The sequence below is a fragment of the Kocuria turfanensis genome (assembly GCF_001580365.1).
GTDB classification, from domain to species: domain Bacteria; phylum Actinomycetota; class Actinomycetes; order Actinomycetales; family Micrococcaceae; genus Kocuria; species Kocuria turfanensis.
The window spans coordinates 2092105-2147141 of record NZ_CP014480.1 but is presented as its reverse complement, the minus strand read 5'-3'; the positions used below and the strand labels follow the sequence as shown (position 1 = coordinate 2147141).

54 protein-coding genes and 2 riboswitches (2 of these 56 only partly in view) are annotated in these 55037 nt (G+C 74.2%); of the genes, 35 read left to right on the top strand and 19 right to left on the bottom strand.

Annotated elements, in window-relative coordinates:
• Window positions 1-553 carry the final stretch of an NAD(P)-dependent alcohol dehydrogenase gene (locus tag AYX06_RS09960; RefSeq protein WP_147017785.1) on the top strand. The gene continues 563 nt to the left of window position 1, outside the view, so 553 of the gene's 1116 nt are visible here — the last part of the coding sequence; the start codon falls outside the window, past its left edge; it ends in the stop codon at window positions 551-553.
• Window positions 554-619: 66 nt separating this feature from the next.
• Window positions 620-820 (top strand): CoA transferase, encoded by a 201-nt coding sequence (locus AYX06_RS09955; RefSeq protein WP_062735636.1) that lies wholly within the window; start codon window positions 620-622, stop codon window positions 818-820.
• A gap of 13 nt (window positions 821-833) precedes the next feature.
• Here the strand turns inward: AYX06_RS09955 and AYX06_RS09950 are convergent, their stop codons facing one another.
• On the bottom strand, window positions 834-2021 hold the full coding sequence (locus AYX06_RS09950) for a helix-turn-helix domain-containing protein (RefSeq protein WP_062735635.1): 1188 nt from the start codon (window positions 2019-2021) through the stop codon (window positions 834-836).
• Between the two features lie 165 nt (window positions 2022-2186).
• Between AYX06_RS09950 and AYX06_RS09945 the strand changes: the two genes are divergently transcribed.
• The 6 genes from AYX06_RS09945 (at window position 2187) to AYX06_RS09920 (ending at window position 9988) form a co-directional block, all read left to right on the top strand.
• Window positions 2187-3539, top strand: a complete 1353-nt coding sequence (locus tag AYX06_RS09945; RefSeq protein ID WP_062735634.1) for an MFS transporter — start codon at window positions 2187-2189, stop codon at window positions 3537-3539.
• 32 nt (window positions 3540-3571) lie between these two features.
• Window positions 3572-5212 (top strand): thiamine pyrophosphate-dependent enzyme, encoded by a 1641-nt coding sequence (locus tag AYX06_RS09940; RefSeq protein WP_062735633.1) that lies wholly within the window; start codon window positions 3572-3574, stop codon window positions 5210-5212.
• Window positions 5212-6927, top strand: a complete 1716-nt coding sequence (locus AYX06_RS09935; protein ID WP_062735632.1) for an amidohydrolase — start codon at window positions 5212-5214, stop codon at window positions 6925-6927. Before AYX06_RS09940 ends, AYX06_RS09935 begins: the two co-directional genes overlap by 1 nt.
• Window positions 6924-8213 carry a M20 family metallo-hydrolase gene (locus AYX06_RS09930; RefSeq protein WP_062735631.1) on the top strand — a complete coding sequence of 430 codons (1290 nt, stop codon included), beginning with the start codon at window positions 6924-6926 and terminating at the stop codon, window positions 8211-8213. Before AYX06_RS09935 ends, AYX06_RS09930 begins: the two co-directional genes overlap by 4 nt.
• A gap of 69 nt (window positions 8214-8282) precedes the next feature.
• Window positions 8283-8921 (top strand): membrane protein YczE, encoded by a 639-nt coding sequence (gene yczE, locus AYX06_RS09925; RefSeq protein WP_062736990.1) that lies wholly within the window; start codon window positions 8283-8285, stop codon window positions 8919-8921.
• A 248-nt stretch (window positions 8922-9169) separates the two neighbouring features.
• Entirely contained in the window at window positions 9170-9988 is an 819-nt protein-coding gene (locus AYX06_RS09920) for a serine hydrolase (protein WP_062735630.1), read from the top strand.
• 50 nt (window positions 9989-10038) lie between these two features.
• Here AYX06_RS09920 and AYX06_RS09915 read toward each other — a convergent pair whose 3' ends face one another.
• Window positions 10039-10464: a hypothetical protein gene (locus tag AYX06_RS09915; protein ID WP_062735629.1), complete on the bottom strand. Its 426-nt coding sequence runs from the start codon at window positions 10462-10464 to the stop codon at window positions 10039-10041.
• Between the two features lie 133 nt (window positions 10465-10597).
• Between AYX06_RS09915 and AYX06_RS09910 the strand changes: the two genes are divergently transcribed.
• The 4 genes from AYX06_RS09910 (at window position 10598) to AYX06_RS09895 (ending at window position 15953) form a co-directional block, all read left to right on the top strand.
• Complete coding sequence (locus AYX06_RS09910; RefSeq protein WP_062735628.1) at window positions 10598-11443, top strand: ATP-binding cassette domain-containing protein; 846 nt, start codon at window positions 10598-10600, stop codon at window positions 11441-11443.
• On the top strand, window positions 11440-12213 hold the full coding sequence (locus AYX06_RS09905; RefSeq protein WP_084271555.1) for an ABC transporter ATP-binding protein: 774 nt from the start codon (window positions 11440-11442) through the stop codon (window positions 12211-12213). The genes AYX06_RS09910 and AYX06_RS09905 overlap by 4 nt, the downstream gene beginning before the upstream one ends.
• Before the next feature lie 183 nt (window positions 12214-12396).
• Window positions 12397-13965, top strand: coding sequence for an ABC transporter substrate-binding protein (locus tag AYX06_RS09900; RefSeq protein ID WP_062735627.1), 1569 nt, complete (start codon window positions 12397-12399; stop codon window positions 13963-13965).
• 47 nt (window positions 13966-14012) lie between these two features.
• On the top strand, window positions 14013-15953 hold the full coding sequence (locus AYX06_RS09895; RefSeq protein WP_084271751.1) for an ABC transporter permease subunit: 1941 nt from the start codon (window positions 14013-14015) through the stop codon (window positions 15951-15953).
• Window positions 15954-16099: 146 nt separating this feature from the next.
• Here AYX06_RS09895 and ykgO read toward each other — a convergent pair whose 3' ends face one another.
• Window positions 16100-16222: a type B 50S ribosomal protein L36 gene (ykgO, locus tag AYX06_RS09890; protein WP_026544400.1), complete on the bottom strand. Its 123-nt coding sequence runs from the start codon at window positions 16220-16222 to the stop codon at window positions 16100-16102.
• Between the two features lie 64 nt (window positions 16223-16286).
• The gene (locus AYX06_RS09885; protein ID WP_147017787.1) at window positions 16287-16559 is read right to left on the bottom strand and encodes a hypothetical protein; all 273 of its coding nucleotides are present in this window, start codon (window positions 16557-16559) and stop codon (window positions 16287-16289) included.
• Window positions 16560-16655: 96 nt separating this feature from the next.
• Between AYX06_RS09885 and AYX06_RS09880 the strand changes: the two genes are divergently transcribed.
• From AYX06_RS09880 to AYX06_RS09845, 8 genes are all read left to right on the top strand, one after another.
• A complete protein-coding gene (locus AYX06_RS09880; protein WP_062735625.1) occupies window positions 16656-17480 on the top strand; it encodes a metal ABC transporter ATP-binding protein in 825 nt (274 codons plus the stop codon).
• Complete coding sequence (locus tag AYX06_RS09875; RefSeq protein WP_062735624.1) at window positions 17477-18385, top strand: metal ABC transporter permease; 909 nt, start codon at window positions 17477-17479, stop codon at window positions 18383-18385. Before AYX06_RS09880 ends, AYX06_RS09875 begins: the two co-directional genes overlap by 4 nt.
• 2 nt (window positions 18386-18387) lie before the next feature.
• Window positions 18388-18780, top strand: a complete 393-nt coding sequence (locus AYX06_RS09870; RefSeq protein WP_371860081.1) for a Fur family transcriptional regulator — start codon at window positions 18388-18390, stop codon at window positions 18778-18780.
• Window positions 18781-18839: 59 nt separating this feature from the next.
• Window positions 18840-19853, top strand: a complete 1014-nt coding sequence (locus AYX06_RS09865; protein ID WP_062735622.1) for a metal ABC transporter substrate-binding protein — start codon at window positions 18840-18842, stop codon at window positions 19851-19853.
• Between the two features lie 122 nt (window positions 19854-19975).
• Window positions 19976-20515 carry a hypothetical protein gene (locus tag AYX06_RS09860; protein ID WP_062735621.1) on the top strand — a complete coding sequence of 180 codons (540 nt, stop codon included), beginning with the start codon at window positions 19976-19978 and terminating at the stop codon, window positions 20513-20515.
• 41 nt (window positions 20516-20556) lie between these two features.
• Window positions 20557-21498: an alpha/beta hydrolase gene (locus tag AYX06_RS09855; RefSeq protein WP_084271554.1), complete on the top strand. Its 942-nt coding sequence runs from the start codon at window positions 20557-20559 to the stop codon at window positions 21496-21498.
• 151 nt (window positions 21499-21649) lie between these two features.
• Window positions 21650-22534: a PTS sugar transporter subunit IIA gene (locus AYX06_RS09850; protein WP_062735620.1), complete on the top strand. Its 885-nt coding sequence runs from the start codon at window positions 21650-21652 to the stop codon at window positions 22532-22534.
• Window positions 22535-22547: 13 nt separating this feature from the next.
• Window positions 22548-24095 (top strand): PTS ascorbate transporter subunit IIC, encoded by a 1548-nt coding sequence (locus AYX06_RS09845; protein ID WP_062735619.1) that lies wholly within the window; start codon window positions 22548-22550, stop codon window positions 24093-24095.
• Window positions 24096-24183: 88 nt separating this feature from the next.
• Here AYX06_RS09845 and AYX06_RS09840 read toward each other — a convergent pair whose 3' ends face one another.
• On the bottom strand, window positions 24184-25284 hold the full coding sequence (locus AYX06_RS09840; RefSeq protein ID WP_062735618.1) for an alanine racemase: 1101 nt from the start codon (window positions 25282-25284) through the stop codon (window positions 24184-24186).
• 70 nt (window positions 25285-25354) lie between these two features.
• On the bottom strand, window positions 25355-26476 hold the full coding sequence (gene ald / locus AYX06_RS09835) for an alanine dehydrogenase (RefSeq protein ID WP_062735617.1): 1122 nt from the start codon (window positions 26474-26476) through the stop codon (window positions 25355-25357).
• Window positions 26477-26591: 115 nt separating this feature from the next.
• Between ald and AYX06_RS09830 the strand changes: the two genes are divergently transcribed.
• Window positions 26592-27098, top strand: coding sequence for an Lrp/AsnC family transcriptional regulator (locus AYX06_RS09830; RefSeq protein ID WP_232319283.1), 507 nt, complete (start codon window positions 26592-26594; stop codon window positions 27096-27098).
• A gap of 23 nt (window positions 27099-27121) precedes the next feature.
• Here the strand turns inward: AYX06_RS09830 and AYX06_RS09825 are convergent, their stop codons facing one another.
• Both AYX06_RS09825 and AYX06_RS09820 read right to left on the bottom strand, forming a co-directional pair.
• A complete protein-coding gene (locus tag AYX06_RS09825) occupies window positions 27122-27835 on the bottom strand; it encodes a sulfite exporter TauE/SafE family protein (protein WP_062735615.1) in 714 nt (237 codons plus the stop codon).
• A gap of 13 nt (window positions 27836-27848) precedes the next feature.
• Window positions 27849-29198 carry an MFS transporter gene (locus tag AYX06_RS09820; RefSeq protein ID WP_062735614.1) on the bottom strand — a complete coding sequence of 450 codons (1350 nt, stop codon included), beginning with the start codon at window positions 29196-29198 and terminating at the stop codon, window positions 27849-27851.
• A 186-nt stretch (window positions 29199-29384) separates the two neighbouring features.
• Between AYX06_RS09820 and ppgK the strand changes: the two genes are divergently transcribed.
• Together ppgK and AYX06_RS09810 are read left to right on the top strand one after the other, a co-directional pair.
• Window positions 29385-30242 carry a polyphosphate--glucose phosphotransferase gene (gene ppgK, locus AYX06_RS09815; RefSeq protein ID WP_084271553.1) on the top strand — a complete coding sequence of 286 codons (858 nt, stop codon included), beginning with the start codon at window positions 29385-29387 and terminating at the stop codon, window positions 30240-30242.
• Between the two features lie 80 nt (window positions 30243-30322).
• Complete coding sequence (locus AYX06_RS09810) at window positions 30323-30814, top strand: nucleoside deaminase (protein WP_062735613.1); 492 nt, start codon at window positions 30323-30325, stop codon at window positions 30812-30814.
• An 84-nt stretch (window positions 30815-30898) separates the two neighbouring features.
• On the opposite strand, the gene AYX06_RS09805 is transcribed toward AYX06_RS09810, so the two are convergent.
• From AYX06_RS09805 to AYX06_RS09795, 3 genes are all read right to left on the bottom strand, one after another.
• A complete protein-coding gene (locus AYX06_RS09805; protein ID WP_062735612.1) occupies window positions 30899-31921 on the bottom strand; it encodes a zinc-dependent alcohol dehydrogenase family protein in 1023 nt (340 codons plus the stop codon).
• Window positions 31922-32187: 266 nt separating this feature from the next.
• A complete protein-coding gene (locus AYX06_RS09800; RefSeq protein ID WP_062735611.1) occupies window positions 32188-33132 on the bottom strand; it encodes an energy-coupling factor ABC transporter permease in 945 nt (314 codons plus the stop codon).
• Window positions 33133-33274: 142 nt separating this feature from the next.
• Window positions 33275-33817 carry a MarR family winged helix-turn-helix transcriptional regulator gene (locus tag AYX06_RS09795; RefSeq protein WP_062735610.1) on the bottom strand — a complete coding sequence of 181 codons (543 nt, stop codon included), beginning with the start codon at window positions 33815-33817 and terminating at the stop codon, window positions 33275-33277.
• Window positions 33818-33956: 139 nt separating this feature from the next.
• Between AYX06_RS09795 and AYX06_RS09790 the strand changes: the two genes are divergently transcribed.
• Window positions 33957-34751, top strand: a complete 795-nt coding sequence (locus AYX06_RS09790; RefSeq protein WP_062735609.1) for a hypothetical protein — start codon at window positions 33957-33959, stop codon at window positions 34749-34751.
• Window positions 34752-34837: 86 nt separating this feature from the next.
• Here AYX06_RS09790 and AYX06_RS09785 read toward each other — a convergent pair whose 3' ends face one another.
• From AYX06_RS09785 to AYX06_RS20195, 4 genes are all read right to left on the bottom strand, one after another.
• Window positions 34838-35041 carry a hypervirulence associated TUDOR domain-containing protein gene (locus AYX06_RS09785; protein WP_047804407.1) on the bottom strand — a complete coding sequence of 68 codons (204 nt, stop codon included), beginning with the start codon at window positions 35039-35041 and terminating at the stop codon, window positions 34838-34840.
• A gap of 59 nt (window positions 35042-35100) precedes the next feature.
• Complete coding sequence (locus AYX06_RS09780) at window positions 35101-35430, bottom strand: DUF3140 domain-containing protein (protein ID WP_062736985.1); 330 nt, start codon at window positions 35428-35430, stop codon at window positions 35101-35103.
• A 250-nt stretch (window positions 35431-35680) separates the two neighbouring features.
• Complete coding sequence (locus AYX06_RS09775; protein WP_084271552.1) at window positions 35681-37399, bottom strand: MDR family MFS transporter; 1719 nt, start codon at window positions 37397-37399, stop codon at window positions 35681-35683.
• Complete coding sequence (locus tag AYX06_RS20195) at window positions 37396-38022, bottom strand: TetR/AcrR family transcriptional regulator (RefSeq protein WP_232319282.1); 627 nt, start codon at window positions 38020-38022, stop codon at window positions 37396-37398. The genes AYX06_RS09775 and AYX06_RS20195 overlap by 4 nt, the downstream gene beginning before the upstream one ends.
• Before the next feature lie 177 nt (window positions 38023-38199).
• Between AYX06_RS20195 and AYX06_RS09765 the strand changes: the two genes are divergently transcribed.
• Window positions 38200-39141: an aldo/keto reductase gene (locus AYX06_RS09765; protein ID WP_062735607.1), complete on the top strand. Its 942-nt coding sequence runs from the start codon at window positions 38200-38202 to the stop codon at window positions 39139-39141.
• Window positions 39142-39304: 163 nt separating this feature from the next.
• Window positions 39305-40678, top strand: coding sequence for a carboxylesterase family protein (locus tag AYX06_RS09760; protein WP_062736984.1), 1374 nt, complete (start codon window positions 39305-39307; stop codon window positions 40676-40678).
• On the opposite strand, the gene AYX06_RS09755 is transcribed toward AYX06_RS09760, so the two are convergent.
• From AYX06_RS09755 to thiE, 3 genes are all read right to left on the bottom strand, one after another.
• Complete coding sequence (locus tag AYX06_RS09755) at window positions 40653-41564, bottom strand: VOC family protein (RefSeq protein ID WP_062736983.1); 912 nt, start codon at window positions 41562-41564, stop codon at window positions 40653-40655. The two genes, AYX06_RS09760 and AYX06_RS09755, sit on opposite strands and share 26 nt — an antisense overlap.
• 129 nt (window positions 41565-41693) lie before the next feature.
• Window positions 41694-42701: a hypothetical protein gene (locus AYX06_RS09750; RefSeq protein WP_062735606.1), complete on the bottom strand. Its 1008-nt coding sequence runs from the start codon at window positions 42699-42701 to the stop codon at window positions 41694-41696.
• A 166-nt stretch (window positions 42702-42867) separates the two neighbouring features.
• On the bottom strand, window positions 42868-43536 hold the full coding sequence (gene thiE / locus AYX06_RS09745; protein ID WP_062736982.1) for a thiamine phosphate synthase: 669 nt from the start codon (window positions 43534-43536) through the stop codon (window positions 42868-42870).
• Between the two features lie 67 nt (window positions 43537-43603).
• A riboswitch (TPP riboswitch) is annotated at window positions 43604-43706 on the top strand.
• Between thiE and AYX06_RS09740 the strand changes: the two genes are divergently transcribed.
• The 7 genes from AYX06_RS09740 to AYX06_RS09710 all read left to right on the top strand — a co-directional run bounded on the left by AYX06_RS09740 (window position 43696) and on the right by AYX06_RS09710 (window position 51852).
• A complete protein-coding gene (locus tag AYX06_RS09740; protein ID WP_084271551.1) occupies window positions 43696-45015 on the top strand; it encodes an FAD-dependent oxidoreductase in 1320 nt (439 codons plus the stop codon). It overlaps the preceding riboswitch by 11 nt.
• Window positions 45012-45251 (top strand): sulfur carrier protein ThiS, encoded by a 240-nt coding sequence (thiS, locus tag AYX06_RS09735; RefSeq protein ID WP_062735604.1) that lies wholly within the window; start codon window positions 45012-45014, stop codon window positions 45249-45251. Before AYX06_RS09740 ends, thiS begins: the two co-directional genes overlap by 4 nt.
• A 1-nt stretch (window position 45252) precedes the next feature.
• Window positions 45253-46143, top strand: coding sequence for a thiazole synthase (locus AYX06_RS09730; RefSeq protein ID WP_062735603.1), 891 nt, complete (start codon window positions 45253-45255; stop codon window positions 46141-46143).
• Window positions 46140-47321, top strand: coding sequence for a molybdopterin-synthase adenylyltransferase MoeB (gene moeB / locus AYX06_RS09725; RefSeq protein WP_084271550.1), 1182 nt, complete (start codon window positions 46140-46142; stop codon window positions 47319-47321). The genes AYX06_RS09730 and moeB overlap by 4 nt, the downstream gene beginning before the upstream one ends.
• 147 nt (window positions 47322-47468) lie before the next feature.
• A riboswitch (SAM riboswitch) is annotated at window positions 47469-47563 on the top strand.
• 111 nt (window positions 47564-47674) lie between these two features.
• The gene (locus AYX06_RS09720; protein ID WP_062735601.1) at window positions 47675-49012 is read left to right on the top strand and encodes an acyl-CoA dehydrogenase family protein; all 1338 of its coding nucleotides are present in this window, start codon (window positions 47675-47677) and stop codon (window positions 49010-49012) included.
• A 3-nt stretch (window positions 49013-49015) separates the two neighbouring features.
• Window positions 49016-50485 (top strand): MFS transporter, encoded by a 1470-nt coding sequence (locus tag AYX06_RS09715; RefSeq protein WP_062735600.1) that lies wholly within the window; start codon window positions 49016-49018, stop codon window positions 50483-50485.
• Window positions 50482-51852 (top strand): LLM class flavin-dependent oxidoreductase, encoded by a 1371-nt coding sequence (locus tag AYX06_RS09710; RefSeq protein WP_062735599.1) that lies wholly within the window; start codon window positions 50482-50484, stop codon window positions 51850-51852. The genes AYX06_RS09715 and AYX06_RS09710 overlap by 4 nt, the downstream gene beginning before the upstream one ends.
• Before the next feature lie 33 nt (window positions 51853-51885).
• On the opposite strand, the gene AYX06_RS09705 is transcribed toward AYX06_RS09710, so the two are convergent.
• A complete protein-coding gene (locus AYX06_RS09705) occupies window positions 51886-52308 on the bottom strand; it encodes a hypothetical protein (protein ID WP_062735598.1) in 423 nt (140 codons plus the stop codon).
• Between the two features lie 402 nt (window positions 52309-52710).
• Between AYX06_RS09705 and AYX06_RS09700 the strand changes: the two genes are divergently transcribed.
• Both AYX06_RS09700 and AYX06_RS09695 read left to right on the top strand, forming a co-directional pair.
• Window positions 52711-53829 carry a VIT1/CCC1 transporter family protein gene (locus AYX06_RS09700; RefSeq protein ID WP_062735597.1) on the top strand — a complete coding sequence of 373 codons (1119 nt, stop codon included), beginning with the start codon at window positions 52711-52713 and terminating at the stop codon, window positions 53827-53829.
• A gap of 721 nt (window positions 53830-54550) precedes the next feature.
• A protein-coding gene (locus tag AYX06_RS09695) for a recombinase family protein (RefSeq protein ID WP_062735596.1) crosses the window boundary here: on the top strand, window positions 54551-55037 show its 5' portion. 146 nt of this gene lie beyond the right edge of the window; 487 of the gene's 633 nt are visible here — the first part of the coding sequence; the start codon lies at window positions 54551-54553; the stop codon falls past the right edge of the window.

Here is a 55037-nt window from a genome sequence, read left to right as displayed (position 1 = left end):
GGCGCCGGGCGACGTCGTCGTGGTGGTGGGCGCCGGCACCATCGGGGTGCTCACGGCCATCGCCGCCGCCGCGAGCGGGGCGTCCCGGGTGTACATCTCGGACGTGGCGCCGGAGAAGTTCGCCAAGATCGAGGCGTACCCGACCATCCACGCCGTGGACGTCTCCCGCCAGGACCTCGGCGAGGTGGTGCGCGAGGCCACCGACGGCTGGGGCGCGGACGTGGTCTTCGAGGCCAGCGGCAGCCCGCACGTCTTCGGCGGCCTGTGGGAGATCCCCGCGCCGGGTGGGACCGTGGTGCTGATCGGCATCCCGGTGGACCCGGTGCCGCTGGATGTCGCCGCCGCCCAGGCCCGGGAACTGCGGATCGAGACCGTGTTCCGCTACGCGAACTCCTACCAGCGGGCCATCGAGCTCGCCGCGTCCCCGGCGGTGGACCTGGGCGTCCTGATCAGCGCCACGTATTCGTTCGCCGACGCCGTGGCCGCCTTCGAGCGCGGCGCCGAGGGCCGGCCCACCGACACGAAGATTCAGATCCGGGTGGCGGGAGCCTAACGCGGGCGCTGCAGGGGCACGAAGACGGAGAGATCAGCGTCAACGTCGTTGGAAGGACGGAGCCAGATGGAGGGCGTCCTGGTGGAGAACTGCAAGCCCGGCGGTCTCGACCGGCTGGGCCTGGGCTGCCCGGAGTTGTCCGCGGAGAACCCGGGGCTCGTCTACGTATCGATCACGGGCTTCGGCGCGGCCGGTGGACGGGACCTGCCCGGCTACGCTTTCATCGCCCGTCAGCTGATCGGGGAGCCGCACACCCTCTCGACCTGAACAGAACGGTCCGTCAGGACCACGCGACGACGAGGCGCGCCGCCTGGTTCGGGACGGTCACGTCGATCCCCGTCAGCTCGGTGAACCTCCCGAGGCGGTTCATCAGCGTGTTGCGGTGGCAGAACAGCCGCCGGGTGGACTCGGCGACGCTCCCGGTCGCCAGGTACGTCGTGACGGTGGCCACCAACCGTTCGCGCTCCACCCGTCCACACCGGTCCAGCGCCTCCTCGACGTCGGACGCCACGGACATCCCCGCCTCGGCCAGGCGCTTCCGGGCGATCCGGGTCCAGGACCGTTCGAGCGTCAGCGCGCCGACGTCCGCGTCCTCCATCACCGCCGCGAGCTCGCGGGCGAAGCGGGCCGCGACCGTGAGACTGGCCAGCCCCGCCGTCCGCTCCACCAGCCCGCACCGCGACCCGCGCAGGCACTCGGTGGTCTCCGTGGCCGCGGAGCCGTGCTCCCCGTCGACGGGCCAGAACGCGATCAGCCCGTCCGCCACCGGGTGCGTCAGCACGTGTCCTCCCGCGCGAGCCGCCAGGGCGACGGCGACGCGCAGCGCGGGGGCGTCCTCGCGGAGGGCGACCGCGACCCCGAGCGGACCGTCCTGGGGGACGCCGATCTCCGCGGCGATGTGGGCCAGCATCTCCGGGCCCGGCCGGTCCTGGCCGAAGATGGCGGCCACGTAGCCCTGTCGGATGGACGAGGCCTCGGAGAGCATGCGCTGTCGTTCCGCCACGTAGGTGGCCTGGGTCTGGCTGGCATAGGAGTCGACGACGTGCCAGACGGTCTCGGTGTGCCGCACGAGCAGCGCGGCGTCGTCGTCCGCCGCCAGTCGCGTCAGCTCGGCCCAGAGGATGGAGAAGTCCAGCCGGATCGCCGTCATCAGCGACTCGATCGGGATGCCGGCCCGCGCCCTGGACACACCCACGTCCATCGCCTGCCGCAGGCGGACCTCCTCCATGGCACGGGCGTCGGCGTCGTGGCGCAGGCTCCGGAGCAGCGCATCGAACGACCTCGACGCCGTGCGCCGGATCTCACTGACCGGCAGGGCCGAGGTCGCGTAGTCCTCGATGCGCAGCAGCCGCTCGAGGAAGAGGTCGCTCAGGCGTTCGACGTCGAGCTGGTCCAGGAGCGCATCCCAGCGCTCATCGCCGGGACTCCCCTCGGTTCCGGCAATCCATGACGAAAGATTGGTGCTCACAGCGGCATTTTATGGGCAGTTGCACAATTCCGGGCGGGAAATCCACTTAGATCGAGCGATGGGTGGCGTTGCTCACTGGGTCATGCTGGATGGCACCACCACAACGGGGACCTGATGACCCCCGTGGTCACCACCCCCGAGTCGGCACCGAGTGCGGAGGCACCCATGAACAACCCCACGGAAACGCAGGAAGGTCTCACCCCGAGAGGCAACATCGAGGCCGGGGCCACACGGCAGATCTCCGACCAGGAGGCGACCAAGGTCGCCATGGGCGCCCTCGTCGGCACCGCCATGGAGTGGTACGACTTCTTCCTCTTCAGCGCTGCCGCAGCGCTGATCTTCAACGTCCAGTACTTCGCGAACGAGAACGCGACGGCGGCCGCCCTCGCGTCCTTCGCGACCTTCGGCGTCGGCCTGGTGGCACGTCCGCTCGGCGGGATGTTCTTCGGCGCCATGGGCGACCGGATCGGCCGCCGCAAGACCCTGATGGTGACCATCGTGGGCATCGGCATCATCACGGGGCTCATCGGACTGCTCCCGACGTACGCGGCCATCGGCATCGCAGCCCCGATCCTGCTGGTGCTGCTGCGCGTGGCGCAGGGTCTGTTCGTCGGCGGGGAGTGGTCCGGAGCCATGACGATCGTGGTCGAGAACGCCCCGCTCGCGCGACGCGCCCGCTATGCGGCGCTGCCGCAGATCGGCTCGCCGATCGGCACCATCCTGTCCTCCGGCGGCTTCTTCCTGATGACGCTGTTCTTCTCGCAGGAGAACTTCAACGACTTCGGATGGCGCATCCCGTTCCTGGCCGCGTTCCCGATGCTGCTGGTCGCACTGTGGATCCGCAGCCGCCTGGACGAGTCCCCGGTCTTCGCCGAGCTCATGGAGTCCGGTGAGACGGAGAAGGCCCCGATCCGCGCGGTGATCCGCCACCACTGGAAGCACATCATCATCGGCATGGCCGCGGCGATGCTCGGTGTCGGAGGCTTCTACCTCGTCACCGCGTTCGTCGTCTACTACGGCGTCAGCATCCTCGGCTACAGCCCGTCGCTGATGCTGTTCGGAGGCATGGTCGCCGCCGTCGTCGAGATCCCCGTCCTGATCGCCGGCGGCCGCCTGGCCGAGCGCTTCGGCGCCAGCAAGGTCATCATCTACGGCGGCATCGTCTCGGCCCTGTCCGCCGTCCCGGCGTTCCTGATGATCGCATCGGGCAACGACGTCCTGGTGGTGACCGGCATGGTCTTCGCCGTGGCGACGCTGTCCTTCCCGTACGCGGCCTCCGGGACCGTGCTGACCGGCCTGTTCCCGGCCCGCACCCGATACACCGGGGTCGGCTTCGCGCAGAACACCGCCGGGATGGTCAGCGGCTTCGTTCCGCTGCTCGCCACGGCGTTCGTCGCCGGGGCCGGCAACCACTGGTGGCCCGCCGCCGCCATGCTGGTCTTCCTGTCGCTGTTCACGGCGGTCGCAGGCGCCATTGCCCCGCGGATGAGCGTGGACCTGCCCGGCTACAAGCACTAGCCGCCCCCGAAGCCCAGCGAACCAGGAGCACGATGTCCCAGTCAGCCGGCCACCTGATCGTCCGCCAGCTCGAGGCCCATGGCGTCCGCCGTGTGTACTCGGTGCCCGGCGAGAGCTTCCTGGACGTCCTCGACGGGCTCTACGACTCCCCGATCGAGACCGTGGTGGCGCGCCACGAGGGCGGGGCCGGCTTCATGGCCCTCGCCGAAGGACGCCTGGGCGGGGTGCCGGGGGTCGCGATGGTCACCCGCGGCCCCGGCGCCGCGAACGCGATGATCGCCGTCCACACCGCGTGGCAGGACGCCACGGCGCTGGTCCTGTTCGTCGGCCTGATCCCCGTCGCGGACCGCGGGCGCGAGTCCTTCCAGGAGTTCGACCTCACCGCCTGGTTCGACAGCACCGCCAAGCGCGTCATGGTGCTCGACGACGAACACCGCGCCGCGGAGGTGGTGGCCGAGGCCATGCACACGGCCGCCACAGGCCGCGTCGGTCCGGTGGTCGTCGGGCTCCCCGAGGACGTCCTGGTCCGCCTCACCGACGCGTCCCCGGTGCCACCGCGCCGAACGGGCCCCTCCCGGGTGTCCGCGGACGAGGCCGCCGACGCGGCGGCCGCGGTGCGGGCCGCCGCGAGACCGCTGATCGTCGTCGGCGGCGACGGCTGGACGGGATCGACCGGAGCCGACCTCACTGCCTGGGCCGAGGCCGCGCACGTCCCCGTGGCCGCTGACTGGCGGGCGTACGACGCCGTGCCCCACAGCTCGGGCGCGTGGGCGGGCTGGCTCGGCTACGGCCGGGCGGACACGCTCGCGGCCCGGCTCGACGAGGCCGACCTGCTGATCTTCGTGGGCTGCGGCCGGACGGACGTCCTGACGGACGGCTACCGCCACGGGCTGGGGGCCAGGACGATCGTCGTCGTCCCCGACGCCGAGGCGCGGGGCCACGCCGGACGCATCGACCTGCAGGTGGCGGCCACCCCGCGCGCCTGGGTGGCGGCGTTGCCGGATCCCTCGAGCGCCCGGGGAACACGCTCCCGGGACTGGATGGACACGCTCGCCGCCGACCAGCGGCGGTTCGCGCATCCGGAACCCGAGGACTGCGACGGCGTCGACCTCTCCACCGCCATGGGCGTCCTCGACGCCCGGCTGGGCGAGGAACGGGTGGTGACCTACGGGGCCGGCAACGCCACGCTCTGGGGCCACCGCTTCCTCGGCCACCACCTCCCGAACTCGCTCGTGGGCCCCCGGAACGGCGCGATGGGCGCGGCCGTCCCGGCGGCCGTGGCCGCCTCCCTGGTGTTCCCCGAACGCCAGGTGGTCGCGATCTGCGGCGACGGCGACTTCCTGATGAACGGGCAGGAACTGACGGTCTGCCGGGCGCACGGCGGGACCCCGCTGGTGATCGTGGTGGACAACGGGATCTACGGCACCATCGCGCAGCACCAGCGCGCGCACTACCCGGGACGGCCGTCAGGCACGTCCGTGGACAATCCCGACTTCGCCGCGGGCATGCGTGCCTACGGCGGATTCGGCGAGTACGTGCAGACCACCGAGGACTTCGGCCCGGCGCTGGACCGGGCCCTGGCCAGCGACCTGCCCGCGCTGCTGCACCTGAGGGCCGATCCGGCCACCATGCCGCCGTCGTCCGCGAACGGCTCCGGAAGGAAGACCGCCTGATGAAACTCGACCTCATCCTGGACGACGCCGACATCATCACCCTCGAGGAGGCCCGCCCCCGCGCCCGACGCGTCGGCGTGCTGCACGGCCGGATCGTGGGATTCGACGAGGAACTGGACGGCTGCACGGCCGAACTCACCGTCCCGCTCGGCGGGGCCGCCGTCGTGCCCGGCTTCATCGACGCCCACTGCCACACCACGTGGTGGGGACTGGGCCTGTCCGCCGTGGACCTGGAACCGGCCCGCGGACTCGAGGAGATCTACGCCCTGCTGGAGGCGGAAGTCGAACGACTCGCGGACCAGCCGGAGGCGTGGATCAACGGCACCGGCTACAACCACAAGCACCACGGCGGGCTCCTTCCCGACATCGAGCGCCTCGACGCGATCACGGGGGACCGCCCGCTCTACCTGCGCCACGTCTCCGGGCACCTGTCCATCACCAACACGGCGACGCTCCGGCTCGTCGGCGCGCTGGCCCCCGACTTCGAGGACCCGGTGGGCGGGGCCGTGCTGCGAGGACCCGACGGCAGGCCGACCGGTGTCGTCGAGGAGTCCGCCCAGTCCCTGGTCCAGAGTCTCCTGCTGCCCTATTCCGTGGAACAGATCGTCCAGGCGCTCGACGAGGCCACCGCGCGGTACGCGGCCCAGGGCATCACGAGCTTCACCGAGGCCGGAATCGGCGGCGGCTGGATCGGGCACAGCCCCGTGGAGCTGCAGGCGTACCAGGCCGCACGGCGGGCCGGGCGGCTGCACGCCCGTGCGCAGCTGATGCCGACGCTCGACGTGCTGCGGCCACTGGGCGCGCCCGACGCCGACATGCACGGCGAGGGCCCCGGCCTGGGCCTGGACCTCGGACTGCCGGCGGGCTTCGGCGACGACTGGGTGTCCCTCGGCCCGGTCAAGGTGTTCCTGGACGGCTCGTTGCTCGGCGCGACCGCCGCGGTGACGGAGGACTACTGCGGACATCCGCACCAGCACGGCTACCTGCTCGACGACGCCGAGAGCTTCCGGGAGCGCGTCGCCGCGGCCTACCGGGCGGGCTGGCCGGTGGCGCTGCACGCCATCGGCGACGCCGCAATCGACCTCGCGACCGACATCATCGTGGGATGCCAGGACAAATACGGGCGCAACGCGCTGCCCAACCGGATCGAGCACTTCGGCATCGCCCGCCCCGAGCAGGTGGCGCTGGTCGCCCAGGCGGGGATCGCCGTCACCCCGCAGGCCGCGTTCATCGGCCCGCTGGGGGACCAGATGGCCGAGCTCGTCGGGCCGGACCGCGAGAGCTGGCTCTACCGGGGCCGCTCGCTGGTGGACGCCGGCGCGGTCCTCGCCGGAAGCTCGGACCTGCCGGTCGCCGACAACAACGTGCGCCGCGGCATGCAGTCGTGGGTGGACCGGCGCACCGAGAAGGGCCGCGTCCTCGGCGGGACGGCCGCATCCGGCGCGCCCGCCGAGGCCCTCACCCCCGAGGAGGCGCTGCGCACGTACACCACGTGGGCCGCCGCCGCCACCGGAACCGCCACGGACAAGGGAACCCTGCGCGCCGGCAAGCTGGCTGATTTCGCGGTGCTCTCCGGATCGCCGTTGACCGCCGGGGACATCGGCTCCCTGGACGTGCTGGCGACGATCGTCGGCGGCCACTTCACCCACCACGCCCTGGACCTCCCCGCCGTCACGACCGCCGCCGGGGCAGCCACGAACGGAGCCCCCCGATGAACGACACCACTTCTTCCGCCTACGACCGGGCCTTTCTCGCCGACTTCCGCTCCATGAGCACCGTCGGCGCCACCGCCGGCGGAGGAGTGGACCGCCAGGCCGGGACCGTGGCCGACGGGCAGACCCGCAGCTGGTTCCGCGGACTCGTCGAGGGCCACGGCTTCGAGGTCCACTACGACGAGATCGGCAACCAGTTCGCCCTGCTGGAGCTGGTACCGGGTGCCCCCTACATCGCGATCGGATCCCACCTGGACTCGCAGCCGCTGGCCGGCCGCTTCGACGGCGCCTACGGGGTCCTCGCCGGCGCGCACGCCGGCATCCGACTCGGCGATCGGCTGTCGGCCGAGGCCCGGGGCAGCAACGGCGGGGAGGCGCCGTCCGCGCCGAAGTTCAACATCGCCGTCGTCAACTGGTTCAACGAGGAGGGCTGCCGCTTCAAGCCCTCCATGATGGGCAGCTCCGTGTTCACCGGGAAGATCCCCGCCGAGCAGGCGCTGGCCACGACCGACCCGCACGGAGTCAGCGTTCGCGAAGCACTCCGGGCCATCGGCACCCACGGTGACTTCACCCTCGACATCGCCGCGTACCTGGAGATCCACATCGAACAAGGCCGGTCCCTGGAGAACGACGGTCTGGCGATCGGGCTGGTCGAATCCACGTGGGGCGCCAACAAGTACGAGTTCGTGGTCCACGGGGAGCAGGCCCACACCGGGGCCACCCTGATCGCGGACCGCGCCGACGCGCTGCTCGGCGCCTCCGCGCTGGTCGTCGCGGCGCGCGAGGTCGCGGACCGGTTCACGGACGACGAGCACATGGTCATCACGTCCTGCGGCGAGTTCACCGTGTTCCCGAACTCGCCCGTCGTGGTCGCCAGCCGGGTCAACCTGCTGGTCGACGTGCGCAGCACGGATCCGGACGTGCTCGCCGCGGCCGATGCGGAGCTGCACCGCCGGATCGGCGAGATCGAACGCAGCGCCAACGTGAGAGTCGAGCGCGGCGCCGAGCACACCTGGGCGTCCAAGGCCTACGACGAGGCGGGCATGGCGCTCGCCGCAGCCAGCGCCGACGCACTGGGGCTGAGCCACGGCATCGTGCGCACCCTCGCAGGGCACGACTCGACCAACCTGAAGGATCTCGTCCCCACCATCATGCTGTTCGTCCCGAGCGTGGAGGGGATCACCCACAACGAGAGGGAGCTGACCCGGGACGCGGACATGCTCGCCGGCCTGGACCTGCTCACCGAGCTCACGGGCCGCGTGGTGGCGGGGGACTTCGTCGCACCGTAGCCCCCGCCCGCTCGCCCTGGAAAAGGACGCGGCCGCCCGGAACACTTCGCAGGTGCGAGGATGAACCGCATGAGCCGGCGTCCGCGTGCCCTGACCCCTTCGACCGACCGTCCGGAGTCGCGGCGGCTGCCCCGCCGGCTCGTGCAGCTCTACGCCGGCCTGGTCCTCTACGGCATCACCATGGCGCTGTTCGTGCGGGCGGAGCTCGGCGTCATTCCGTGGGACGTGCTGCACCAGGGGCTCTCCCGGCAGCTCGGGGTGAGCATGGGCACGGTCGTCATCGCGGTGAGCCTGCTGCTGCTCCTCGTGTGGATCCCGCTGCGCGAGCGCCCGGGGATCGGCACCCTCAGCAACGCGGTGGTGGTCGGGCTGGTGCTCGACGCGACCCTGGCGGTGCTGCCGCCGGTCGAGTCGCTGCCGCTGCGGGTGCTGTTCGTGCTCGCCGGTGTGCTCCTCAACGCCGTGGCGACCGCCGCCTACATCGGCGTGCACCTGGGCCCCGGCCCGCGGGACGGGCTGATGACCGGCCTGGTGCGGCGCACCGGAGGATCGGTGCTGATCGTGCGCACCTCGATCGAGGTGATCGTGGTGGTCGCCGGGTGGCTGCTCGGCGGCACCGTGGGCCTGGCCACGGTGCTCTACGCGCTGGCCATCGGCCCGCTGGTCCAGGTGCTGATGCCCCGGTTCCAGGTGCGGCTCTACCGCTGAGCCCGCCGCCCACGTGCCGGGCCGCGCGGCCCCTGCTCCAGGCCGCGGCCAGGGGTGCCGGATCCACCGTGCTGGACGGACGAGCCCCGACGAGGGTGGCGGGGGACCAGCCTGGGGAACAGAATGGCCCTTGTCGCCGGGACCGCCCCGGCCGCGCCTCGTCCGTGGGGGAACGGAGACGCACCATGTACTCAGGAACTCGATCATTCACGCGCCGCAGCCCGTGGCCTGCACGCCGGAGGCGCCTCGTGGCGGCCCTCACGGCGCTGCTTCTCGCAGTGGGCGGTGCTGGCGCGGCCGCCGCGGCGCCGGCCTTCGCCGTCGAGACCAGCGATCCGGCGGTCACCCGCCTCCAGGCCGATCTGGACGCGCTGGCCGCCCAGGTGCCGGGGGAGCTGGGGCTCGTGCTCCTGGATCCGACCGGTGCGGAGGTGGTGGCCCGCAACCCGGACCGCTCCTTCACCAGCGCCAGCCTGTACAAGCTCTTCCTGGCCCATGCGGTCTTCGACCGGGTGGACCGGGGCCAGATCGCCCTGACGGACACCGTGCCGGGCACCGCCTTCACCGTCCGGGAGGCCGTGGAGCGGATGGTCACCTGGTCGGACAACGTCTCCGGCGCGGCCCTCGGGCGCTGGCTGGGGTGGCACGAGGTCCAGGCGTTCGCGCAGGGGCAGGGCTTCGAATCCACGACCTACGACCCGGACACCGGGGAGGCGGGGACCGTGGCCATGACCACCACCCCGAACGACGTCGCCGACCTCCTCGACCGGCTTCGGGGAGGCGAGCTGCTCTCCGGGCCGTCGACCACCCTGCTGCTCGGCTTCCTCGCGGCCCAGGAACTGGACTACGCCCTGTCCACGGGACTGTCCCCGGACGTGGAGTTCGCACACAAGACCGGCCTGCTGATCCAGGTCTCGCACGACGCCGGGCTCGTCCGGCTGAACGGCAAGGAGTACGTGGTGGCCGTGCTGACGGACGGCTGGTCCGGCTACGACGACGCCAGGCCCTGGTTCCGGACGGCAGGGCAGGCGATCGACTCCTACCTGCACGCAGCAGCGGCAGCCTGACCTCCGGGGGGCTCGCCGGGCATCGGTGACCGCCTCCCGGCCGGGCCGGGTCAGTGGGCGCGACGCGCGACGGCGGGAGGCGGTCCGAAACCGCTCACGGCGTCCCGCAGGCACCGGGGGGCGCCGTGCTCGGGCTGGTGGATCCGCTGGGGGCCGCCCGAGGCCACCCAGCGGTTCAGCGCCTCCGCGCGGTCCGCGTCCTCGAGCCCGCTCAGCCACACGGTGGGGCCGACCTGCCCGCTGGGTCCGTCCCGTCGGGCGACGGCGACCAGCGAGGCCATCTCGCACCGCCCCATGCACGGCGACGAGATCAGCACGGCTCCTGCCGTGCCCTTCACCACCTCCTGGAGATGCTCCACCTGATCGGCCGTCCCGGTCAGCCGGCGCAGGCCGGCACACCGGTGACCCTGGCACACGGCCACCAGCGGGCCGCCGGCATCGGTGGTGGTCTCGCTCGTGGTGCTCTTGCGGCTCATGGGGGTGCCTCCCGGGTGGATGGGCGACGTCGCAGGCCGATGGATCCGATGGCCCGCCCGTGTCGGATTAGTTGCTGAGAATGAAACTCATTACCATCAGATCGTGAAGAAGCGCTGTTGGCAAGGGGGAAGCATGAGTGACGGGACCGGTACGGACCTGCGGGACCTCGGGGTCTCCGTGGCCGGGCAGTCGTTGCTGCACCACGTGGGCTTCCGGGTGCAGCCCGGGCAGCGGGTGGCCCTGCTCGGGGCCTCGGGCTCAGGCAAGTCCCTCACGGTGCTGGCGCTGCTGGGGCTGCTGGGGCCTCAGTTCCGCGTGCAGGGCACCCTGCGGGTCGACGGTTGTGAGCTGCCCTGGCGCCAGGCACCGGGGCGGCGCCCGGGCATGGCGGCGGTCTTCCAGGACTCCCAGGCCGCGCTGAACCCCGTCGTGCGGCTGGACCGGCAGCTGCTGCCCGCCGTGGCCCGCCGCCGCCGGACCGGCGCGGCGGAGGCCGGCCAGGTCATGGCGGAGCTGCTGCGCGAGGTCGGCTTCGAGGACCCGGAACGGATCCTGCGCGCCCACCCCTCCCAGCTCTCGGGCGGGCAGCGACAACGCGTGTGCCTGGCCCTGGCCATGGCCGCGTCACCGGACCTGCTGGTGGCCGACGAGCCGACCACGGCCCTGGACATGATCAGCCAGCGGCAGGTCGTCGAGGCCCTGCGCCGCTGCACGGGCCCGGGGCGCAGCGCGCTGCTGTTCATCACCCACGACCTGGCGGTCGCCGCCGACCTCTGCGACGACGTCGTGGTCCTCGACCGGGGGCGGGTCGTCGAGGCCGGCCCGATGCAGCAGGTGCTCCGGTCGCCCCGGGCGGCGTTCACCGTGGCCCTGGTCGCGGCCGCCCGCGCCGGCCTCCGGCCCGCCGCGACGCCGGTGGGCCCGGACGCCCGCACCGGCCTCGAGTCCGTCGCCGCACCGCTGGACGCGGCCTCGTGATCCGGCCGGCAGGGCCGACGACGCTGCGCGGCACCGGACTCACCCGGACCTACCGGACCCGCTCCGGGGAGGTGACCGCGGTGTGCGGGGTCGAGCTCGAGGTGCGCGAGGGCGAGGCGCTGGGCGTGGTGGGCCCCTCCGGGTCGGGCAAGTCCACGCTGCTGTCCCTGCTCCTGGCCGTGGAGCGCCCGGACCGGGGCGAGGTCCTCTTCAACGGCGCGCCGCTGACGGGCCGGCAGCAGATCCGGCGAGCCCGGCAGGCCGTGCAGTACATCCCGCAGGACCCGGCCTCCAGCCTGGACCCGCGGCGCAGCGTCGAGCGCCAGCTGCGGGAACCGCTGCGGCGCTTCCGCGTCCCGGGCGACCACTCGCGCCTGGTCCGGGACGCCCTGGAGCAGGTGGGGCTCGGCACCGAGCACCTGGATCGGCGGGCCCACGAGCTCTCCGGCGGGCAGGCCCAGCGCGTGGCCATCGCCCGGGCCCTGGTGACCCGCCCCCGGATCCTCCTGGCCGACGAGGCGGTCAGCGGGCTCGACCTGCCGCTGCGCAACCAGGTGCTGGACCTGCTGCAGGACCAGCACGTGCGCGGGGGTCTGGGGCTGCTGTTCATCTCCCACGACCTCACCGCGGTCCGTTCCCTGTGCGAGCGCGCCCTGGTGCTCGACCACGGGCAGGTGGTGGAGGAGGGCCCGGCCGACCGGCTCCTCGAGAGCCCCCGCCACCCGACGACCCGGCAACTGGTGGACGCCGTGCCGCGCCTGCCCGCCTGAGACCCGCACCCTGCCGCCCGCCGGCGCCTCGCGGCACCCGTCGGTTTTGCTCGCCCTGCTCCCCGCCGCTCGTCCGCGGGTGCTGACCGCTCGCCGGGCCCCGAGGTCCGGCGTCCCCGCACCACCCCGCCGTCCCCGATCCATCCGACCGTCCGTCGTCCACCACACCGAAAGGGCTCCCTGATGCCTCCTCGCTCCTCCGTCCCCGTCCACCGTCCCGCCCGGCGGGCCACCGGCCTCGGGCTGGCCGCGGTCAGCCTGCTGCTGCTCACCGGCTGTTTCGCCGAGGGCTCCGGCGCCGCCTCCGGCGAGGGCTCCGATGGCTCGTCCGACGCCCGCGTCGAGCTGGCCATGCTCCAGCCGCCGCGCTCGGGGCTGTCCCCGCTCAGCGACGACGCCTTCAAGCTCTCCCGCTGGTCGACCGCCGAGACCCTGGTCCGGCTGGACGAGGCCGGGGACGCCCGGCCCATGCTGGCCACCGAGTGGGAGCAGGTCGACGACACCACCTGGTCCTTCACGATCCGGGACGGGGTCACCTTCCACGACGGCACGGAGCTCACCGCCGAGAACGTCGCCGCCTCCCTGGAGCGGGCCGTGACAGCCGAGCCGGCCCCGCGCATCCTCGACGGGGTGGAGATGACCGTGGCGGCCGAGGGCGACACCGTGCGGGTCACCACCGCCGAGACCGACCCGCTGGTCCCGCAGCGGCTGTCCAGCCCGCAGCTGTCCATCCTCGCCCCGGCCGCCTATGAGGGCACTGCGGTGGACCCGGTGGGCCACGGCACCGGGCCCTTCGAGCTCACCGCCGTCGACGGCACCTCCGGCGCCACGCTGGAGCGCTACGAGGACCACTGGGACGGCGCCGCGGCCGCCGCCGGCATCGACGTGTCCTTCGTGCCCGACGGCACCGCCCGGGCCGCCGCGCTGCGCACCGGGGAGGCCGACGTCGTCGAGGCCGTGCCGGTGGGCCAGGCCGCGCAGGTGGAGGAGGACCTCCTGGAGGAGGTGCCGATGCCGCGCACCAACACGCTCTACCTCAACACCGAGGACGGCCCGTTCACCGACCCCGCCCTGCGGGCGGCCGCCCGGGAGGCCCTCGACCCGCAGAGCGTCGTGGACGGGGTCTACGAGGGCCGGGCCGACGTGGCCGCCGGCCTGCTCGGACCCGCCATCCCCTACGCGGCGGAGGGCCGCGACACCGACGCCTACCGCGAGCTGCTCGCCGACCGCGCCGAGGCCGGGGACCCGGCCGGGCAGAAGATCACCATCGGCACCTTCACCGACCGCGCCGAGCTGCCCGAGGTCGCCGTGCAGCTCCAGCAGCAGCTGGAGCAGGCGGGCTTCGAGGTGGAGCTCGACGTCCGGGAGTACCAGTACATCGAGGCCGACGCCCTCGAGGGCACGTTCGACGCCTTCATCCTCTCCCGGGCCACCGTGCTGGACTCCGGGGACCCGGTGGCCTACATGGTCAGCGACTTCGGCTGCGAGGGTTCCTTCAACATCTCCCAGTTCTGCTCCGAGGCCGTCGACGCCGCCCTGGACAAGGCGGAGAAGGCTGCCCCCGGCGAGGAGCGCCGGACGGCGATCATGGAGGCGGAGGCCGCGGTCCTCGCCGAGGACGCCGCGATCCCGATGCTCCACGAGCGCGTGATCCAGGGCGAGCAGGACGACGTGGAGGGCGCGGCCCGCGACCCGCGCGAGCGCGAGCTGATCACCGCCGAGACCACCGTCGCCGAGCGAGGGAACAGGTGACGAGCCGGACAGCGGGCCAGATGACGGACCCGGCGGCCGTCCCAGTGATGGGTGCTGTGACGGGCGAGGCGGCAGGCGTCACGGTGGGCCACGGGGCGGGTTCCGCGGTCGCCCCGGTGGCGGGCCGGGCGAGGGCCCGTGCGCTGGGCCGGGCGGGGGCGGCGGCCCTGATCTCGCGGGCTCTGGCCTTCACCGCCGTCGTCGTGCTGATCGGCGCCCTGCCGTGGCTGTCGGGCAACCGCCCGGAGTACACGGTCCTGCGCGCCCGCTACGCCGACCGGGAGGCCACGCCCGAGGTGCTGGCTCAGATCCGGACCGAGCTGGGTCTGGACCGCGGCCCGGTCGCGGTCTTCGCCGACTGGGCGTCCGGAGTCCTCACCGGGGACTTCGGCACCTCCTGGATCAGCGGCCGACCGGTCCTGCCCGGTGTGCTGGAGGCCCTGGGAGTGTCCGTCACCCTGATGGGCGCGGCCCTGGCCGTGGCCCTGTTCGTCGCCGCCCTGACCTGCGTCCCCACCGTCCGCGCCGGACTGGCCGGGCGCCCCGCCCGCGGCGCCGGGGCCGCGGCCGCCGCGCTGACCGCGCTGCCGGAGTTCCTCCTGGCGGCCGTCCTGCTGATCGTCGTGGCGGTGTGGTGGGGCTGGCTGCCGCCCTACGGGTGGCGCGGCCCCCAGCACGTCGTGCTGCCGGCCCTGGCCCTCGGGCTGCCCGCGGGCGGGCTGATCGGGCGGCTGCTCACCACCGCGCTCGCCGGGGCGTTCACCGAGCGCTGGGTGCACACCTGGGCGGTGGCCGGGCACTCCCGGGCCCGGATCGCCCTCGCCGCCCTGCACCGGGCCCTGCCTGGGGTGATCGGGCAGATCGCGCTGGTCGTCGTCGGGCTCACGGGCGGTGCCGTGGCCGTCGAGGAGGTCTTCGCGATCCCCGGTCTGGGCCGGTCCCTGCTGGGGGCCGCCGCGGCCCAGGACATCCCGACCCTGCAGGCGGGGGTCCTGCTGCTGCTCGTGCTCGCGGCGGCCCTGGGGGCCCTGGCCGCCCTCGTCCGCCGGTCCCTGCTGGGCCCGGCCGCCCGCTCCGGGGACCTGCCCGTCCCCGGCCCGCCGCCGGGTCGGCGCCGGTCGTGGTGGGTGGTGCCGGCGGTCTCCGGAGGGGCGCTGCTCGCCCTGGTCGTGGCCGGGCTGTTCCGGGACCCCTACACCTCCGCCCACACCCGGCTGGAGGCGCCCTCCTGGGCGCTGCCGCTGGGGGCGGACGCCGCCGGGCGTGACGTGCTGGCCCGGGTGGGCCACGGCGCGCTGGACACCCTGGGCCTGGCCCTGGTCGTGGTCGCCGCGTGCCTGCTCATCGGGCTGGTCGTCGGGATGGCCGGGGCGTGGTCCACCGGCCCGGTGGAGGTCACCAACGCGGCGCCCCCCATCATCGCCGGCATCCTCGTCGTCGCGGTGGCCGGGCCGTCGGCGGCCGGGGCGGCCGTGGCCGTCACCCTGGTGAGCTGGGCGCCGCTGGCCGCCCACACCGCCGCCCTGGTCGCCGAGATCTCGGCCCGCCCCTACGTGCGGGTGCTGCCCCTGCTGGGCGCGGGCCGCGCTCGCATCCTGGCCGGCACGGTCCTGCCCGCCCTGCTGCCCGAGGTGGCCCGGCACGCCGTCCTGCGCCTGCCCGGCACCGCCCTGGCCATCGCCGCGCTCGGCTTCCTGGGCCTGGGCCAGCAGCCGCCGGCCCCGGAGTGGGGCCTGTTGCTGGCCGAGGGCATCGGCTACGTCGAGCGCGCCCCGTGGACCGTGCTCGGCCCGGCGGGGGCCCTGGTGCTGGCCTCGGTCCTGGCTGTCTCGCTCTCGAGCGCCGAGGGGGCGCGGCGGACCTCCCGTCCCGGGCCGGGGCATTTCGCCATGATTCCTGCGTCCGGTCCCGGCCCGGGCTCCGCCGAGTCGGCGGGCTCCGCCGAGTCGGCGGGCTCCGCCGAGCGGGCGAGGCAGCTGCAGACCTGATGCCGCGCTCGCCCGGCGGTGCCGGCGTCCGGGCGGCCGGGGCCGGCCTCGCCCGAGGGCAGGGTGCAGCAGGCGCCATCTCGAGAATGCGCGAACGGCCGCTGCCGGACCGGGGTCCGGCAGCGGCCGTTCGTCGTCGTCCGGGCTCAGCCCTGGCGGGCCTTCATCCGGGGGTTCTTCTTGTTGATCACGAAGGTGCGGCCGCGGCGGCGGACCACCTGGGCGCCGGGGACCTTCTTCAGGGCGCGCAGCGAGTTGCGTACTTTCATTCGTTCCTCCTGGTTGTTGTTGCTGGTGGTCAGTGCTGGGGAGTCCGGTGCGGACTCCTCGATGTCAGTTCGGCGAGCTGATGCCGAACGGGTCGCTCAGCCCGGTGATCCCGGACCGCAGCTCCTCCTCCGTGAGCTGGCAGGCGGCGAGCAGCCCGGTCAGCTCGGCCGCGTCCAGATCCGCGCCGGTGGCGGCCAGCACCGTGGCGGGGCCGGCCGGCACCACGTCCGCGCCGGCAGCCTCCGTGGCGGCAGCGCGGTGCAGGGCCTCCGCGAGGGACGCGCAGGCCCGCCGGCGGCTGAGGGCGTCCAGGGAACTGACCATGACAAGGCGCATGCCCGCCACCTTACATAAGAAATATTCTCAAGCAGACAGGAGCCTCGGATGGTGGGCGAATTGACCATCGTTCTCATTTTCTTGAGAATGGCTCTCATGAAACTGCGATCCACGCCGGCGGCCCCGGCTCCGGGGAACGGCCCGGCCATCCGCACGGAGGGCCTCACCGTGGCGTTCGGCGCCACGCCGGTGCTGCGCGGGGTGGACCTGTCCGTGGCCGACGGCGAGGCCGTCGCCCTGATGGGCGGCAACGGCTCGGGCAAGTCGACGCTCCTCAAGGCCCTGCTCGGCGTCGTGCCCGTCGCGTCCGGCGAGGCCCGGCTGTTCGGCGCCGACGTCACCGCACGCCGGACCGTGCCGTGGTCGAGCATCGGCTACGTCCCCCAGCGCGTCGGCGTCGGTGCCGGGGTGCCCGCCACGGCGCTCGAGGTCGTCGCCGCGGGGCTGACGGGCCACCGGCGGCTGCGCCCGGGCGCCGGCGCCCGGCGGGCCTGCCTCGACGCGCTCGACCAGGTCGGCCTGGCCGACCGGGCGCACGAGAGCGTGGCCATCTTCTCCGGCGGCCAGCAGCAGCGGGTGCTGATCGCCCGGGCGCTGGTGCGGCGCCCGCGGCTGCTGCTGCTGGACGAGCCGCTGTCCGGGGTGGACCAGGTCTCCAAGGAGGCCATGGCCCGGATCCTGGCGCAGCTGCAGGCTGACGGCACCACGCTGCTCGTCGTGCTGCACGAGCTCGGCGAGCTGGCCCCGCTGCTGGACCGCGCCGTGGTGCTGCGCCACGGGCACATCGTCCACGACGGCAGCCCCCCGCAGCCGGCCCCGGGGCACGACGCCCCCGACCACGAGCACCTGCACCCGCACGGGGACGAGCCCGCCGCCGTTCCCTCCGCCCCCGATCTCCACGGAAAGCCGCAGCGACCATGATCGAGACCTTCACCGCCATGCTCGCCAGTCCCCTGATGCAGCGCGGTCTGCTCATCGCCGTCCTCGTGGGAGTCTCCGCGCCGGTGATCGGCACCTACCTCGTCCAGCGGCGCCTGGCCCTGCTCGGGGACGGCATCGGCCACGTGGCCCTCACCGGAGTGGCCATGGGCTGGCTGGCCGGCTCCGCGGCCGGGCTCACCACGCACGACGCCCTGGCCGTGCCCGGAGCGGTGGTCGCGGCCGTCGTGGGCGCGGTGCTCATCGAGGTCATGCGCACCCGGGGGCGCACCAGCGGCGACGTCGCCCTGGCCCTGCTGTTCTACGGCGGCATCGCCGGCGGGGTGCTGCTGATCGGCCTGGCCGGCGGGACCTCGGCGAACCTCACCGGCTACCTCTTCGGCTCCATCGCCACCGTCACCACCCTGGACGTCTGGCTCACCGCCGGGCTGGCCGCGGTGGTCCTCGGCGTCGGGCTGGGCCTGCGCCCGGCCCTGTTCTCCCTGTGCCACGACGAGGAGTTCGCCCTCGCCACCGGGCTGCCCGTCCGGGCCCTGAACATCCTGGTGGCCGTCATGGCCGCCCTCACCGTCTCCGTGTCGATGCGCGTGGTCGGCGTCCTGCTGGTCTCCGCGGTGATGATCGTCCCGGTCGCCGTCGCCCAGCTGCTCACCCGCTCCTTCGCCGGCACCATGGGCACGGCCATGGCCGTGGGGGCCGCGGTGTGCGTGACGGGCCTGTCCATCACCTACTTCCAGCCCCTGTCCCCGGGCGCCATGATCGTGGTGCTGGCCATCGGCTGCTACGTGCTCGCCCTGCTCGTCCGCCCCCTGCTGGGGCGCGTGCGGCCCCACGGCACGGAGGACGCCCACCACGTCGAGGACGACCTCCAGCTGCGAGGAGCATGACCATGACCCGGACCACCCGGCAGCGCTCCGCCCTGACCGAGCTGCTCGACCGCACCCCCGAGTTCCGCTCCGCCCAGCAGCTGCACGCCATGCTGGCGGAGCAGGGGGAGCCGGTCTCCCTCGCCACCGTCTACCGCAACCTCAGTGCCCTGGCCGAGGCCGGGGAGGTGGACGCCCTCGCCGCCCCGGGCGGAGAGATGCGGTACCGCCGGTGCGCCCGCGCGGAGCACCACCACCACCTGGTGTGCCGCCGCTGCGGGCACACCGTGGAGGTGGCCGAGACGGCGGTGGAGCGGTGGGCCGCCCAGGCCGCCCGCCGGCACGGCTTCACCGACGTCGGGCACGCGATCGAGCTCCACGGGATCTGCGGCTCCTGCCGGCAGGCCGGCTCCTGAGCTCTGCCGCAACGGCGGTGGATTGACAACGGTTCTCACTTTTCACGAGAATCGTTCTCATGATCCCGTCTCGCGCTCTCGTTGTTCCACTCTCCCTGGCCGCCGCCCTCGCCCTGTCCTCCTGTGCCTCCGACTCCACCGACCCGTCCGCGGCCACCGCCGACGGCAGGTCGGGGGAGGCGCTGACCGTGCAGGCGTCCTTCTACCCGCTGCAGTACGTCACCGAGCGCGTCGGCGGGGACCTCGTGGCGGTGGAGTCGCTCACTCCGGCCGGGGCCGAGCCGCACGACCTGGAGCTGTCCCCGGCCGCCGTCGACAAGCTGCGCACCGCGGACGCGGTCGTGTACCTCTCCGGGTTCCAGCCGGCGGTCGACGACGCCGTGGCCCAGACGGCCCCCGAGCACGCCCTCGACGCGGTGCACGCCGGGGTGGAGGGTGAGGCGGCCCATTCGGCGGAGGAGCACGGGGCCGCGGAGGAGTCCCACAGCGCGGAGGCCCACACCGAGGAGGGGCACGCCGAGGGGGAGCCCGCCGGAGGCGACGGCCACGACCACGGCGGGGAGGACCCGCACTTCTGGCTGGACCCCGAGCGGCTCGCCGCGGTCGCCACGGAGGTCTCCCACGAGCTGGCCGAGGTCGACCCGGCCAACGCCGCCACCTACGAGTCCAACGCCGAGCAGCTGACCACCGAGCTGACCGCCCTGGACGAGGAGTTCACCGAGGGGCTGGCCACCTGCGAGCGGAACACCATCGTGGTCGCCCACGAGGCCTACGGGTACCTGGCGGACAAGTACGGCCTCGAGCAGGTGGGCATCGCCGGGCTCGACCCCGAGACCGAGCCCTCCCCGGCCCGGCTGGCCGAGATCGGCAAGATCGTCGAGGCCGAGGGCGTCACCACGGTGTTCTCCGAGTCCCTGGTCAACCCCAAGGTCGCCGAGACCCTGGCGGCCGAGCACGGCGTGGAGACCGCCGTGCTGGACCCGGTGGAGGCCCAGGCCGACGAGAACGCCGACTACCAGCAGGTCATGCGGGACAACCTCGAGGCGCTGCGCACCGCGCTGGACTGCGCGTAGGGCGGCGGCGGTCCGCGCGGGTCCGGTCCACGACCGGTCCCCGGCGGCGTAGCGTAGGGCGTCCGGGATCGGCCAGCACACGGTCGTCCCGCCGCCCGCCGAACGCCAAGGAGACAACGCCCGTGGAACCCCTGCCGCTGGAGCCCCTCACCCGATTCCTCGCCGTGGACCGCGCCGAGGACCTCGCCGGGCTGGCCGCGCGGATCCCCGGCTCGGGCTTCCTGTGCTTCTACCCCAACGACGAGGAGTACGCCGGTTTCGCCGACGGGACCGGCCGGCTCTGGCTGCGCGGCGACGACGCCAGCCCCGCCCGGGAGCTGCTGGAGGTGCTCGAGCCGCCGTTCCGCATCGCCTATCCGGTGGCCCCGGCCGTCACCGGCGACGAGGAGGCGGTGGTCTCCGCCGGGGTGCTGCAGACCCCCGAGGAGCTGGAGGACTACCGGGTCCGCTTCGCCGACCTGGAGGGCGGGGTGGACCTGGACCACCAGGCGCACGCCGTGGACGCGAACGGCCAGCACTGGACGCTGATGGTCGGGCCCGACCCGGCGACGGTGCTCGCCCTGTGCGTGGGCCGCGACGAGGACGGCAACCCGTTCTCCGAGCAGATCCCCTTCGACGCGGAGTCCCTGCCGCTGCCGGTCACCGTCGTCGAGCTCGACTGAGCGCCGCCCTCCGAGCGACCCCGGGACAAGGAGCACCCGCCATGGCACTCGACCGCGCCAGCGCGATCTTCCTGCAGGAGCTGGCCGACTCCATCCCGCCGGGCTCCCCGCCGATGTGGGAGATGACCCCGGCCCAGGCCCGCGCCACCGGTGCCGACCGGCGAGCGCGCTACGGACCCGGCCCGGACATGCACCGGGTCGAGGAGCACGTTCTGGACGGCCACGACGGCGGCGCCTTCCGCGTGCGCGTCCTCGTTCCTGACGCGACCCCGGCCGCGGTGCTGGTCCACCTGCACGGCGGTGGCTGGGTCCTCGGGGACATCGACGGGTACGACACGCTGGGGCGGCTGCTCGCCGCACGGTCCGGTGCGGCCGTCGTGCTGGTGGAGTACCGCAAGGCCCCGGAGTACCCGTTCCCCACCCCGGTGGAGGACAGCTGGACGGCCCTGCAGTGGGCCGCGGAGCAGCGGGAAGCGATCGCCGGCGGCCCGGTGCCGTTGTTCGTGGCCGGGGACAGCGCCGGCGGCAACCTGGCGGCGGTGCTCACCCACCGGGCCCGCGACCGCCGCGGCCCCGAGCTGGCCGGGCAGGTCCTCGTGTACCCCGTCACCGACGCGGACCTGACCCGGCCCTCCTACCGGGAGCCGGAGAACCAGGCCTTCCTCCCCGCCGACTCCATGCGCTGGTTCTGGGAGCACTACGTCCCCGAGGAGGGCGCTCGCGGACACCCTGAGGCCTCACCGCTGCGCGCCGGGTCCCTGGGCGGCCTGCCGCCGGCCCTGGTCATCACCGCGGAGCACGACGTGCTCCGCGACGAGGGCGAGGCCTACGCCCGGAGGCTCGCCGCGGAGGGCGTGAGCGTGGTGCACCACCGCTGGCCCGGCCAGATGCACGCCTTCTTCTCCCTGGTCAACATCCTCCCGGCCAGCGCGGAGGCCATCGACCTCGTCGCGGACCATCTGCGGGAGCGGACCGCGCCGTAGCGGCGGGCCGGGCGGCGCCGAGGAGTCCCCCGGATCGGCCCGGCCCCGGGACGCGCGGATCCGCGGCCTGCTCGGTGCTCGCCGCCGGGCGCACCGCCCCGACTTGTGCGATCTGAAAGTCTTTTAATCGTTCGCGGGCACGCTGTCAAATATGTCGAACATCGGTCATCTGCTGGAGCTCGAATCCATCTGCCTGGACGAATCGGTGGACGACTGGCGTGCCGCCATCCGGTGCGCCGGCGGGCTCCTCGAGCGCCAGGGGGCGATCAGCGGCGAGTACACCCGGGCCATGATCGCCAGCGTCGAGGAGAACGGCCCGTACATCGTCGTCGCCCCCGGGTTCGCCTTCGCCCACGCCCGGCCCTCGGAGGCCGTGCACCGCACGGCGATGTCCTGGGTCCGGCTGGCCCACCCGGTCGAGTTCGGGCACGCGTCCAACGACCCCGTGACCCTGGTCGTCGCCCTCTCGGCGAAGGACCAGAAGGAGCACCTGCAGGCCATGCGGAAGCTGGCCACCCTCCTCGCCTCGCCGACGACGCGGACGGCCCTGGACCGGGCAGAGACGCCCGAGGAGGTGCTCGCGCTGCTCACGGAGGACGCCCCGGCGTCGGGTTCCGGAGCGGCGCCCGCGGCGACCGGATCGGCGTCCTCGTCGGCGGCGGCGGTGGCGGCTCCGGCCGCACCGGCCGAGCCGGCGCCCGCGGTGACGGAGGCGGCCACCGAGCCGGCGGCCGGGGCGGCCACGGAGAGCCGCAACAAGATCCTCACCGTCTGCGGCAACGGGCTCGGCACGAGCCTGTTCCTGAAGAACACCCTGGAGCAGGTGCTCGACCGCTGGGGCTGGAGCCCCTACCTCACGGTCGAGGCCACCGACACGATCTCCGCCCGCGGCAAGGCCAAGGAGGCCGACGTCATCCTCACCTCCGGGGAGATCGCCCGCGCCCTGGGGGACGTGGGCGTGCCCGTGAAGGTGATCCAGAACTTCACCAGCACCACCGAGCTCGACGCCGCCATGCGCGACCTCTACGACGTCTGAAAGCAGGCCCGCAATGAACTGGCTCGTCAGCATCCCCGAATTCCTGGTCAGCGAGATCCTGGCCGTCCCCGCCTTCCTCATCGGCATCATCACCGCGGTCGGCCTGGTGGCCCTGCGCAAGAGCACCGGGCAGGTCATCGGCGGCGCCATCAAGGCGACCCTCGGCTTCCTGCTCATCGGCGCCGGCGCCACCCTCGTCGTCGCCTCCCTGGAGCCCCTGGGCGCCATGATCCTGGGCGCCACCGGTGCCCAGGGCGTCATCCCCACCAACGAGGCCATCGCCGGCATCGCCCAGGCCCAGTACGGGGCGCAGGTGGCGTGGCTGATGATCCTCGGCTTCGCCGTCAGCCTCGTGCTCGCCCGGTTCACCCCGCTGCGCTACGTCTTCCTGACCGGGCACCACGTCCTGTTCATGGCCACGATGCTGACCATCATCCTGGCCACCGCCGGCTACGACGGCTGGGTGACCGTGTCCCTGGGAGCCCTGCTCCTGGGCATCCTCATGGTGTCCCTGCCGGCCCTGGTCCACCCGTGGACCCGCCGGATCACCGGCGACGACAGCGTGGCCATGGGGCACTTCGGCACCGCCGGGTACATCGCCGCCGGGGCGGTGGGACAGGTGGTGGGCAAGAAGAGCCGGTCCACCGAGGACGCGAAGCTGCCGGAGGGACTGCGCTTCCTCCGCGACTCCATGGTGGCCACCGCGCTGTCCATGGCCATGATGTACGTGGTCCTCGCCGTGCTCTTCCTGGTCCGGGCGGGGTCCGAGGAGGCGTTCACCGCGTTCGAGGGTGGCGCCACCGGCGTGGGCAACTACATCATGATGTCGATCACCCAGGGGCTGCAGTTCGGCGTGGCGGTGGCCGTGATCCTCTTCGGCGTGCGCACCATCCTGGGCGAGCTGGTCCCGGCGTTCCAGGGCATCGCAGCCAAGGTCGTCCCCGGGGCGATCCCGGCCCTGGACGCGCCGATCGTCTTCCCCTACGCGCAGAACGCCGTGCTCCTGGGCTTCATCTCCAGCTTCGTGGGAGGCCTCATCGGGCTGTTCGTGCTCTCGGTGTGGCTCAACCCGGCCATCGGCATCGCCCTGATCCTCCCGGGCCTCGTCCCGCACTTCTTCACCGGCGGCGCCGCCGGCGTCTACGGCAACGCGACCGGCGGACGCCGCGGGGCGCTCGCCGGCGGCTTCGCCAACGGCCTGCTCATCACGTTCCTGCCCGCGTTCCTGCTCTCCGTCCTGGGCACCTTCGGCTCCGAGAACACCACCTTCGGCGACGCCGACTTCGGCTGGTTCGGGATCGCGGTCGGTTCCGCGGCCAAGATCGGGTCCGTCGGGGGCATCGTGGTGATCCTGCTGATCGGCCTCGCGGTGCTGGGGCTGGCCGTCCTGGTGCAGCGCCGGGTGGTCGACGCCGGGTGGGACCCGTCTCCGGGCCGGGCCTGGCCGGGCGCGAGCGGCGAGCGGGAGACCGCGGCGGTGGCCGCCTCCGGTCCCACCCTCGCGCACCCCAAGATCGCCCCGCCGAAGGGCGCCCCCGCGCCTCCGCCGCCGCCGAGCTGAGCCGGCGGCCCCGCGGCGCCGTGCGGCCGGCGCGGGCCGTGTGGGCCGGCGCGGCCGTGCGGCCGGCGCCGGCCGCGGGGCGGGCCGCTCAGGAGTTGCGGCCGCGCGCGGCCACGGTCCAGCGCTCCAGCAGCATCCCGTCCCGCACCACGGCCACGTCGTCGACGAGGTTCATCGTGATGCACACGTGGTTGGGGACCACTCGCAGCCGGGCCCCGAGGACGGGCAGCGGGCGGTCCTCCGGCCACACGACCGTGGCGTGGTGCTCGGACAGCGCGGTGATCCGCGCCTCCGGGTGGTCGAGCAGCCGCCCGTGGCCGGTGGCCCAGGCGGGACGATCGGTGCCGAGGACCTTGCTGCCGGCGTCGAGCACGATCCGCCGCGGCACCCCGGGGCCGCCCTCGTGCCGGCTGACCACGGTGGAGGCCACGGTGAGGGCCACGTCCTCCCACGCGCACCGGCCCAGCTCCAGCTGCTGGGCGTCGCCGAAGACGTAGACGCCCGGGCGCACCTCGGTCGCGGCGGAGCTGTCGGTCAGCAGCGCCGAGGGCGTGGAGCCGCCGCTGCGGCGCAGCACCTCGATCCCGGCGTCCCGCAACTCCTGGGAGGCCCGCTCCAGGGCCTGCTGCTCCTGGGCGGCGGCCTCGGCCGGCATGCCCGGGGCGTAGCTGTGGCCCGGGAAGGTGAACACTCCCTCCACGCGCAGCCCGGCCCGCACCGCGGCTCGGGCCACGTCCGCAGCGGCGTCCGGGTGGACCCCGCTGCGGTGGTGGCCGCTGTCGATCTCCACGAGCACGGCGACGTCCCCGGCCGCGTCCCCGAGCCGCTCGCCCATGGCCGCGGCGGCCTCCGAGGAGTCCACGCCGGCGCTGATCCGCGCCGTGGCGCTCAGCCGGCGCAGGCGTTCCGCCTGCCGCGGCCCCACCCACAGGGGATAGGCGAGGAACAGGTCCTGCGCCCCGTGCGCGGCGAAGACCTCGGCCTCCCCGATCGTGGCCACCGTCAGGCCCACCGCGCCCGCGGCCAGCTGCAGCGCCGCGATCTGCGGGACCTTGTGCGTCTTGGCGTGCGGACGCAGGGCCATCCCTTTTGCGCGCACGGCCGCGGCCATCCGCTCGATGTTGCGGCCGAGCACGTCCCGGTCGATCAGGACGTCCGGGGTGTCGACGGTTTCGGGGATGCGGTCCATGGGGCTCCTCGCCGGTGCAGCGCTCGGGTGGGGTCCGCCCATCCTAGGGCCGGTGCGGGCCGCGCCCCGGTCAGGCCGCGGGCACGAGGTCCGCGCGGTCGGTGAACTCCAGGCCGTGCGCCTCGCTCACCGAGCGGTGGGTGACGTGGCCGGCCATGGTGTTCAGCCCGGCGGCCAGGGCCGGATCGGTGGCCAGCGCCGCGGTGACGCCCTGGTCGGCCAGGGCCACGGCGTAGCGCAGCGTGACGTTGGTCAGCGCGTAGGTCGAGGTGTTCGGCACCGCGCCGGGCATGTTCGCCACGCAGTAGAAGATGGTGTCGTGCACCCGGAAGACCGGGTCCTGGTGGGTGGTCGGCCGGCTGTCCTCGAAGCACCCGCCCTGGTCCACGGCGATGTCCACCAGCACGCTGCCCGGCTTCATGGCCGCGACCATGGCGTTGGTGACCAGCTTCGGGGCCTTGGCGCCGGGGATCAGCACGGAGCCGATGACGAGGTCCGCCTCGGTCACCGACCGCTCGATCTCGAGCCTGTTGGAGGCGAGCGTGCGCAGCCGCCCGGCGTACCGGTCGTCGAGCTCGCGCAGGCGGTCCACGTTCACGTCCAGGACGGTGACCTCCGCGCCCAGGCCCACGGCCATCGCCGCGGCGTTGGTGCCGGCCACTCCGGCGCCGATCACGGTGACCTTGGCCGGGCGCACGCCGGGCACCCCGCCCAGCAGCACGCCCTTGCCCCCGGCCGGAGCGGTCAGGGCGGCGGCCCCGGCCTGCACGGACAGCCGTCCGGCGACCTCGCTCATCGGGGCCAGCAGGGGCAGCCGCCGGTCGGCGGTCTGGACGGTCTCGTAGGCGATGGCGGTGACCCCGGACTCCAGCAGCGCCGCGGTGAGCTCGGGCTCGGCGGCCAGGTGCAGGTAGGTGAACAGCACCAGGCCCTGCCGGAACCGGTGGTACTCGGAGGCCACGGGCTCCTTGACCTTCAGCACCAGGTCGGCGCGGGCCCACAGCTCGTCGGCGTCGGCCACGAGCTCGGCCCCGGCCGCGGTGTAGTCCGCGTCGGGGATCCCCGAGCCGGTGCCGGCGCCGGTCTCCACGAGGACGCGGTGGCCGTGGGCGACCAGTTCGTGGACCCCGGAGGCGGTGATCGCCACGCGGTGCTCGTTGTTCTTCACTTCGCGGGGGACGGAGACGATCATCGGGGGCCTTCTTCCGCAGGAACCGTAGACTGGGTGACAACAAACTACGGTTTTCGGCTGTGTCCGTGGGCTTTTTCGACGATCCTTCGGCAATCGGCGCAGAACTGGAGGAATGATGGAGCATGTGACCCGCGACACGCGGCGTTCACCGCAGGATCTGCGTCCGGCCCCCGAGCTGGACGAGCTGGACCGGCGGCTGCTGGCGCTGCTGCGGGAGAACGCCCGGATGACCAACCAGGCGCTCAGCGAGGCGCTCGGGGTCGCCCCGTCCACCTGTCTGGCCCGGATGAAGAACCTGCAGCGCACCGGGGTGATCCGCCGGTTCACCGTGGAGGTGGAGCCGCGGGCGATCGGTCGGAGCATCGAGGCGCTGATCAGCGTGCGCCTGCGCCCCGGCGCCCGGCACCTCATGTCGGCGTTCGGGGAGGGGCTCAGGTCGGTGCCGGAGGTCTCCCAGTTCTTCTTCCTGGCCGGCACGGACGACTTCCTCATCCACGTCACCGCCCGGGACACCGACCACATCCGCCAGTTCGTCCTGGAGCACCTGTCCTCCAACCAGGCGGTGGCCGCCACCCAGACCAGCCTGGTGTTCGAGCACGTCCAGGGGTCCGTGGAGCCCTGAGCCGCCGCTCCCGGCGGCGCCGCTCAGAGGGCCTGCACCAGGACGAGCACCGCACCGGCCGTGGAGGCCGCCAGCCCCACCCGGCGCACGAGGGCCTTGTTCAGGCGCCCGTTCACCACGCTCGAGGTGACGAAGCCGAGCAGCACGGCCGGGAGCAGCGTGGCGGCGAACAGGAGGACCTCCCGGTCGATGGAGCCCACCGCGGTCAGCGCCGTGAGGGACACCAGGGCACCGACCAGGAAGAAGGCGCTCATGGTGCCGCGGACCCGGGCCGGGGAGAAGCCCTGCCAGACCAGCGCCATGGGCGGGCCGCCGATGGCGGTGGCCGTGCCCATGAGCCCGGAGGCGGCCCCCGCGGCGGCGACCGCGGCCGGGCGCGGCCGGGGCTGCCAGCCGCAGACGCTGAGCAGCACGGCCAGCAGGACCGTGCCCGCCACCGCGAGGGCCAGGGCCTGCGGGGGCAGGGCCGACACCAGCAGGGCGCCCGCCACCGTGCCCGGCACCATCCCGAGCAGTGCCCATCCGGTGCCCCGGAAGTCCACGGCGGTGCGGTCCCGCAGCACGCCGAAGACGGTGAGCCCCGCCGCGAGCAGCACGATGGACCCGGGCAGCAGGCTGGGGTCCAGCAGGCTGATCACCGGGGCGGCGAGCATGCCGAGGCCGAAGCCGATCGTGCCCTGGAGGCAGGACGCCAGGAACACCACGAGGGCGGCGAGCGCGAGCTCCAGCCCGGTCACCGATCGCCCCCGGTCACCGGACGGAGGCCCCGAGCACGTCGTCGGCCGGCGCGCCCGGACGCCCCGCGCCCGGAGAGCGCGGGATCAGCGCCACGGCCCCGGCGGCCACCAGGGCCACGGCGGCGAAGACGACGAAGTTCCACTGGAAGGGCAGCGCCATGGCGCCGATCCAGCCGCCGATGAGCGGGCCGGAGATCGCCCCGATCCGGGCGAAGGACAGCGCCCAGCCGGTGGCCGTGGCCCGGGCGTAGGAGGGGTAGTAGTCGGCCACCCAGCCGGTGAGCACCAGCGAGGTGGAGATGGAGCCGATCCCGGCCAGGGCGACGAAGACGTAGTTGACCACGATGTGGTTGGGGAACATCAGCAGCAGGATCCCCGCCCCGCCCAGCAGGTAGAAGGTCATCAGGATCAGCTTCTTGCCGTAGGCGTCGGCCGCCCGGCCCAGGGCGATGCCGCCGGCGGCCGAGGCGAGGCTGAAGACCACCAGGAACATCAGGGCCGGGCCCAGGGCGTAGCCGGCCGAGCGCATGATCGAGGGCAGCCAGGTGTTGAGCCCGTAGACCAGGACCATGCCGCAGAACAGCGAGATCCAGAAGAAGACGGTGGGCCGCAGCCAGTCGCGCGAGAACATCGCCGCGAGGGACTGCCGCCACCCCGCGGACCGCGGCGCCTCGGCCGGGGCCCAGTCACCGGGCACGAACGGCTCGACGCCCAGCCGGGCGGCCACCCGGGCGGCGTCCTCCTCCCGGCCCTTGCCCACCAGGTACTCGAGGGACTCGGGCACGAGCCGGGCCAGCACCGGCAGCAGGAGCACCGGCACGAACCCGGCGCCCACGACCCACCGCCAGCCCAGCGTGGGCAGCAGCAGCAGCGCCACCAGCGCCGCGGCCAGGATGCCCAGGGAGTAGCCCGAGTACATCAGCCCGTAGTTGAAGGAGCGCCGGCCCGGGGCGGAGTACTCGATGGTCAGGGCCGCCGCCACCGGGATGATCCCGCCCATGCCCAGCCCGCCGAGCAGCCGGAAGAGCCCGAACAGCTCCGGGCTCGGGGCGAGGGCGGCGCCCAGCTGCATCGTGGTGAAGATCGCGACCGAGGCCAGCAGCATCCTCCGGCGTCCCACCCGGTCGGACAGCGTCCCGATGACCATCGCCCCGATGAGCATGCCGATCAAGGCATACGAGCCCAGGCCGCCGAGCTCCAGCGGGGTGAGGTCCCAGGCGCGGTACTCCGCCAGGGCTGGCAGCACGGCGCCGAGCACGCCGACGTCGTAGCCCTCCGCCAGGATGGCCAGCCAGCAGGCGAGCAGCACGCGGCGGGTGCTGCGCTGCGGCACGGGCCAGGGGACAGGGGCGGATGCGGTCATGCGGGAGGCCCTTCGGCGAGGGGGCGCACCGGCCCGGCGGCTGCGGGGACGGGGCCGGTGGTCCGGACCACTCGATTCTAGGGAACGATCTCCGCGAGACCGTTGTTGTCATGACGCAGTTGTATTCTCGTTCAAGCGTCGCGCTATCGCGGGCGCGCTGCACCGACCCCTGACCAGGACCGTGACATGACCTCCACCTCGTCGTCCGCACGGACGATCTCCGCCCTCCCGCCCGTCGAGGGCACGCCCGTCGACGACGCGGCCGGTGGCGACGTCCGCCGCATCGGGGTGGACATCGGCGGCACGGCCATCAAGTACGCCGTCGTCGACCCGGTGCGCGGTGTGGTGACCGGCCCGCTGCGGCGGATCCTCACACCGTCCCCGGCCACGCCGGACGCCGTGGTCTCCGCCCTGGGGGCGGCGCTGGCGGAGCTGAGCACCGGGCCCGGCGCCGTGGATCCGCGCAGTCCCGTGGGCGTGGGCGTGCCGGGCATCATCGACCGCGGCATCACCCGCTCGGCCGTGCACCTGGACGACTCCTGGCTCGGCCTGCACGCCGGCCGCCTGCTCAGCGCCGGACTGGGCCGCGACGTCGCCGTGCTCAACGACGCCGACGCCGCCGGGCTGGCCGAGGCCCGCTTCGGGGCCGCCCGCGGAGTGGGCGGCACCGTCCTGATGATCACCCTGGGCACCGGCATCGGCTCGGCGCTGTTCCACGACGGGCAGCTGCTGCCCAACACCGAGCTGGGGCACGTGGACCTGGACGGCCGGGACGTCGACGGCTGGGCCGGCGCCTCCGCCCGCGTGGCGGAGGGCCTGGACTGGCCGACGTACACGGACCGGCTCCAGCGCTACCTCGCCCACCTGGAGACCCTCGTCTCCCCGGACCTGATCGTGCTGGGCGGGGGCATCAGCGAGCGGCACGAGCAGTTCCTGCCCCAGCTGCGGCTGCGCGCCCGGATCGTGCCCGCGCAGCTGCGCAACGCGGCCGGCATCATCGGCACCGCCCGTCAGGCGCACCTCGGCCGCTTCGTCATGCAGTAGCTCCCGCGGGGCCTGTCCCCGTCCGCACGGCGCCGCTACGGTGAGCGGACGACGACGCCGACCCGCAGGAGGCTGGACCCATGACCGAGAACCCGCTCACCGACGCCGAGACGGCCCTGCTGCGCCGCTCCGTGGAGCTCGCCGCCGCGGCGCGGGAGGCCGGCAACCACCCGTTCGGGGCCCTGGTCGCCGACGAGTACGGCGAGATCGTGGCGGAGGCGTGGAACAACGCGCTGCCCCCGGACGGGGACCCGACCCAGCACGCCGAACTGCGCGCCGTCGCCGCGGCGGTCCGGGCGATCGGGCCCGAGCAGATGCGCCGGGCCACGCTGTTCACCAGCGCGGAGCCCTGCGCCATGTACACCGGCGCCGCGTACTGGACCGGGGTGGGCCGCATCGTCTACGGCCTCGCGGAGTCCTCGCTGCTGGCGCTCACCGGCGCGCACGAGCAGAACCCCACCCTGGACCTGCCCTGCCGGGAGGTGCTGCGCCACGGGCAGCGGGAGATCGCCGTGCTCGGCCCGCTGCTCGAGGAGGAGGCCGCCCGGGTGCACGAGGGCTACTGGGCCTGACCCGCGACCGCCCCGGGACGGGCCGGACCGCCTCGCCGCCCGCGGCCGGTGACCCGGGCGGCGGGGCGGACGGGCACCGGCGGCTCAGGGGATGAGCAGGGCCTTGATGGCGCGGCGCTCGTCCATCGCCTGGTAGCCCTCGGCGGCCTGCTCCAGCGGCAGGGTGAGGTCGAAGACCTTCCCGGGGTCGATCTTCCGGTCCCAGATGAGCTGGATCAGCTCCGGGAGGAACCGGCGCACCGGGGCCGGGCCGCCGTGCAGGTGCACCCCCGAGAAGAACAGCTCCTCCCCGGGCAGCGCCACGTCGTGGGCCACCCCGACGTAGCCGACGTGGCCGCCGGCACGGGTGGCGCGGATGGCCTGCATCATCGACTCCTGGGTGCCCACGGCCTCGATCGTGCTGTGGGCGCCCAGCCCGCCGGTCAGCTCCTTGATCCGGGCCACGCCCTCGTCGCCGCGCTCCTCCACGATGTCCGTGGCCCCGAACTCGCGGGCCAGGGCCTGGCGGTCGGCGTGGCGGGACATCGCGATGATCCGCTCCGCACCCAGCTGCTGGGCGGCCAGCACGCCGAGCAGCCCGACGGCCCCGTCGCCGACGACGGCGACGGTCTTGCCCGGCCCCACCTCGGCGGCCACGGCGCCGAACCATCCCGTGCCGAGCACGTCGGAGGCCGCCAGCAGCGAGGGGATCAGCTCCGGATCGGGCTGCCCGGGGGTGGCCACGAGGGTGCCGTCGGCCAGCGGCACGCGCACGTACTGGGACTGGGCGCCGGTGGCCGCCCCGGGCTGCCGGTGCACGCAGTGGGTCTGGTAGCCGGCCCGGCAGATCTCGCAGGTGTTGTCGGAGGCGAAGAAGGACCCGACGACGAAGTCGCCGACCTGCACGTCGCGCACCTCGTCGCCGACCTGGTCCACGACGCCGACGTACTCGTGGCCCATCGGGGAGGGGCCGTCGACGTCCTCGACCCCGCGGTAGGGCCACAGGTCGGAGCCGCAGACGCAGGCGGCGGCGACCTTCAGGACCGCGTCGGTGGGCTCGAGGATCGCCGGGACCTCGCGGTCCTCGACCCGGACGTCGCCGGGGGCGTGCATGATGACTCCGCGCATGGGGTGCTCCTTCGGTGCAGTGGTTCCAGGTGTCGTGCCGTGCAGTTCTGCTGGGTGGTTGTTCTGTGCGGTTCTGCTGTCCGGTCCTGCCGTGCGGCTTGTCCGTGCAGCGGTGCTGCGCGGTGGCCGGCACCCTCGGTCGACCGTGTCAGGATCCGTCCGGACGGGCAAGTGCCCGCGCGTCGTGGACACGCATGCCGTCGGCACGCACGCCGGGGGCCCGCCCGCCTGGATCATCGGCGGCCGGGCCCGTGTGGAGCCGTGGGTCAGCGCCGTGCGGCTGCGGGACGTCCGGCGGTGAGCGCGCCCACCGCACCGGCGGCCAGCAGCCCCGTCAGCACCAGCCCGACCATCCCGGCCAGGACCACCGGCAGACCGGCGCTCTCCCCGTAGCCGGCGAGGACGGCGCCGGCGAGGGCGTGCGGGCCCGCGGCCTCCGCGAACGAGTAGGCCAGGGCCACGGACTCCAGCCCGTCCGGAGCGGAGGAGGCCACCGCGGAGAGCCCGGCGGCGCACAGCAGTCCGGCGCCGGTCACGCCCAGCGCCCCACGGCGGGCGCGGGCCGGGGCGAGCGGACGGGCGTCCACGGCGGCCAGCCCGGGGGCCAGGGCCAGGACCAGGGAGAGGACGGCCACGGTGATCACGGCCTCCCCGACCCCGATCAGGGCGTGCACCCCCAGCATGGAGGCGGCCAGTCCGCCGGTCTCCACGGGCACGGTGCCGCCCACGGCGTACAGGCCGGAGAAGACCAGGGCGGCCGCCGGCACGGACAGAGCGGCGCCGAGCCCGGCCGCCGTGCGCGGCGCGGACCGGCCGAGCACGCGGGTCAGGACCGTGCCCGCGGCCCAGGCCACGGCCACCCCGGTCACGGCCATCAGCGTCACGTTGGTGCCCAGGGCGGTGAGCCCGCCGTCGGCGAAGACGAGCGCCTGGACGGCCAGCACCACGGTCATCGACAGCATGCCGAGCCACGGGCCCAGCAGCGCCGCGGCCAGGGCGGCACCCAGGAAGTGGCCGCTGGTGCCGGGCAGCACGGAGTAGTTGACCATCTGGGCGGCGAAGACGAAGCCCGTCACCGCCGCGGCGAAGCCCAGCCGGTGGGCGGACGCGTGTTGGCGCACCTGCCAGGCGGCCACGGCCACCCCGGTGAGCGCCACGGCGGCCGTGGTGGTGCTGACCACCGGGTCGAGGAAATGGTCCGGAACGTGCATCGGGGAACCGCCCTTCGGGATCGCGCTGGACCGGTCTCGGGTGAGACCGGTGCGATCCCGATGGTGCCAAGCCCGTGTTTCACCGGGATGACGGACGGTGCCGACAGACGACGCCGGACGGGCTGCAGGAGGCTCGGGTCCGTCAGGCGCGCTGCGGGGGCTCGGGCCGGCAGGAGTCGTCGCCCACGTCCTCGGCGGCGTCCACGGCGTCGGCCATGGCGTGCAGGAAGGCGGTGACGGTGGCGGCCTGGTCCGGGTCCAGGGCCCGGGCGGTGGCCAGCATCCGCTCGTGCATCCTGCCCAGGGTGGTGCGCACCTCGCAGTCGGCCTCGGCGGTGGCCACGATGACCAGGGCGCGCCGGTCGGTGGGGTGCGGGCGGCGGGCGACGTGGCCGGTGCGGGTGAGCCGGTCCAGCAGGGTGGTGGTGGAGGCCGAGGAGATGCCCAGCCGGGCGGCGAGGTCGCGGGGGCTCATCGGGGTGCCGGCCCGGTGGGCCTCGAGCAGGTAGCGCAGGGCGAGGACGTCCTTCTCGCCCATGCCCATGGAGTCCTTGGTGCGCCGGCGCATGGCGGTCTCGGCGGCGCGGTAGGCGCGCAGGGCCTCGAGCACCTGCACCGGTCCGGGCCCGGCGGCGTCGTCGGTGCCGTACCAGTAGCCGGAAGAGGTGGGTCGGTGTGCGCGCATGCCGACAGTGTAGAGCAACAAGAATTTACTCCAATTGGTAACTAGACAATCTAATGATTCTGCGATGGGATGGGAGATGTCCCCTTCCTGCCGGGAATCGGGCGCAGCATCCCGCAGTCGACGTGAGGACGGGCGAGCGATGGACCAGCACGCGCAGCACCGCCCCGCGGCCGAGCCGCCCGGCTCCGCGCCGAGCCGTGATGGTGCCATGCCCGTGGCCCCGGTCCACTGCGGCGCGCCCATGCCGGTGCGCCTCCTCGACTTCGCGGACGTGGACGACCGCGTCAATTCCGCCGTGGCCCGGGCCGCCCTCGCCGGCCACCGGCTGCACGCCTGCGCCTGCGGCGCCCTGCAGGAGGTGCCGGTGTCCTCCGGCGCCGAGGAGCGCATCGTGCCCGACGACGACGCCGTGCTGTTCGGGCCGTTCTTCATCCGGCGAGTGCTCGCCGCGGCCGGCCGGGTCGAGGCCGCCGAGTGGTTCCTGGACCAGCAGCTGGCGGGGTTCCGCACGCTCGACCTCGACGGTGCGGACGGTCCCGCTGCCGTCCTCCGGGCGTTCGGCGCGGCGGTGCGGGCCGAACGGCGGCGGCTCGACCGGGCCCTCGGTGATCTCCGCACCGAACTGCAGCTGGCGACCCGGCACGGGGTGCCCCTGGCCGGCCTGGCCCGCGAGGCGTCGCTGTCGGAGCAGGACCTGGTGGCTGCGCTCGCCCTCGAGTCCCCTCAGGGAGTGGGCGCTGCGCGCACGGCGCCGGTGGCGGACGCCCACGGCGTGGCCGCCGCGGACGCTGCGCCGGCCGCCGCGGTCCCCGGCGGCCGGGCGGGATCCGCCGGCACCTCCGTGCGGCCGGCTCCGGCACCCGTGCCCGCCTCCGCGCCGGGAGGCGGCCGGTGCGGCCGCTGGGGCGTCGGCGTGCTCGCCGCGGCCGGCTGATCCGGCCGCGGCCGCCCCCAGCCCGCGCTGCGGACCTACGACCCGGTGCTGCGCCTCGGTGCTGCGCCTCGGTGCTGCGCCTTGTGCTATGCCTCGGTCAGGGCGTCGGGCTTGTGCGCCGCGCGGGCGCCGGAGCTCTCGGACTCCACGATGTAGCGGGGGTCGTCCGAGCTCGCCCGGAACGTGTGTCCGTCCAGCTCGAAGTCCTCCGTCTTCTTCTCGACCACGGTGCCCTCGGTCGTGCCCTGCGGGGTGTTCCAGGTGACCTTCGTGCCCTTCGTCAGGCTCATGCGTGTTCCTCTCCTCGTCGTGCCTCACCGGGTGTGGTGCCGGGTGCGTCCGGCGCGGCTCAGTCCTTGAGCGGGTCGTGGCCCCAGTTCATCAGGGAGTAGCGCCACCGGGTCTCGGTGACGTCCCCGTCGGGCCGCTGGGCCAGGTGGCGGTGGACGTAGCCGACGACCTTGTGCATGTGCTCCCGGTCGGAGTCGGTGCGCTCCCCCTTCTTCTTCTGCAGGATCTCCACGATGCGCCGCCCGGAGCGGTGCCCCACCGACTCGCCGCCGTCGTCCTGGCCCACCGACTGCGACTCATCGGTCTCCAGCCAGTCCGAGAGCTGCTTGGCCGTCATGTTCACGGCCTCGTCGAAGTCCTGGCCGACGGTGTCGTCGCTGTCGCTCATGCCGCGCTCCTCGTCCTCGTCCACGGGCGGCCGCCTCCGGGCCGGCCCCGCGCCCGCGAACCCGGACGCGATCATCAGCCTACGGAGCAATGGCCGTCCCGGCGACCCCTGCGGCAGTTCGCCGTGCGGCGGCTTCTCACCCTGGGTGAGCCGCACGTGGGGTGTCGCACGCCGGCGATCGTGCCGAGGGGTGGCCTCCGATCCGGCACCGCCGCGCGGGCACTGCCGGTCGGAGCCCGGCGTGCCGTGACTACCGTGCCGGGCCGGCCGTCTCGAAGGCGACCGGGTCCGGGCGCCGCTCGTCACGTCCGCCGCCGGTCCGGGCGCCGTCGTCGTCCCGGGTCCCGCCGGTCACCCGGGTCCCGTCACCGGCGGCTCGCCGGTCGGACGGCCGGTCGGCGGCGACCACGAGGCTGCCCTCGGCGAGCGCCTCGGGCTCCACGTCGTGCTCGATCGAGGTGGCCAGCGGCTTCTCGGCGACGAAGCACAGCAGGGCGGCCGCCAGCAGGCCCAGGGGCACGATCCACAGGTAGATGGGGGTCAGGGCGTCGTTGTAGGAGGCCACGATCGGATCCCGCAGCGCCTCCGGCAGGGAGGCGACCAGGGCGGGGGTGAGCGAGTTCGCCCCGCCCGCGCCGCCCTCCAGCGCGGCGGCCGGAAGGCGCTCGGTCAGCTGGTCGGCCAGCCGGCCCGCGAAGACGCTGCCGACCACGCCGGAGCCGAGGGTCGCGCCGATCTGGCGGAAGAAGTTGTTCGCCGCGGTGGCCGTGCCGACCTGCCGCAGCGGGAAGGTGTTCTGCACGATGAGCACCAGCACCTGCATGGACAGGCCCAGCCCCAGGCCCAGGACTGCGATGTAGAGGCACACGTGCCACACCCCCTGCTCGGGGGTCAGGGTGGAGAGCAGGCCCATGGCCACGGCCACGACCACGCTGCCGACCACCGGCAGCCACTTGTAGCGCCCGGTGCGGCTCACCGCCCGCCCGGCGAGGACCGAGGTGACGAGCAGGGTGCCCATCATCGGGACCATCAGCAGCCCGGAGGCGGTGGCGTCCACGCCGAAGACCATCTGCAGGTAGGTCGGCAGGTAGCCGATGGCGCCGAACATCCCCACGCCGGTGAGCAGCCCGGCGACGGTGGTGAGCACGAAGTTGCGCTCGCCGAACAGGTGCATCGGGATGATCGGCTCGGCGGTGCGCCGCTCCACGGCCACGAACGCGGCCCCGGCCGCGAGCGTGCCGGCGATCAGGCCGAGGATCACGGGGTCGGTCCAGGCGTACTTGCCGCCGCCCCAGGTGGCGAACAGGACCAGGCAGGTCGTGGCCACGGCCAGCAGCACCATCCCGCCGATGTCCAGGCGCGGCCGGCCGGCATGCCGGGGCAGCTTGAGGAACAGCACGGCGCCGGCCAGGGCGAGCAGTCCGAGCGGGACGTTGATCCAGAAGGCCCAGCGCCAGCCGGGGCCCTCGGTGAACCAGCCGCCCAGCAGCGGACCGGCCACCGAGGACACGGCGAACACCCCGCCCATGACGCCCATGTACTTCCCGCGGTCCCGGGCGGGGACCACGTCGGCGATGGCGGCCTGGGAGAGGATGATCAGCCCGCCGCCGCCCAGGCCCTGGATCGCGCGGGCCGCGATGAGGACCTCGATGGTCCCGGCGAGCGCCCCGACCACGGACCCGGCCATGAAGACCAGGATCGCGCCGAGCAGCAGGGGCCTGCGGCCCATCAGGTCGCCGAGCTTGCCGTAGACCGGCATCATGATCGTCGAGGCCAGGATGTAGGCGGTGATCACCCACAGCATCTCGTTCACCCCGTTGAGCTCGCCCACGATCGTGGGCAGCGCCGTGCTGAGCACGGTCTGGTTCAGCGCGGCCAGCAGCATCGAGAGCATCAGGCCCACGAAGAGCAGCCCGAGGTGCTGGGCGCCGCGGGCCGGTTCGGCCCGGTGGGCGGGAGTGCGGGTCATGAGAGCTTCTCCTGGAGGCGGTGGAAGAGAGTGAGCGCCGAGTCGTGGTCCTCGGCCGGCAGGCCGTGGGCGGGGGAGTAGCTCTCGGCGGTGATGGCGAAGCGCAGCGGGACGCCGCCGAGGATCACGAGCATCCGGGCGACGTCGTCCACGGGGTGCTCCCCGATCCCGGCCGACCAGTGCGGGTCGCGGGCCAGCAGCTCGGCGAGCGTGCGGCGCACCAGGTCCTCGGCCTCGAGGGTCAGCTCGTGCCGGCGGCGGCCCAGGCCGGGGTGGTCCTGCAGCAGCCTCCGGCGCCGCTCCGCGTCCCGGCCGGCGTAGGCGCTGCGGGTCACGGCCAGCAGCAGGCGCGAGACCTGGCCCAGCAGGTCGTGCTCGAGGGAGAAGCCCTCCAGCAGCTGCGGGTCCAGTTCAGGGGCGCGCATGCCCAGGACCGCGTCCTCCTTGGCGGGGAAGTAGTTGAAGAAGGTGCGCGGGGAGACGCCGGCCGCGGCGGCGATGGCCTCGACCGTGGCGCCCTCCACCCCGTGCTCGAGCGCGAGGCCGGCGGCCGCCTCGTGGATGGCGGACCAGGTCTCGGCCTTCTTGCGGGCGCGCAGCGAGGGAGAGGCGGTGTCGTTCACGTTCATATTTTTGCACTTATGCACTCTTTGCACAACTGCAATAATGTGGTGGAGGTGCCGGCCGGACCGGGAATAGGCCGGGCGTGCCCCGGCCTGTACCGAGGGCGCACCGCGCCGGCGGCCATGCCAGGCCCCGGCGGACGGCAGGACAGATCCGACCACGGAACGGAGCTCCGCATGACCACCATCCCCCGCACCGACCTCGACGTCTTCCCGCTCAACCTCGGCGGCAACACCTTCGGCTGGACCTCCGACCGGAGCACCTCCTTCGTGGTGCTCGACGCCTTCACGGAGGCCGGCGGCAACTTCGTCGACACGGCGGACGTCTACTCCGTGTGGGGCGAGGGGCACACCGGCGGGGAGTCCGAGACCGTCCTTGGGGAGTGGCTGGCCGCCCGCGGCGTCCGCGACGACGTCGTGGTGGCCACCAAGGTGGGCTCCCTGCCCCGGCGTCCCGGACTGGGGCGGGAGAACGTGGTGCAGGCCCTCGAGGAGTCCCTGCGCCGGCTCGGCACCGACCGGATCGACCTCTACTACGCCCACCGCGACGACGAGTCGGTGCCCGTCGCCGAGCAGGCGGCCACCTTCGACGAGCTCGTCCGCTCCGGGAAGGTCCGGGCGGTGGGACTGTCCAACTACAGCCCGCAGCGGCTGCGGGAGTGGTTCGAGACCGCCGAGCGGGAGCACCTCACCGTGCCGGTCGCGATCCAGCCGGAGTACAACCTGGTAGGCCGCCGGTCCTACGAGCAGGATCTCGCCCCGCTGGTCCGGGAGTTCGGGGTGGCGGTCTTCCCCTACTTCGGCCTCGCCTCGGGGTTCCTCACCGGCAAGTACCGCACGGCCGCCGACCTCGAGGGGCGGGCCCGCGGCGGCGCCGCGGGGGCGTACCTGAACGCGCAGGGCCTCGCCGTCGTCGAGGCGCTGGTGGACGTGGCCGAGGCGCGCGGGACCGAGCCGACGACGGTGGCGCTCGCCTGGCTGCTGGCCCAGGGCGTGACCGCCCCGATCGCCTCGGCCTCCCGGCCCGACCAGGTGCCGGCCCTCATTGCCGCCCCCGGCCTGGCGCTCACCGCCGAGGAGGTCGAGGTCCTCGACCGGGCCTCGCAACCGTTCGCCTGATCCCACCCGACCCTTCGGGCCTGCGGGCCGGTTCCGCACGGCCGGCCCGCGGGCTCCGGCCCACCGCGGGAAGCACCGCTGACGACGGGCCGCAGAAGAAGGAACACTGGGGAAGGGCTGCTGGGGAAGCACCGCAGAAAAAGGACCGCAGAGGATGGACCGCATGACCACCGCCACGCTCACGTTCACCCCGCCCTGCGGGCCCGTCCACGCCCGGGCCCACGGCGCCGTGGTCCGGGCCGGCGGCATTCCCTACGCCACCGCCGACCGCTTCGCCGCTCCCGTCCCCGCCCCGGACCGGGACGAGCCGTTCCCGGCCACGGGACCGGCCCCGGCCTGTCCCCAGGTCCGCTCGCCCTTCCTCGCCTCGGTGCTGGGGGACGCGCTCGGCGACCTGCCGCAGGACGAGGCCTGCCAGCGGCTCTCGGTCACCCTGCCCCGCGACGCGCGGGCCGGTGAGGGCCTGCCGGTGCTGGTGTGGATCCACGGCGGCTCCTACACCACCGGCGCCGGGGACGCCCCGATCATGGACCCGACGCCGCTGGTGGCCGAGCAGCGCGTGGTGGTCGTGACGGTCACCTACCGGCTCGGCCTGTTCGGCTACCTGGGCTCCGGGCACGCCCGCCCGGCCAACCTCGGGCTGCTCGACCAGCTCGAGGCGCTGCGCTGGGTGCGGCGCAACATCGCCGCCTTCGGCGGTGACCCGGACAACGTGACCGCCTTCGGCCAGTCCGCCGGCGGTGACGCCGTGGCCCACCTCATGGCCGTCCCGGGGGCGGAGACGCTCTTCCGCCGCGCCGTCATCCAGAGCCCGCCGCTGGGCATCGCCCGCGGCCGGGAGCGGATGAACGCCGCCATGGCGGCCGCGGCGGAGGTCGTGACGGCCGGGATGCCCGCCGCCGACGTGGTCGCCGCCCAGGCGGAGGTGGAGCGGCACGCGGCGCCCTTCGGGCTGCTGGGGGCGATGCCCTTCGGCACCCAGTACGGCCACCACCCGCTGCCCGCCGAGAAGGAGATCGACGCGGCCTGGGACCGGGTGGCCCCGCACATCGACGTCCTCATCGGCCACACCACCGAGGAGGCGCGGCTCTACCTGCCCACGGTGCCGGCCCTGCAGCGGTGGACCCGCGTGCCGCTGCTGGGGCCGGTGCTGCGCCGGGCCGTGGTCGGCTGGGCGACCCGGTCCGTCTACTCCCGGGCGATCCGCCGCTTCGCCCGCCGGCACGTGCGCGCCGGCGGGACGGCCCACCGCTACGTGATCTCCTGGGCAGCCCCTGGCAATCCGTACGGGGCGGCCCACACGGTCGACCTGCCCCTGCTCTTCGGCGACGAGCCGACCTGGGCGGGCACCGGGCTGGTCGCCGGTGCCGCGTGGGAGGACATCGACGCCGCCGCCCGGCAGGTGCGCCGGCTGTGGGCCGACTTCGCCCGCGGGGAGCCCCTCGGCGACGCCGGCCGCATCCCCGGCGTCCTGCGCCACCGGCGCGTCCGGGTCCCCCTCCTGGCGCGGTCTACGCGGCGACGCCCACCTGGATGAGGGTGTTCCAGGGGTCCTCGAAGCGCAGCACGGCGCCGTCGTGCCGGGTGGGGACCCGGTGGTCGGTCAGCCGGGCCTGCAGGGCGGCGACGTCCTCGGCCGTGGGCAGGTCGATGTTGACCTGCCCCAGGCCCAGGGAGGCCGCCCGCGGGCCGGCCCCGGCGCTGTGCCAGGTGTTGAGCCCGATGTGGTGGTGGTACCCGCCGGCGGCGATGAACAGGGCCGAGCCGATGTCGCTCATCACCTCGAAGCCCAGGACGTCCACGTAGAACCGCCGGCCCTGCGGGATGTCGCCGACCTGCAGGTGGACGTGGCCGAGGGTGGCCGGCGGCGCCGCCGGCCGCGCCCCGGCCGGCTCGCGCAGGTGCTCGCCCAGGAACGCGGTGGGATCCAGCGGGTTGGACGCCAGCGTGAGCAGCCCGTTGGCCTCCCGCCGCCAGGTGTGGCGGGGGCGGTCGGTGTAGAGCTCCACGCCGTTGCCCTCGGGGTCGTCGAAGTAGAACGCCTGGCTGTAGAGGTGGTCGGCGCTGCCGGTGAAGGATCGCGGCGCCACGGCGGCGACCGAGGCCAGGGCGGCCGCCAGGGCCGGCTCGTCCTCGAACAGCACCGCGGTGTGGAACAGCCCCGCCTGACCGCGGCGGGCCGGCGGCAGCTCCGGGACCTGCCGCAGGCGCAGCACGGTCCGGCCGTCACGGCCCAGCACGGCCGTGTCCCCGGAATGGGCGAGGACCTCGAGGGTCACGGCGTCCGTGTAGTAGGCGAGCATCGTGTCCAGGTCGGCCACGAGCAGCTCCACGGCGCCCATCCGGGTTCCGGCGGACAGCAGGTCGTCGGCCGGTCGCGGCGTCAGGCTCCGGGGGTCGGGGTTCTGGGGAAAGATCGGCATCTCGGGCTTCTCCGTCGGCATCGGCACCACAAAGGTTGATATGTCCGCAAGGATACCCCAGAAAATGTTTCCGGTGCAAGTATCTTGGGGACCTTCGTCACCTCGGGGCCGGGCGCGACGCCGTCCCGGTCAGAGCACGAAGATCAGCGCCACGATCACCGCCACGATCGCCAGAAAGACCAGACCCCAGGCCTTGAGGTTGTCGGAGTCGTCCTCCGCGGGGTCGTGGGCCGGGGGCGGCGGCCATCCGCCGGCCGCCGGGCCGCGGCTGCCCGCCAGCGGGCCGCCCGCGCCCGGCCCGGGGAACGGCCCGCCCTGGGCCTGGCCCGGGAACGGCTCCCCGGGCGCACCGGGCCGGCCGACCTGCCCGGGCGGCGGCGGGGCGGGCGTGGACGGGCTGACGCCCCACTGCGGAGCCTGCGGAGCGTCCGCGATCGAGGGGTTCGACGACGGCGGCCCGGCCGGGCCGCCCTCCGGTGCCGGCGGCGCCGGGGCCGCCGGTGGTGGAGGAGCAGTCGGGGGAGAGGCGGGCGGCAGCGTCTCGCCGGAGAGCACGGGCCCGTCCTCGCGGTGGCCCTTCTCGGCCTCCGTCAGCAGGGTCACGAACCGCTCCAGCGACTCCGAGCCGTCGTACTCGCGGGCCAGGAAGCGCTCGGCGCGGCGGCGCACCACCCGGTAGACACGCCCGTCGTCGGGGATCGAGAGGTCCCGGGCAGCCTGCGCCACGGCCAGCGGGGGCTGCTCGGGCAGCGGGTTCGTGCCCCACTCCAGCAGCCCGGTGAGCAGCGGCCGCTCGAGGACCGAGGCCATCGCCGCCCGGGCGCCGGGCACGCGGGTGAGCTCCAGCAGCCCGCTCGGCGGGGCGGAGGGACAGCCCGGGACGTCACCGGGCAGCCGGGCCGCCCGCTCGAGCCAGAACGTGTCGCCGAAGAGGGTGGCCAGCAGCACGGCCGCCGCGAGCCGGTCCTCGCCGGGCGCGGCGTCCTCCGGGGCGCCCTCCTCCCAGTGGCTGCCCAGCGCTCGCCGGGCGGGCTCGCCGGCCAGCCGGACGCGCAGCTGCACGTCCTCCGGGCCGCGGGCGGTCTGCGCGGGATGCTCCACCGCGTGCCGCACCTGCGGGTCGAGCTCGGGGTCCATGGGCCACTCCTCCGTCGTCGTCCGTGGGCTCCATGCTCTCAGACGGGGCTGTGCGGCGGCGGGGAGCCGGTGGGGAGTTGCGGCCGGGCGCGCCCGGCGGACGTCCCCGCGCGGCGTGCCGGGCAGGAAGCGTGCCGGGCAGGTAGCGCGCCGGTCGGGGAGCGTGTCAGGCGGGGAGCAGACTGCGCAGCTGCCCGGCGGCCAGGCGCGGGTCCGGGGCCTCGGTGACCGCCCGGACCACCACGGCGCCGCGCGCCCCGGCGGCCAGCACCTCGGGGAGGCGCTGCTCGTCGATGCCGCCGATGGCGAACCACGGCACGGGCACCACCGCCGGGTCGGCGTCCAGCCGGGCCTCGGTCAGTGCGGCGACCTCGCGCACGAAGCCCAGGCCGGTGGCGGGCCGGCCCGGCTTGGTGGGGGTCTCCCACACGGGACCGGTGCAGAAGTAGTCCACGTCCGGGTCGGCCAGCGCGGCCCGGGCCTGGCCGAGGTCGTGGGTGGAGCGGCCGATCAGCACGTCGGGGCCGAGCAGCTGCCGGGCCTGGGCGGGGGTGAGGTCGTGCTGGCCGGCGTGGAAGACGTCGGCGCCCACGAGCGCGGCGAGGTCGGCGCGGTCGTTGACGGCGACCAGGACGCCGTACTCGGCGGCGACCCGGCCCAGCAGGCGCAGCGCGGCGATCTCCTCGTCGGTGTCGATGCTCCTGTCCCGCAGCTGGACGATGTCCGTCCCGCCGGCGCAGACGGCGTGCAGGAACTCCTCGAGGTCGCCCTGCGCGCGGCGGGCGTCGGTGCACACGTACAGCCGGGCGGCGAGGAGCCGGTCCGTGCGTGTCATGCGCAGCTCGGAGGCGGCGGGAGCGGGGGTGTCCTGGGTATGCTGGGTCACACGCTGAATGATAGGTCAGCGGTTCTGCGGGAGCCCCTCGGGGGCTGAGAGGGCGTCCGGCGCCGACCGCCACACCTGATGCGGGTCATGCCGCCGTAGGAAAGGACGATGCCGGTGACATCCGTGCCCTCCGTTCCGATGTCCGCCGCCCAGCACGTGCGGGCCGACGTCGCCGTGGTCGGGGCCGGGGTGGTCGGCCTGGCCACGGCCTGGGAGCTGCGCCGCCGCGGCCGCTCGGTGGCCGTGGTGGACCCCGAGCCCGGCGCCGGGGCCAGCCGGGCGGCGGCCGGGATGCTCGCCCCGGTGAGCGAGGTCCAGTACCAGCAGGAGCCGCTCTATCCCCTCATGCTCGCCTCGGCCGGCGCCTACCCGGCGTTCGTGGCCGCCGTGGAGGAGGCCGCCGGCGGCTCGGTGGGCTACCGCGCCACCGAGACGCTCGTGTGCGGCGTCGACGCCGCCGACCGGCAGGCCCTGGCGGACCTGCGCGAGCTCCAGCTGCGCCACGGCCTGGCCGTGGAGCCGCTCCCGCTGCGCACGGCCCGGGCCCTGGAGCCGGCCCTGAGCCCGCGGCTGTCCGCCGTGCACCGCATTCCCGACGACCACCAGGTGGACCCCCGCCGGCTCGTGGCCGGACTGCTCGCCGCCCTCGTCGCCCCCGAGCTCCCCACTCCGTCCGGGTCCTCCGCAACGGACGGCCCCGACGGCGGGCCCGCCCGCCTGGTGCACGACCGCGCCACGGGCCTGCGCCACGGCCCCGACGGCGCGGTGACGGGCCTGCGCCTGGCCGACGGCGGGATGGTCTCGGCGGCGGAGACGGTCCTCGCCCCCGGCACGGGTCTCACCGACCTGGAGGGCCTGCCCGGGTCCTGGCGGCCGCCGCTGCGCCCGGTGCACGGGGACATCCTCCGCACCCGTCCGCCCGCCGGGGCGCCCGCCCTGCTCGAGCGCACCGTCCGCGGCCTGGTCCACGGGGTGCCCGTCTACCTGGTGCCCCGCGACGACGGGACGGTGGTGATCGGGGCGACCTCCCGCGAGGACGACCTCGACGGGATCAGCGCCGGAGGCGTGCTCCGGCTGCTGCGCGACGCCCAGGCCGTGGTCCCCGGCGTCGCCGACCTCGAGCTGGTCGAGGCCATGGCCCGTGCCCGGCCCGGGACCCCGGACGACATCCCGTACCTGGGCCGCGTCCGCGGCCCGGAGGGAGATCCGGTGCCCGGTCTCCTGGTCTCCACGGGCTACTTCCGCCACGGCGTCCTGCTCGCCCCGCTGGCCGCCCGCCTCGCCGCGGAGCTGGTGCTCGGCGCGGATCCGGGCGCCGACGCCGAGCACCTGGCCACCACCGACCCGCACCGCTTCGACCGCCCGGTCGAGGCGCCCGCCGCGGACCCCGCGACCGGTTTCCGCACCCCGAACAGGAGCACCCGATGACCGCCATCACCCTCAACGGCCGCCCGCACGTCGTCGGCGGGGACACCACCGTGGTGGACCTCGTGGCCGAGACCGTCGGGCGGCCCCTGGGCCCCGACGGCGCCCCGCTGGACGGCCGCCGGCTGGGCGTGGCCGTGGCGGTGGACGCCGCCGTGGTCCCGCGCAGCCGCTGGGGCCGCACCCCCGTGGCCGAGGGACAGTCCGTCGAGATCATCACCGCCGTCCAGGGAGGCTGACATGACCCACCCCGCACCCCGCGCCGCATCCCTGGTGGACCCGCTCGTGCTGGACGGCACCGAGCTGTCCTCCCGGCTGATCATGGGCACCGGCGGGCTCAGCTCGCTGCACACCCTGGAGCAGGCCCTGCTCGCCTCCGGCACCGAGCTGACCACCGTGGCGCTGCGCCGCTACGCCCCCGGCCGCGGCGACTCGCTGTTCGCGATGCTCGAGCGCAACGGCATCCGGATCCTGCCCAACACCGCCGGCTGCTACACCGCCCGGGACGCCCTGCTCACCGCCGAGCTCGGCCGCGAGGCCCTGGAGACCGACTGGGTCAAGCTCGAGGTCATCGCCGACGAGGACACCCTGCTGCCCGACGTGGTGGAGCTGCTCGACGCCACCGAGCAGCTCGTGGCCCGCGGCTTCCGGGTCTTCGCCTACACCTCCGACGACCCCGCCGTGGCCCGCCGCCTGGAGGACCTCGGCGCGGCCGCCGTGATGCCCCTGGGCGCGCCGATCGGCACCGGGCTGGGGATCCTCAACCCGCACAACATCGAGCTCATCACCTCCCGGGCCTCGGTGCCCGTGGTCCTCGACGCCGGGATCGGGACCGCCTCCGAGGCCGCCCTGGCCATGGAGCTGGGCTGCGACGCCGTGCTGCTGGCCAGCGCCGTGACCCGCGCGCAGGACCCGGTGGCCATGGCCACCGCGATGCGCCACGCCGTGGCCGCCGGGCGGCTGGCCGCCGGCGCCGGGCGGATCCCGGCCCGCCGGCACGCCCTGGCGTCCTCACCGATGGCCGGACGGATCGACACGGACACGCCCGCCGGCACGCCCGACGACGGGCCGGGCGCCGACCCGGCGGGCGTTCCGCGCGGGGACTGGGCGCCCGTGGGGCAGCGGCCGTGAGCCCGCTGCCCCCGCTCGTGGAGCCCGGCCCCGAGCTGACCCGGGCGGAGCTCGAGCGCTACGCCCGGCACCTGACCCTGCCCGGGATCGGCCCGCTCGGCCAGCGCCGGCTCGGCAACGCCCGGGTGCTCGTGGTCGGCGCCGGCGGACTGGGCGCCCCGGCCCTGCAGTACCTCGCCGCGGCGGGCGTGGGAACGCTGGGGATCGTCGACGACGACGTCGTGGCGGTCTCCAACCTGCAGCGCCAGGTGGTGCACCGCACCGCCGACGTCGGCCGGCCCAAGGCGGACTCCGCCGCGGAGGCCGTGGCCGCCCTCAACCCGCTCGTGCGGGTGCGCACCCACCCCTGCCGGCTCACCGCGGACAACGCCGTGCAGATCCTCGGCGAGTACGACCTCGTCCTCGACGGCGCGGACAACTTCGCGACCCGCTACGTGGTCGGCGACGCCGCCGCTCTCACCGGGATCCCCTGCGTGTGGGGCTCCATCCTGCGCTTCGAGGGGCAGGTCAGCGTCTTCTGGGCCGGCCACGGGCCCACCTACCGGGACCTCTATCCCGAGGCGCCGCCGGACGGGGAGGTCCCCAGCTGCGCCGAGGGCGGGGTCTTCGGCATGCTCCCCGCCACCGTGGGCGCGGTGATGGTCACCGAGGCCGTCAAGCTGATCACCGGCACCGGGGAGCCCCTGCTCGGGCGGGTGCTGCTGCACGACGCCCTGGCGATGACCTGGCGCGAGATGCGCCTGGACCCGGACCCGGACGCCGCCCCGGTCACCGCCGTCGCCGAGCCCGAGGCCGTCCGCCCGCTGCCCGGCGGCGGGGCCGAGCCCGCCGAGACGGTCGGGGCGGCCGAGCTGGCCCGGCTGCTGGAGCGGCGAGCGCGCGGGGAGGCGGCCTTCGTGCTGGTCGACGTGCGGGAGGACTGGGAGCGGCAGCTCCTGGCGATCCCCGGCGCCGTGCCGGTGCCGCTGCAGGAGCTGCTGGACCGGGGACCGGACGCCCTGCCGCCGGAGGCGCGCGGCGCGGACCTCGTGCTGCACTGCAAGGCCGGCGCCCGCTCGGCGACCGCCCTGGCCGCTCTGCGCCCGTTCTACGCCGGGCGGGAGGAACGGGTCCGCCACCTCGAGGGCGGGGTGCTGGCCTGGGCGGAGCAGGTGGAGCCGGACCGGCCGCGATACTGAGCCGATCCGCGGCTCCCCCCTGTGTTGTGGTGGGATCCTTACACCACCCGGGAGGACATGACCGTCTGTGACGTCCTCGTGACAGCCGATGACATGTGACGGTCATCAGGTGGCTCCGCACCCCGGCTCTCTGGTGCGATGTCATGCGTCCCATTCAGAGCGGCCGAGAGATCTGGCTCGACGACGCCGCAGCAACCCGTCCTTCACAGGGGTCAGGGTGCTAAGGCCAGAACCGATGGAGATCCCGGATCTGCAGCTGCTCCGTGACGTCGGCCCCGCGCTGTCGTCGTCGGGCCCGCCCCTGGCGCGACTGGACGGCCGGCACTCCTCGGTGCGACCGAGAGGACCACCGCATGAGCCGCACCACGGCCGAGAGGACTCCCACCCGTCCCGGCGCCGGCACGCACCCCGCCGCCGGTCTGCCGGGGGACTACGCCGGGCTGAAGGAGCACTTCGGGCCGCTGTTCGCGGGAATCGCCGCCGGCGCCCTGGACCGGGACCTGCGGCGCGCGCTGCCCCACGAGGAGGTCGCCCTGCTGGACCGGGCCGGCTTCGGCGCCCTGCGCGTCCCGGCGGCCCACGGCGGTCCCGAGGTCAGCGTCGAGGACTTCACCCGGCTGCTGGTCGACCTGGCCGAGGCCGACTCCAACATCGCCCACCTCTACCGCTCCCACGCCGGCTTCGTGGAGTCCCTGCGCTTCCTGCCCCGGGAGCTCCAGGACGTCTGGTACCCGCGGGTGCTGGCCGGGGCCACCGTCGGCAACGCCTCCACGGAGAAGGGCGGCAACGCGCTGGGCACCCTGAACACCGTGCTGCGCCGCACCGCCGAGGGGTGGGAGATCACCGGCCGGAAGTTCTACGCCACCGGCTCCATCTTCTGCGACTACACCCGCGTCTCGGCCGCCCTCGACGGCCGGGACGGGCGCCGCTTCGCCGTCGTCGCCACGGACGCCCAGGGGGTCACGCTCGAGGACGACTGGGACGGCTTCGGCCAGAAGCTCACCGGCACCGGCACCGCGGTCTTCGACCGCGTGCGCGTCCCGGACGACGCCGTGCTGGACCGCACCGCCGGCAGCGCGGAGGCCGTCCACGAGGCCGCCTTCTTCCAGCTCGTGCTGCTGGCCGTGCTGGCCGGCATCGCCCGCGCCGCCCGGCGGGACGCCGTGGAGACCATCGCCGCCCGCCGGCGGACCTTCAACACCGGGCTCGGCCTGCCGTTCCGGGAGGACCCGCTGATCCAGGAGGCCACTGGCCGGATCTCCGCCAAGGCCTTCACCGCCGAGGCCGCCGTGCTGCACGCCGCCCGCGCCCTGGACGCCGGGATCGCCGCCGCCGTCGCCACCGGCGCCGACCGCCCGGAGTTCACCGGCACCCTCCCGGCGGCGCTGCCCGAGTCCGAGATCGCCGTGGAGCACGCCCAGGTCACCGTGCCGGAGCTGGCCCTCGGCGCCGCCCAGGACCTGTTCCTCACCGTGGGCGCCTCCGCCACGTCCACCGCCAAGGGCCTGGACCGGCACTGGCGCAACGCCCAGACCGTGGCCACCCACAACCCGATCGCCTTCCGCGCCCGCGCCCTCGGCGACTACCTCATCAACGGCACCCTCCCGGAGGGCCTGAACGCCATCGGCGACGCCCGGGCCGACGCCCGGGCCGACGCCACGACCACCCCCGTCCGAGCCCCAGGAGCCTGACGCATGACCACCCCGACCCCGACCACGGCCGCGGCCGCCGCGGGACGCACCAGCGTCGTCCACGGCAAGAAGCGCGTCCTGGCCTCGGCCTTCGCCGGCACCACCATCGAGTGGTACGACTTCTACCTCTACGGCACCGCCGCCGCACTGGTCTTCAACGTCCAGTTCTTCCCCATGGCCACCGAGCTCGGCGGCATCGTCGCCTCCTTCGCCACCCTCGCGGTCGGGGTGATCGCCCGGCCCCTGGGCGGGATCGTCGCCGGGCACCTGGGCGACCGGATCGGCCGCAAGGCCCTGCTGGTGGCCTCCCTGCTGCTCATGGGCGTGGCCTCCACCCTGATCGGCCTGCTGCCGACCTACGAGGTGATCGGCTGGTGGGCCGTCGTCGGGCTCGTCGTCCTGCGCATCCTGCAGGGGCTGTCCGCCGGCGCCGAGTGGGGCGGCTCCGCGCTGCTGAGCGTGGAGCACTCCCCGGCCCGGCACCGCGGGTTCTTCGGGTCCTTCACCCAGATCGGCTCCTCGGCCGGCATGCTGCTGGCCACCGGGGCGTTCTTCGTCGTGCAGCACGTGATGAGCGAGGAGCAGTTCGCCGCCTACGGCTGGCGCATCCCCTTCCTGCTCTCTGCCCTGCTGGTGGCGGTCGGCCTGTGGATCCGCCTCGGCGTGGCCGACGCCCCCGAGTTCCTGGAGCACCGCGCCTCGGGCAACGTGGCCGCGGCACCCCTGCGGGAGCTGCTGGCCCACCACCGCCGCCCGCTGCTGGTCACGATCGGCCTGCGCCTGGCCCAGAACGCCGTCTACTACCTGGTGACGGTCTACATGCTGACCTACCTGCGGGACGTGCGCGGGGACAGCGCCTCCGGTGTGACCGCGGTGATGATCGCCTCGGCCATCGGCCTGTTCTCCACCCCCTTCTGGGGCTGGCTGTCCGACCGGGTGGGCCGCAAGGTCGTCTCGGTGACCGCGTACGCGGCGATCGGCGTCTTCGGCTGGGTGCTGTTCGCCTTCCTCGACGCCGGCCCGCTGGCCCTGCTGCCGCTCGTGGTCGTGCTCGGCATCAACCTCGTCCACGACGCGATCTACGGGCCGCAGGCGGCCTGGTTCGCCGAGCAGTTCCCCGTGCACGTGCGGTACTCCGGGGTGAGCTTCGGCTACCAGGTCGGCACCGTCCTGGGCGGCGGGCTGATGCCGATGATCGCCGCCCTGCTGTTCGCCGCCGGCGGGAACACCCCGTGGCTGATCGCCGGGTACCTCTCCGGACTCTCCGTGCTCTCCGTCGCCGCCGCCCTGGCCGCGAAGGACCCCGCCCGCGAGCAGCGCGGCACCGAGCTCACCGACCTGCACGCCGGCTCCACCGGGGCCGTCACCGCCCGTCCCGGTTCCGCCCGGGCCGACTCCGCTCGGGTCGGCGCCGCCGCCGGGACCACCACCGGGACCACCGCCGGGACCCCCACCGAGAGGACCACCGTATGAGCCGCCCCCTGCTGCTGAACGCCTTCGACATGATGGTGCCCGTGCACCAGTCACCGGGCCTGTGGCGCCACCCGGAGGCCGGGGTCGCGCGGTTCGACACGCTCGAGTACTGGACGTCCCTGGCCCGCACCCTCGAGGACGGCGGCTTCGCCTCGCTGTTCCTGGCGGACATCCCGGGCGTCTACGACGTCTACGGCGGCGGGACCGAGGCCACCGCCCGCGGGGGAGTGCAGTACCCGCTGCTCGACCCGCTCGTCGCGGTGCCGGCGATGGCCGCGGCGACCGAGCGGCTCGGCTTCGGCGTCACCGCCTCGGTCACCTACGAGGCCCCCTACCTGCTGGCCCGCACCTTCGCGACCCTGGACCACTTCACCCGCGGCCGGGTGGCGTGGAACGTGGTGACCTCCTACCAGGACTCCGCCGCCCGGAACCTGGGCATGGACCGGCAGATCCCGCACGACGAGCGCTACGACCGCGCCGACGAGTACATGGAGGTCATGTACAAGCTGCTCGAGGGGTCCTTCGAGCCCGGGGCGGTGCCGGCCGACCCCGCCACCGGGGTCTTCGTGGACCCCGACCTCGCGCACCCCGTCGGCCACGAGGGCACCTGGTTCTCCGTGCCCGGCCACGCGCTGACCCACCCCGGCCCCCAGGGCACCCCGCTGCTCTTCCAGGCCGGGGCCTCCAAGCGCGGACAGCAGTTCGCCGTCGACCACGCCGAGGCCATCTTCTTCATCGGCAACACCCCGCAGCTCGTGCGCCGGTGGACCGACGGCGTCCGGGCCGGACTGGCCGAGCGCGGGCGGGCCGAGGACGCCGTGAAGACCTTCACCATGGCCACGGTGGTGGTCGCCGAGACCGACGCCGAGGCCCAGGCCCGGCTGGCCGGGTACCGCCGGCACGTGGACATCGAGGGAGCCCTGTCCCTGTTCGGCGGCTGGACCGGGGTCGACCTGGCCGGCGCGGACCCCGACGCCCCGCTCGAGTACGTGGCCACCGACGCCAACCAGTCCGCGCTCGCGGCGTTCACCTCGCTGTCCCCGGACCGGACCTGGACGGTGCGCGACCTGGCGGAGTTCGTGGCCATCGGCGGCCGCGGGCCCGTCATCGCCGGGGCCCCCGGCACCGTGGCGGACGAGCTCGAGCGCTGGCGCGAGGAGGCCGGCGTCGACGGCTTCAACATCTCGGCGGCCGTGCGGCCCGCGGACCTGGAGCGGTTCACGACCATGGTCTCACCGGAGCTGCGGCGCCGCGGTCTGCTGCCGGAGCCCGGGAGCGTCCCCGCCGGGCAGACGCTGCGCGAGGTCCTGACCGGGGCCGGTCCGCGGCTGGCCGACGACCACCGCGGGGCGTCCTTCCGCAGGTGAACCCCCAGGGGCGCCCGCGGGGTCGGCGGTGGATCAGCCGCGGACCTGGGCGGTCTCGTCCTCGAGGTCGTCGAGGACCCACTCCGCCAGCTGCCCGGCCGGGACGACGATCGACGCCTGCCGCAGCTGATCAGGGTTCTCGAGGGAGGAGACCTCCTCGACGGCCTCGGCCGCGAGAACATCCAGGGCTGCCGCGTAGCCGGCGGCCAACGCCTCACTCCATGCCCGGTGGCCGGCGTAGCAGGAGTCGTCGGGGTCGGGGCTGCGCGCCTCCAGCCACCGTGCCGGTGTCATGAGCTCGGGGGCGAGGGGCATGCAGCGCTGGTGCAGTGTCCAGGTGACGTCGGCCCAGCGGCCCGACGGGGTGTGGACCATCGGGTAGTACGTGGCCACCCACCGAGTGGGGGAGTGGGGGTGGAGCTCGACGGCCAGAGCCCCGAACGCAGAGATGTTCATGCCGTTTTCCTGATCGGGTGGAAGGTCGGGGGAGCGGCCGGGGCTGGACCGCGCGGGTGGACTTCAGAAGAGCCCGGTGGTGCTGCCCCAGCGTAGACGCTGAGCCGATGACGCTGAAAGCAAGCTGAGCAATGTGACCACGGGGCGGTTTCGGTCCACCGAATGCGGCCCCGCCGGTGTGGTCGGTAGCCTGGAGCCGTCGAAGGGGAGTAGTTCCCACTCGCCCACGGGGCGGATGCTGCGGCGCGTCGACATGCTGGTCTCCCCCGACGGGGGACCCGGCGCGCCACCTGGACCACGGTGTCCGGGCGAGCGAGACCTTCGGCCGGACACCACTCCGGCCGAAGTCCGTCCACCGCCAGGTGCGACTGCTGCGGCCGGGGTCCTGCCTCGAGGACGACCATGACTCCTTCCACCGACCCTGACACCACCGCTGCCCCGGTGCACCGGCCCACCCCGGCGGAGATCCGCCGATGGCGCCGCTACCTGGCCGACGAGCGCTCCGAGGCCGCGGTCTACCGCGACCTGGCCGCCCGGCGCACCGGGGAGGAGCGGGAGATCCTGCTCGGTCTGGCCGAGGCCGAGACCCGCCACGAGCAGCACTGGGTGAGCCTGCTGGGCCACCACGTGGGCCACCCGCGCCGCGGGTCCCTGCGCTCCCGCCTGCTGGGCTTCCTGGCCCGCCACTTCGGCTCGGTGTTCGTCCTGGCCCTGATGCAGCGCGCCGAGGCCCGCTCCCCCTACGAGGCCGACGACCACGCCACCGACGCGATGGCCGCCGACGAGCAGATCCACGAAGAGGTCGTCCGCGCCCTGGCCACCCGCGGGCGCAACCGGATGGCCGGCAGCTTCCGGGCTGCCGTCTTCGGGGCCAACGATGGACTGGTGTCCAACCTGGCGCTGGTGCTGGGCATCAGCGCCAGCGGGGTGGGCAGCTCGGTCGTTCTGCTGACCGGGATCTCCGGGCTGCTGGCCGGGGCCCTGTCGATGGGAGCCGGGGAGTACGTCTCGGTGCGCTCCCAGCGGGAGCTGCTGGAGGCCTCCACCCCCAACGCCGAGGCCCGCCACAAGGTGCCGATGCTCGATGCCGAGGCCAACGAACTGGCCCTGTTCTACCGGGCGCGCGGCCTGGACCCCGAGGCCGCCGAGACCAAGGCCGCCCGGGTGCTGGGCGGGGCGCACCTGGAGCACACCGAGCACACCGGGCCCGTGCCCGTCGTGGAGGCCGATGAGCACGAGGCGGTGGGCACCGGCCTGGGGGCCGCGGCGTCCAGCTTCTGCTTCTTCGCCTCCGGGGCGGTCCTGCCGATCCTGCCCTACCTGTTCGGGTTGGAGGGCACCACCGCGGTGATCGTCGCGGCCGTGATCGTGGGCCTGGCGCTGCTGTCCACCGGCACCGTGGTGGCCCTGCTCTCCGGCAGCTCCCCGGCCCGGATGGCACTGCGCCAGCTGACCATCGGCTACGGGGCCGCCGGGGCCACCTACGTCCTGGGCCTGCTGTTCGGCACCAGCATCGCCTGACCCGGTGCCGGCCGTTCTCCCGGCCGGTACCGCGTCGAGCGCGGGCCACGGACGGGCTGCCCGGACCGGTCTGCAAGCACTCCAGCGGCAGTGCCGCGGGCGAGCAGGGCTCTCCCCTTCACCCTCTCGACGAGGCTGCCGGACCCGGTCATGGATCCGGCAGCCTCGGCGGTGGGCGCATCTTGTCCTGCCCGTGTCGCTTCTCAAGCCACGACCTCAGTATCCGCCGTCAGGCATCGTCACACCAGAGCCGGTCCGGCGCTCGCTGTGGTGCCCCGCCTGGGATCGGTCCGGTGGTACGTGATGGCGCCGCACCAGGCAGCTCCCGGGATCCTGCCTCTCACGGCCGGCCCGGTCGGGGCGAGCAGGTCAGCCGGGTTAAGCGGATGCCCGGAGCGCCCTGGTGGATCCGGGCGCGGCCGGGGGCTCGAGCGGCGTGACTCACCTCAGGGGCTCGTCTGCAAAGACCGCACACGTTGTCCCGGCCCTGGCACGTACCGGACGAGCCGTCGCGCACCGCTTCCCGGATGCATCTCTCAAGTCATGGGATGCGAGACGTCTCGTCAAGCTGCAAGGGGCTGTACCACTTCCTAGGTAGTGGGACGACCCGCGTGGAGATCCTTGCTCGGTGTGCATGATCGGCGTTTCCTGTACCAGAACTTGGACCAAAAGTCATGAACCGGTTAGGCCGTACGGATTCGACTTCCGGTACGCTGGGCGCATGGAATTGGGCTACGCGCGGGTCTCGACGGCCAAACAGGACCTCGACCGGCAGATCGATGCCCTTCGGCAGGTCGGGATCGCGCCCGAGCGGATCTATGTGGACAAGAAGTCCGGGGCCACCACGGATCGCCCCGGGCTGACCGCGGCCCTGGCCTACGCCCGGAAGGGCGACGTGATCGTGGTGCACACCCTGGACCGGCTCGGGCGCACCGTGCGCGACACCCTGAACCTGATCCACGATCTGGCCGAGCGAGGGGTGGGGGTGCGCAACCTGGCGGATCCGATCAAGGTGGACTCCACCAACCCCAACGATCCGATGGCGCAGCTGGCGGTGGTGCTGCTGGCGCTGTTCGGGCAGATGGAACGCACCTACACCCTGGAGCGCGCCGCCCATGCCCGGTCGGTGGCCACGGCCAAGGGCCGGCGGATCGGGCGGCCCTCGGTGGTGGATCCGGACAAGCTGGCCTACGCAGCCCATCTGCGCG

Coding starts and splice junctions, on each gene's coding strand:
- AYX06_RS09955 (WP_062735636.1), top strand. CDS start 620: ATGGAGGGCGTCCTGGTGGAGAACTGCAAGCCCGGCGGTCTCGACCGG.
- AYX06_RS09945 (WP_062735634.1), top strand. CDS start 2,187: ATGAACAACCCCACGGAAACGCAGGAAGGTCTCACCCCGAGAGGCAAC.
- AYX06_RS09940 (WP_062735633.1), top strand. CDS start 3,572: ATGTCCCAGTCAGCCGGCCACCTGATCGTCCGCCAGCTCGAGGCCCAT.
- AYX06_RS09935 (WP_062735632.1), top strand. CDS start 5,212: ATGAAACTCGACCTCATCCTGGACGACGCCGACATCATCACCCTCGAG.
- AYX06_RS09930 (WP_062735631.1), top strand. CDS start 6,924: ATGAACGACACCACTTCTTCCGCCTACGACCGGGCCTTTCTCGCCGAC.
- yczE (WP_062736990.1), top strand. CDS start 8,283: ATGAGCCGGCGTCCGCGTGCCCTGACCCCTTCGACCGACCGTCCGGAG.
- AYX06_RS09915 (WP_062735629.1), bottom strand. CDS start 10,464: ATGAGCCGCAAGAGCACCACGAGCGAGACCACCACCGATGCCGGCGGC.
- AYX06_RS09910 (WP_062735628.1), top strand. CDS start 10,598: ATGAGTGACGGGACCGGTACGGACCTGCGGGACCTCGGGGTCTCCGTG.
- AYX06_RS09900 (WP_062735627.1), top strand. CDS start 12,397: ATGCCTCCTCGCTCCTCCGTCCCCGTCCACCGTCCCGCCCGGCGGGCC.
- AYX06_RS09895 (WP_084271751.1), top strand. CDS start 14,013: ATGGGTGCTGTGACGGGCGAGGCGGCAGGCGTCACGGTGGGCCACGGG.
- ykgO (WP_026544400.1), bottom strand. CDS start 16,222: ATGAAAGTACGCAACTCGCTGCGCGCCCTGAAGAAGGTCCCCGGCGCC.
- AYX06_RS09885 (WP_147017787.1), bottom strand. CDS start 16,559: ATGCGCCTTGTCATGGTCAGTTCCCTGGACGCCCTCAGCCGCCGGCGG.
- AYX06_RS09880 (WP_062735625.1), top strand. CDS start 16,656: ATGAAACTGCGATCCACGCCGGCGGCCCCGGCTCCGGGGAACGGCCCG.
- AYX06_RS09875 (WP_062735624.1), top strand. CDS start 17,477: ATGATCGAGACCTTCACCGCCATGCTCGCCAGTCCCCTGATGCAGCGC.
- AYX06_RS09870 (WP_371860081.1), top strand. CDS start 18,388: ATGACCCGGACCACCCGGCAGCGCTCCGCCCTGACCGAGCTGCTCGAC.
- AYX06_RS09865 (WP_062735622.1), top strand. CDS start 18,840: ATGATCCCGTCTCGCGCTCTCGTTGTTCCACTCTCCCTGGCCGCCGCC.
- AYX06_RS09855 (WP_084271554.1), top strand. CDS start 20,557: ATGGCACTCGACCGCGCCAGCGCGATCTTCCTGCAGGAGCTGGCCGAC.
- AYX06_RS09850 (WP_062735620.1), top strand. CDS start 21,650: ATGTCGAACATCGGTCATCTGCTGGAGCTCGAATCCATCTGCCTGGAC.
- AYX06_RS09845 (WP_062735619.1), top strand. CDS start 22,548: ATGAACTGGCTCGTCAGCATCCCCGAATTCCTGGTCAGCGAGATCCTG.
- AYX06_RS09840 (WP_062735618.1), bottom strand. CDS start 25,284: ATGGACCGCATCCCCGAAACCGTCGACACCCCGGACGTCCTGATCGAC.
- ald (WP_062735617.1), bottom strand. CDS start 26,476: ATGATCGTCTCCGTCCCCCGCGAAGTGAAGAACAACGAGCACCGCGTG.
- AYX06_RS09830 (WP_232319283.1), top strand. CDS start 26,592: ATGGAGCATGTGACCCGCGACACGCGGCGTTCACCGCAGGATCTGCGT.
- AYX06_RS09820 (WP_062735614.1), bottom strand. CDS start 29,198: ATGACCGCATCCGCCCCTGTCCCCTGGCCCGTGCCGCAGCGCAGCACC.
- ppgK (WP_084271553.1), top strand. CDS start 29,385: ATGACCTCCACCTCGTCGTCCGCACGGACGATCTCCGCCCTCCCGCCC.
- AYX06_RS09810 (WP_062735613.1), top strand. CDS start 30,323: ATGACCGAGAACCCGCTCACCGACGCCGAGACGGCCCTGCTGCGCCGC.
- AYX06_RS09805 (WP_062735612.1), bottom strand. CDS start 31,921: ATGCGCGGAGTCATCATGCACGCCCCCGGCGACGTCCGGGTCGAGGAC.
- AYX06_RS09800 (WP_062735611.1), bottom strand. CDS start 33,132: ATGCACGTTCCGGACCATTTCCTCGACCCGGTGGTCAGCACCACCACG.
- AYX06_RS09795 (WP_062735610.1), bottom strand. CDS start 33,817: ATGCGCGCACACCGACCCACCTCTTCCGGCTACTGGTACGGCACCGAC.
- AYX06_RS09790 (WP_062735609.1), top strand. CDS start 33,957: ATGGACCAGCACGCGCAGCACCGCCCCGCGGCCGAGCCGCCCGGCTCC.
- AYX06_RS09785 (WP_047804407.1), bottom strand. CDS start 35,041: ATGAGCCTGACGAAGGGCACGAAGGTCACCTGGAACACCCCGCAGGGC.
- AYX06_RS09780 (WP_062736985.1), bottom strand. CDS start 35,430: ATGAGCGACAGCGACGACACCGTCGGCCAGGACTTCGACGAGGCCGTG.
- AYX06_RS09775 (WP_084271552.1), bottom strand. CDS start 37,399: ATGACCCGCACTCCCGCCCACCGGGCCGAACCGGCCCGCGGCGCCCAG.
- AYX06_RS09765 (WP_062735607.1), top strand. CDS start 38,200: ATGACCACCATCCCCCGCACCGACCTCGACGTCTTCCCGCTCAACCTC.
- AYX06_RS09760 (WP_062736984.1), top strand. CDS start 39,305: ATGACCACCGCCACGCTCACGTTCACCCCGCCCTGCGGGCCCGTCCAC.
- AYX06_RS09755 (WP_062736983.1), bottom strand. CDS start 41,564: ATGCCGATCTTTCCCCAGAACCCCGACCCCCGGAGCCTGACGCCGCGA.
- AYX06_RS09750 (WP_062735606.1), bottom strand. CDS start 42,701: ATGGACCCCGAGCTCGACCCGCAGGTGCGGCACGCGGTGGAGCATCCC.
- thiE (WP_062736982.1), bottom strand. CDS start 43,536: ATGACACGCACGGACCGGCTCCTCGCCGCCCGGCTGTACGTGTGCACC.
- AYX06_RS09740 (WP_084271551.1), top strand. CDS start 43,696: ATGCCGGTGACATCCGTGCCCTCCGTTCCGATGTCCGCCGCCCAGCAC.
- thiS (WP_062735604.1), top strand. CDS start 45,012: ATGACCGCCATCACCCTCAACGGCCGCCCGCACGTCGTCGGCGGGGAC.
- AYX06_RS09730 (WP_062735603.1), top strand. CDS start 45,253: ATGACCCACCCCGCACCCCGCGCCGCATCCCTGGTGGACCCGCTCGTG.
- AYX06_RS09720 (WP_062735601.1), top strand. CDS start 47,675: ATGAGCCGCACCACGGCCGAGAGGACTCCCACCCGTCCCGGCGCCGGC.
- AYX06_RS09715 (WP_062735600.1), top strand. CDS start 49,016: ATGACCACCCCGACCCCGACCACGGCCGCGGCCGCCGCGGGACGCACC.
- AYX06_RS09710 (WP_062735599.1), top strand. CDS start 50,482: ATGAGCCGCCCCCTGCTGCTGAACGCCTTCGACATGATGGTGCCCGTG.
- AYX06_RS09705 (WP_062735598.1), bottom strand. CDS start 52,308: ATGAACATCTCTGCGTTCGGGGCTCTGGCCGTCGAGCTCCACCCCCAC.
- AYX06_RS09700 (WP_062735597.1), top strand. CDS start 52,711: ATGACTCCTTCCACCGACCCTGACACCACCGCTGCCCCGGTGCACCGG.